General features: G+C 54.2%; 50 protein-coding genes and 1 pseudogene (1 of these 51 only partly in view). 29 read left to right on the top strand and 22 right to left on the bottom strand.

Going from position 1 to position 52,891, the window contains the following annotated elements; genetic code table 11:
• Nucleotides 1-86: 86 nt before the first annotated feature.
• Together DCH402_RS18295 and DCH402_RS18290 are read right to left on the bottom strand one after the other, a co-directional pair.
• Nucleotides 87-509, bottom strand: a complete 423-nt coding sequence (locus tag DCH402_RS18295) for a hypothetical protein (protein WP_040003733.1) — start codon at nucleotides 507-509, stop codon at nucleotides 87-89.
• 79 nt (nucleotides 510-588) lie between these two features.
• Nucleotides 589-801 (bottom strand): helix-turn-helix transcriptional regulator, encoded by a 213-nt coding sequence (locus DCH402_RS18290; RefSeq protein ID WP_040002675.1) that lies wholly within the window; start codon nucleotides 799-801, stop codon nucleotides 589-591.
• A gap of 325 nt (nucleotides 802-1,126) precedes the next feature.
• Here DCH402_RS18290 and vapB point away from each other — a divergent pair, with 325 nt between their 5' ends.
• From vapB to DCH402_RS18270, 4 genes are all read left to right on the top strand, one after another.
• A complete protein-coding gene (gene vapB / locus DCH402_RS18285) occupies nucleotides 1,127-1,357 on the top strand; it encodes a type II toxin-antitoxin system VapB family antitoxin (protein WP_040002673.1) in 231 nt (76 codons plus the stop codon).
• Nucleotides 1,357-1,761 carry a type II toxin-antitoxin system tRNA(fMet)-specific endonuclease VapC gene (vapC, locus tag DCH402_RS18280; RefSeq protein WP_040002671.1) on the top strand — a complete coding sequence of 135 codons (405 nt, stop codon included), beginning with the start codon at nucleotides 1,357-1,359 and terminating at the stop codon, nucleotides 1,759-1,761. The genes vapB and vapC overlap by 1 nt, the downstream gene beginning before the upstream one ends.
• Before the next feature lie 247 nt (nucleotides 1,762-2,008).
• On the top strand, nucleotides 2,009-2,404 hold the full coding sequence (locus DCH402_RS18275; RefSeq protein ID WP_033576632.1) for a DUF6088 family protein: 396 nt from the start codon (nucleotides 2,009-2,011) through the stop codon (nucleotides 2,402-2,404).
• A complete protein-coding gene (locus tag DCH402_RS18270; RefSeq protein WP_040002670.1) occupies nucleotides 2,397-3,344 on the top strand; it encodes a nucleotidyl transferase AbiEii/AbiGii toxin family protein in 948 nt (315 codons plus the stop codon). Before DCH402_RS18275 ends, DCH402_RS18270 begins: the two co-directional genes overlap by 8 nt.
• Before the next feature lie 404 nt (nucleotides 3,345-3,748).
• Here DCH402_RS18270 and DCH402_RS18265 read toward each other — a convergent pair whose 3' ends face one another.
• Nucleotides 3,749-3,994, bottom strand: a complete 246-nt coding sequence (locus DCH402_RS18265; protein WP_233276300.1) for a GNAT family N-acetyltransferase — start codon at nucleotides 3,992-3,994, stop codon at nucleotides 3,749-3,751.
• Nucleotides 3,995-4,421: 427 nt separating this feature from the next.
• Between DCH402_RS18265 and DCH402_RS18260 the strand changes: the two genes are divergently transcribed.
• Nucleotides 4,422-5,270 carry a pirin family protein gene (locus DCH402_RS18260; protein ID WP_040002668.1) on the top strand — a complete coding sequence of 283 codons (849 nt, stop codon included), beginning with the start codon at nucleotides 4,422-4,424 and terminating at the stop codon, nucleotides 5,268-5,270.
• Between the two features lie 5 nt (nucleotides 5,271-5,275).
• The gene (locus DCH402_RS18255) at nucleotides 5,276-6,670 is read left to right on the top strand and encodes a DUF6880 family protein (RefSeq protein WP_040002667.1); all 1,395 of its coding nucleotides are present in this window, start codon (nucleotides 5,276-5,278) and stop codon (nucleotides 6,668-6,670) included.
• Nucleotides 6,671-6,917: 247 nt separating this feature from the next.
• Here DCH402_RS18255 and DCH402_RS18250 read toward each other — a convergent pair whose 3' ends face one another.
• Nucleotides 6,918-7,256, bottom strand: coding sequence for a hypothetical protein (locus DCH402_RS18250; protein WP_040002666.1), 339 nt, complete (start codon nucleotides 7,254-7,256; stop codon nucleotides 6,918-6,920).
• 474 nt (nucleotides 7,257-7,730) lie between these two features.
• On the opposite strand from DCH402_RS18250, the gene DCH402_RS18245 reads away from it, so the two are divergent.
• Nucleotides 7,731-8,534, top strand: a complete 804-nt coding sequence (locus tag DCH402_RS18245; protein WP_040002665.1) for a hypothetical protein — start codon at nucleotides 7,731-7,733, stop codon at nucleotides 8,532-8,534.
• An 89-nt stretch (nucleotides 8,535-8,623) separates the two neighbouring features.
• On the opposite strand, the gene DCH402_RS18240 is transcribed toward DCH402_RS18245, so the two are convergent.
• The 3 genes from DCH402_RS18240 to DCH402_RS18230 form a co-directional block, all read right to left on the bottom strand.
• Entirely contained in the window at nucleotides 8,624-9,247 is a 624-nt protein-coding gene (locus DCH402_RS18240) for a LysE/ArgO family amino acid transporter (RefSeq protein WP_040002664.1), read from the bottom strand.
• A 196-nt stretch (nucleotides 9,248-9,443) separates the two neighbouring features.
• The gene (locus tag DCH402_RS18235) at nucleotides 9,444-9,926 is read right to left on the bottom strand and encodes a very short patch repair endonuclease (protein WP_040002663.1); all 483 of its coding nucleotides are present in this window, start codon (nucleotides 9,924-9,926) and stop codon (nucleotides 9,444-9,446) included.
• 6 nt (nucleotides 9,927-9,932) lie between these two features.
• Nucleotides 9,933-11,363 (bottom strand): DNA cytosine methyltransferase, encoded by a 1,431-nt coding sequence (locus DCH402_RS18230; protein ID WP_040002661.1) that lies wholly within the window; start codon nucleotides 11,361-11,363, stop codon nucleotides 9,933-9,935.
• Nucleotides 11,364-11,602: 239 nt separating this feature from the next.
• Here DCH402_RS18230 and DCH402_RS18225 point away from each other — a divergent pair, with 239 nt between their 5' ends.
• On the top strand, nucleotides 11,603-12,916 hold the full coding sequence (locus tag DCH402_RS18225) for an MvaI/BcnI family restriction endonuclease (RefSeq protein ID WP_152486944.1): 1,314 nt from the start codon (nucleotides 11,603-11,605) through the stop codon (nucleotides 12,914-12,916).
• Nucleotides 12,917-13,060: 144 nt separating this feature from the next.
• Nucleotides 13,061-14,458 carry an MFS transporter gene (locus tag DCH402_RS18220; RefSeq protein WP_050583332.1) on the top strand — a complete coding sequence of 466 codons (1,398 nt, stop codon included), beginning with the start codon at nucleotides 13,061-13,063 and terminating at the stop codon, nucleotides 14,456-14,458.
• A 58-nt stretch (nucleotides 14,459-14,516) separates the two neighbouring features.
• Here the strand turns inward: DCH402_RS18220 and DCH402_RS18215 are convergent, their stop codons facing one another.
• The 3 genes from DCH402_RS18215 to DCH402_RS18205 all read right to left on the bottom strand — a co-directional run bounded on the left by DCH402_RS18215 (nucleotide 14,517) and on the right by DCH402_RS18205 (nucleotide 17,211).
• Complete coding sequence (locus DCH402_RS18215; RefSeq protein WP_081642186.1) at nucleotides 14,517-15,140, bottom strand: DUF4276 family protein; 624 nt, start codon at nucleotides 15,138-15,140, stop codon at nucleotides 14,517-14,519.
• On the bottom strand, nucleotides 15,137-16,297 hold the full coding sequence (locus tag DCH402_RS18210) for an AAA family ATPase (protein WP_040002658.1): 1,161 nt from the start codon (nucleotides 16,295-16,297) through the stop codon (nucleotides 15,137-15,139). Before DCH402_RS18210 ends, DCH402_RS18215 begins: the two co-directional genes overlap by 4 nt.
• A gap of 122 nt (nucleotides 16,298-16,419) precedes the next feature.
• Nucleotides 16,420-17,211: a DeoR/GlpR family DNA-binding transcription regulator gene (locus DCH402_RS18205; RefSeq protein WP_040002657.1), complete on the bottom strand. Its 792-nt coding sequence runs from the start codon at nucleotides 17,209-17,211 to the stop codon at nucleotides 16,420-16,422.
• Between the two features lie 344 nt (nucleotides 17,212-17,555).
• Between DCH402_RS18205 and DCH402_RS18200 the strand changes: the two genes are divergently transcribed.
• The 9 genes from DCH402_RS18200 (at nucleotide 17,556) to DCH402_RS18160 (ending at nucleotide 26,815) form a co-directional block, all read left to right on the top strand.
• Nucleotides 17,556-18,359, top strand: a complete 804-nt coding sequence (locus tag DCH402_RS18200; RefSeq protein ID WP_040002655.1) for a transketolase — start codon at nucleotides 17,556-17,558, stop codon at nucleotides 18,357-18,359.
• Complete coding sequence (locus DCH402_RS18195; protein ID WP_200864863.1) at nucleotides 18,359-19,282, top strand: transketolase family protein; 924 nt, start codon at nucleotides 18,359-18,361, stop codon at nucleotides 19,280-19,282. Before DCH402_RS18200 ends, DCH402_RS18195 begins: the two co-directional genes overlap by 1 nt.
• 13 nt (nucleotides 19,283-19,295) lie before the next feature.
• On the top strand, nucleotides 19,296-20,099 hold the full coding sequence (locus DCH402_RS18190) for a GolD/DthD family dehydrogenase (protein WP_040002653.1): 804 nt from the start codon (nucleotides 19,296-19,298) through the stop codon (nucleotides 20,097-20,099).
• 118 nt (nucleotides 20,100-20,217) lie between these two features.
• Nucleotides 20,218-21,153 carry a D-ribose ABC transporter substrate-binding protein gene (locus DCH402_RS18185; protein ID WP_012883187.1) on the top strand — a complete coding sequence of 312 codons (936 nt, stop codon included), beginning with the start codon at nucleotides 20,218-20,220 and terminating at the stop codon, nucleotides 21,151-21,153.
• 44 nt (nucleotides 21,154-21,197) lie between these two features.
• Nucleotides 21,198-21,821, top strand: coding sequence for a DUF2291 family protein (locus DCH402_RS18180; protein WP_040002651.1), 624 nt, complete (start codon nucleotides 21,198-21,200; stop codon nucleotides 21,819-21,821).
• Between the two features lie 35 nt (nucleotides 21,822-21,856).
• The gene (locus tag DCH402_RS18175; protein ID WP_050583379.1) at nucleotides 21,857-23,419 is read left to right on the top strand and encodes a sugar ABC transporter ATP-binding protein; all 1,563 of its coding nucleotides are present in this window, start codon (nucleotides 21,857-21,859) and stop codon (nucleotides 23,417-23,419) included.
• Nucleotides 23,420-23,435: 16 nt separating this feature from the next.
• Nucleotides 23,436-24,503 (top strand): ABC transporter permease, encoded by a 1,068-nt coding sequence (locus DCH402_RS18170; RefSeq protein WP_038903175.1) that lies wholly within the window; start codon nucleotides 23,436-23,438, stop codon nucleotides 24,501-24,503.
• Nucleotides 24,496-26,007: an FGGY family carbohydrate kinase gene (locus DCH402_RS18165; protein WP_040002647.1), complete on the top strand. Its 1,512-nt coding sequence runs from the start codon at nucleotides 24,496-24,498 to the stop codon at nucleotides 26,005-26,007. Before DCH402_RS18170 ends, DCH402_RS18165 begins: the two co-directional genes overlap by 8 nt.
• Nucleotides 26,008-26,017: 10 nt before the next feature.
• Nucleotides 26,018-26,815, top strand: coding sequence for a glucose 1-dehydrogenase (locus tag DCH402_RS18160; protein ID WP_040003726.1), 798 nt, complete (start codon nucleotides 26,018-26,020; stop codon nucleotides 26,813-26,815).
• 82 nt (nucleotides 26,816-26,897) lie between these two features.
• Here the strand turns inward: DCH402_RS18160 and DCH402_RS18155 are convergent, their stop codons facing one another.
• From DCH402_RS18155 to DCH402_RS18140, 4 genes are all read right to left on the bottom strand, one after another.
• The gene (locus DCH402_RS18155; RefSeq protein WP_040002645.1) at nucleotides 26,898-27,560 is read right to left on the bottom strand and encodes a cytolytic delta-endotoxin; all 663 of its coding nucleotides are present in this window, start codon (nucleotides 27,558-27,560) and stop codon (nucleotides 26,898-26,900) included.
• Between the two features lie 213 nt (nucleotides 27,561-27,773).
• Complete coding sequence (locus DCH402_RS18150) at nucleotides 27,774-28,385, bottom strand: type-1Ba cytolytic delta-endotoxin (protein WP_040002644.1); 612 nt, start codon at nucleotides 28,383-28,385, stop codon at nucleotides 27,774-27,776.
• Between the two features lie 34 nt (nucleotides 28,386-28,419).
• Entirely contained in the window at nucleotides 28,420-29,019 is a 600-nt protein-coding gene (locus DCH402_RS18145; RefSeq protein ID WP_040002642.1) for a type-2Aa cytolytic delta-endotoxin, read from the bottom strand.
• A 70-nt stretch (nucleotides 29,020-29,089) separates the two neighbouring features.
• Nucleotides 29,090-29,725: a delta-endotoxin CytB gene (locus DCH402_RS18140; protein WP_040002640.1), complete on the bottom strand. Its 636-nt coding sequence runs from the start codon at nucleotides 29,723-29,725 to the stop codon at nucleotides 29,090-29,092.
• Nucleotides 29,726-30,457: 732 nt separating this feature from the next.
• Here DCH402_RS18140 and DCH402_RS18135 point away from each other — a divergent pair.
• The 8 genes and pseudogenes from DCH402_RS18135 (at nucleotide 30,458) to DCH402_RS18100 (ending at nucleotide 39,906) form a co-directional block, all read left to right on the top strand.
• Nucleotides 30,458-32,002, top strand: a complete 1,545-nt coding sequence (locus tag DCH402_RS18135; protein WP_040002638.1) for an ABC transporter substrate-binding protein — start codon at nucleotides 30,458-30,460, stop codon at nucleotides 32,000-32,002.
• Between the two features lie 45 nt (nucleotides 32,003-32,047).
• Nucleotides 32,048-32,965 carry an ABC transporter permease gene (locus DCH402_RS18130; protein WP_027713250.1) on the top strand — a complete coding sequence of 306 codons (918 nt, stop codon included), beginning with the start codon at nucleotides 32,048-32,050 and terminating at the stop codon, nucleotides 32,963-32,965.
• A 9-nt stretch (nucleotides 32,966-32,974) separates the two neighbouring features.
• Nucleotides 32,975-33,901 (top strand): ABC transporter permease, encoded by a 927-nt coding sequence (locus tag DCH402_RS18125; RefSeq protein ID WP_040002636.1) that lies wholly within the window; start codon nucleotides 32,975-32,977, stop codon nucleotides 33,899-33,901.
• 33 nt (nucleotides 33,902-33,934) lie between these two features.
• Nucleotides 33,935-34,972 carry an ABC transporter ATP-binding protein gene (locus DCH402_RS18120; protein WP_050583331.1) on the top strand — a complete coding sequence of 346 codons (1,038 nt, stop codon included), beginning with the start codon at nucleotides 33,935-33,937 and terminating at the stop codon, nucleotides 34,970-34,972.
• A complete protein-coding gene (locus DCH402_RS18115) occupies nucleotides 34,969-35,832 on the top strand; it encodes an ATP-binding cassette domain-containing protein (RefSeq protein ID WP_040002635.1) in 864 nt (287 codons plus the stop codon). The genes DCH402_RS18120 and DCH402_RS18115 overlap by 4 nt, the downstream gene beginning before the upstream one ends.
• A gap of 35 nt (nucleotides 35,833-35,867) precedes the next feature.
• Nucleotides 35,868-37,285, top strand: a pseudogene (locus tag DCH402_RS18110) (M20 family metallopeptidase).
• A gap of 427 nt (nucleotides 37,286-37,712) precedes the next feature.
• Nucleotides 37,713-38,645, top strand: coding sequence for a LysR family transcriptional regulator (locus DCH402_RS18105; RefSeq protein WP_040002634.1), 933 nt, complete (start codon nucleotides 37,713-37,715; stop codon nucleotides 38,643-38,645).
• Nucleotides 38,646-38,889: 244 nt separating this feature from the next.
• The gene (locus DCH402_RS18100; protein WP_027713244.1) at nucleotides 38,890-39,906 is read left to right on the top strand and encodes a 1-aminocyclopropane-1-carboxylate deaminase; all 1,017 of its coding nucleotides are present in this window, start codon (nucleotides 38,890-38,892) and stop codon (nucleotides 39,904-39,906) included.
• A gap of 60 nt (nucleotides 39,907-39,966) precedes the next feature.
• Here DCH402_RS18100 and DCH402_RS18095 read toward each other — a convergent pair whose 3' ends face one another.
• Nucleotides 39,967-40,470 (bottom strand): Lrp/AsnC family transcriptional regulator, encoded by a 504-nt coding sequence (locus DCH402_RS18095; protein ID WP_040003723.1) that lies wholly within the window; start codon nucleotides 40,468-40,470, stop codon nucleotides 39,967-39,969.
• Nucleotides 40,471-40,659: 189 nt separating this feature from the next.
• Entirely contained in the window at nucleotides 40,660-41,190 is a 531-nt protein-coding gene (locus DCH402_RS18090) for a chorismate mutase (protein ID WP_200864862.1), read from the bottom strand.
• Nucleotides 41,191-41,771: 581 nt separating this feature from the next.
• On the opposite strand from DCH402_RS18090, the gene DCH402_RS18085 reads away from it, so the two are divergent.
• Nucleotides 41,772-43,232 (top strand): TrkH family potassium uptake protein, encoded by a 1,461-nt coding sequence (locus DCH402_RS18085; RefSeq protein WP_040002631.1) that lies wholly within the window; start codon nucleotides 41,772-41,774, stop codon nucleotides 43,230-43,232.
• Between the two features lie 114 nt (nucleotides 43,233-43,346).
• Here the strand turns inward: DCH402_RS18085 and DCH402_RS18080 are convergent, their stop codons facing one another.
• Nucleotides 43,347-44,576 carry an MFS transporter gene (locus tag DCH402_RS18080; protein WP_040002629.1) on the bottom strand — a complete coding sequence of 410 codons (1,230 nt, stop codon included), beginning with the start codon at nucleotides 44,574-44,576 and terminating at the stop codon, nucleotides 43,347-43,349.
• 545 nt (nucleotides 44,577-45,121) lie between these two features.
• Here DCH402_RS18080 and DCH402_RS18075 point away from each other — a divergent pair.
• Nucleotides 45,122-45,832: a phosphohydrolase gene (locus DCH402_RS18075; protein WP_040002627.1), complete on the top strand. Its 711-nt coding sequence runs from the start codon at nucleotides 45,122-45,124 to the stop codon at nucleotides 45,830-45,832.
• Nucleotides 45,833-45,977: 145 nt separating this feature from the next.
• A complete protein-coding gene (locus DCH402_RS18070; RefSeq protein ID WP_040002626.1) occupies nucleotides 45,978-46,784 on the top strand; it encodes an IclR family transcriptional regulator in 807 nt (268 codons plus the stop codon).
• Nucleotides 46,785-46,880: 96 nt separating this feature from the next.
• Here the strand turns inward: DCH402_RS18070 and DCH402_RS18065 are convergent, their stop codons facing one another.
• The 5 genes from DCH402_RS18065 to rhaB form a co-directional block, all read right to left on the bottom strand.
• Nucleotides 46,881-48,485, bottom strand: a complete 1,605-nt coding sequence (locus DCH402_RS18065) for a methyl-accepting chemotaxis protein (protein WP_040002625.1) — start codon at nucleotides 48,483-48,485, stop codon at nucleotides 46,881-46,883.
• A gap of 522 nt (nucleotides 48,486-49,007) precedes the next feature.
• Nucleotides 49,008-49,322, bottom strand: coding sequence for an L-rhamnose mutarotase (gene rhaM, locus DCH402_RS18060; RefSeq protein ID WP_040002623.1), 315 nt, complete (start codon nucleotides 49,320-49,322; stop codon nucleotides 49,008-49,010).
• A gap of 486 nt (nucleotides 49,323-49,808) precedes the next feature.
• Entirely contained in the window at nucleotides 49,809-50,639 is an 831-nt protein-coding gene (gene rhaD / locus DCH402_RS18055; protein WP_040002622.1) for a rhamnulose-1-phosphate aldolase, read from the bottom strand.
• A 24-nt stretch (nucleotides 50,640-50,663) separates the two neighbouring features.
• Complete coding sequence (locus DCH402_RS18050; RefSeq protein WP_015847933.1) at nucleotides 50,664-51,920, bottom strand: L-rhamnose isomerase; 1,257 nt, start codon at nucleotides 51,918-51,920, stop codon at nucleotides 50,664-50,666.
• Nucleotides 51,917-52,891, bottom strand: partial view of a rhamnulokinase gene (rhaB, locus tag DCH402_RS18045; RefSeq protein WP_040002621.1) — the 3' portion only. 498 nt of this gene lie beyond the right edge of the window; only the last 975 of its 1,473 coding nucleotides appear in the window; its start codon lies beyond the right edge, outside the window; its stop codon occupies nucleotides 51,917-51,919. Before rhaB ends, DCH402_RS18050 begins: the two co-directional genes overlap by 4 nt.

Raw genomic sequence — 52,891 nt, 5'->3', positions numbered from 1 at the left:
GGGGGCTGTTCTGAATATGGTAACTATAAATTACCGCTGCCCTACTTTGAGTATTTAATTGTACCAATGGCCGAGAGGTTCAGGTTTCACCAGCACAGCCAGACGAGTTTGTATCGGTATTCCGGTGAGCTGAATTGCTGAAATAGGCTAATCAGTTTGTTCGCCAGCGAGCGCTGCTTCAGGCGAATGCACTCGCTCAGTAAAATACCTTCCAGCATTGGATGTCGCAGCAGCAATATTGTTTCTGTTTCCAGGCTGATGTTCAAATCGGTAGCGATTGATATTGAGGGCGGAGAGGGCTGCTGGTAAATCAGGCGATACAGAGATTGTGGCACAACGGCATTCACCTGACCGATGGTTGGGTAATACAGGCTGGCAATCATCAGGTGATGGCTGGCCTGAATGTTCGGGTGGCACATGCCATTAAGTATGGCGAGTCTGGTAATGCCGTTCAGCCAGCGCTGGTAATGGGTCAACAGGCTGTGATGACGTGTTTTTGTCTCTTGCATATTAAGAATCCTTGAAGGTTTACCCACCTCTGGCACCGTGCCGGACACGCGCAGCATGGTTCAGAAAGTAAAAAGGAGGTCATTGTGATACCCGGGATTGTTCTATACGGTGCTGGAGCCAGGCTTCCACTTCACTTTGCAGCCAGCGGGAGCTGCGACCAAATTTGATGGGGGGCGGAAATGCGCCGTCCTGAATCAGCTTGTAAAACCATTTGTCGGTTAATCCGGTCAATTTGGTGATAAACGCCATATCGACGAATTGATCTTTGAGCAGGCTGGGTTCGCTGGTCATGGTGGTATTCTCCGGCTGGGTGATGGATACCGGAGTCGGTGGTTATCTGATGCCCCTGCCGACTCCGCCATACCAACCGGTCTGCTGTTGGCGCAATATCATTGCCCCGGCGTGTGGCAGATAAAGGCTGATATCCCGCCAATCGACTGGTTGCAGGCACAAAACTGGATCATTGAGCATTTACAAGTCCCGCTCGTGTTGTCTGAAGGGCCGAATGTATTTATAGCGCCTGATGCAGACTCATTGAAAGGTATATCCCATTGACATATCCCAACGGCATTCTATGCTATCGGTAGTTCAATATTTATTCAGTGAGGAGGCCACCATGGAAAAAGCCACGGTATTTAAAAGCAACCGGAGCCAGGCAGTACGGCTCCCTAAAGCTGTTGCGTTACCCGATGATGTTAGGCATGTCGATATTGTCGCCATTGGCCGCACGCGTATCATTACTCCGGCAGGCGAAAGCTGGGACAGTTGGTTTGATGAAGCGGGCGTGACACCGGATTTCATGAGCACCAGAGAGCAACCGGATGAACAGATCAGGGACGATTTTTGATGTTGAAATACCTGCTTGATACCAACATTTGCATTTACACCATAAAGAACAAGCCGCAAGAGGTCAGAGAGGCGTTCCAGCGTTATTACGGGCAGTTTGCGATAAGCGCCATCACGTTGATGGAGCTTATCTATGGCGCGGAAAAGTCGGCCAATCCAGAAAAGAATCTGGCGGTAATAGAAGGATTTTCCGCACGTCTGGAAATCCAGCCCTATGGGTTTGATGCCGCCGTGCATACCGGCCAAATCCGTGCCGAGCTGGCAAAAAAAGGAACGCCAATTGGCCCGTATGATGCGATGCTGGCGGGCCATGCGCGCTCGGCAGGCTTGATACTGGTGACGAACAATGTCCGTGAGTTTGAGCGCGTGCCGGGGCTGCGTGTGGAGAACTGGCTTAACCCATAATCCGCATAGGGCTTTTACGCAAAACAGGGCTCTAATCGGGTTGGGTTAACGCTATAAAATTCAGCCTGGAAGGGATGAAAATGATTTTATTATCTTAATTATCAATTCATTGCATTTTATTTCTTTCCCTGTGAAGCACAAATAATGCTCCCTCATTTTTAGGCTGATGGTAAATGATGAGTCGTATTTTTGCTATTAAAAATGTCGTATGTTTGCTATGCTCAATAAATGTTCAAAGGAGGGGGGCATGACCATAAAAGCTCGTATTCAGTCGCGGCTGAAACGCTCGAAGCGTTATGTTTTCACTCGTGACGACTTCAAAGATCTTGCTGGCTACGATCAAGTTGGCAGGGCGCTGCGTGAATTGGTAAAAGAGGGCCAACTGCTGAAAGTCGGTTATGGCGTCTATACCAAAGCGCGGAAAAATGTGATTACGGGTAGGCTAATGCCCGCCTCTCCCGGCGGTTCTGCTGCGGTGGTGATCGAAGCGCTGGAGCGCCTGAAAGTGGACTATCGCCTGGCTGATGCAGCAAGCGCTTACAATAGCGGCAAGTCAACTCAGGTTCCGGCGTCAATCGAAATCAAAACCCCCCCACGTTTTAAGCGCGTGTTGTCAGTAGGGAATAGCAAGTTAAATGGATGAGTTAATAGCATTATTTCCTGACGTTGCTGATGCACTTGGAATTGAGTCTGTCTCTATAGTGGAGAAAGATTATTACATCGTTGAATTATTACGCCTGCTTCGGCATCTGACTTTTGATACGCATCAACTGGTTTTTGCCGGAGGTACAGCGTTATCAAAAGCAGGAATATCGTTAAACCGGATGTCAGAAGATGTAGATATTAAGCTGGTTCCTACTGCTAATTTTTTGCAACAAAGCTCAAGAAGTCAGCGTAAGAATATACGTAAAGATATCATCCGAACGATTACCGAATCGATCGTTGCTTCCAGGGTTTTTAGTTTTGACGATGACTATCCCAAAGTCACTCGCGATGAATATCGTTACAATGAAATTCCCGTGCGTTATCCGCAAATGTATTCACAAATCCCTTGCCTGCGGCCATTTATTAAACTGGAGTTAATGGAAACAGACTTGCTTGAATCATCAGAAACGCGTGATATTTGCTCATTGGTAACTGATGTCACGAAAAAAGGGGAAATGGTTCGAGCTTTTCCATGTGCCACTATAATCAGTACGCAGGCTGAAAAGCTTATCTCGATAATGCGAAGAACCGCTGCAAGTATGCGTGATTTGGAACGAGTAGAGGATGAATCACTGGTGCGCCATATCTACGACAATTTTTGTATTGTCAAAGAGAAAGGCGTTAATGCTGCCGCTTTAACCCATTTTATTCAGGAATGTATTGAGCAAGATATTGCACGTTACGGTAATCAGTATCCTGAGTTCTGCGAATCGCCTGTTGAGGAACTAAAAAGAGGGCTGGAAGAGCTGGCAAGTAATCCTGTTTATAAAATGCGCTATCAACAATTCTTAGCACCAATGGTGTTTGGTGAAATCCGCGTTTCATGGGAAGAAGCCTATTCCTGTTTTCGCCAAACCGCATTAGATGTGCTGCAATGATATCGTCAGGTGCCAATCTTTCCTTTCTAAAATATCTGTGCGGCTTCGAGTCCCAAAATTAACTATTCCGGGTGTTGGTATCTGTGTTGGTATAATACCTGAGTTCTTTGTTTAAATAATCAATAAATCATGAGGTTATATATAATGTGCGTGTCCGGCCTTCGCACTAACAGTATATAAATAGACGTCAACCGACGTCTTTTTTTATGCCTGAAATCCCCGCCATACAAGGCTTTTCCCGAGTTTTCTGTCAATCGAAGTCAATCTGATTCCACCCACAGTATAGAACCGAGTATATATGTTGGTTCGATATGGCTTATATACTCACAGCAGGATTATGGAAGGATAACCATGATGGCCCTGACAGATACCAAAGACACTTTCTTTATTCTGATAAAAATTTACTACCATAACGATAATAATAAGGTGTGTTCCTGTATTTCTGACGGGACAAAACCCCAGTATTGGTAGAACGCTTTTGCTTCATCAGATAACGCATGTACCAATAACGCTTTGTTGCCTACCTGCTGCGCGACATTGCGGGAGCGGAGTACCGCATCTTTCAGGAGCCCGGCACCGATCCCCCTGCGTTGGTCACGTTCATCAACGGCTAATCGGCCAAGTACCAGAACAGAAATGGGGTCAGGCATAGTGCGCCGGAATGCGTCCGGCGCAACCTGACGCTGACGCAAAGTATGGGTATCGGCTTGATACTTTTGGGTATCGTTTTGGCACAAAAGAAGTGAGTGCGTGTCAGGCGTAATGCCCGTCAGGTTTCACAAACGGCAGCATTCTCGTCATCATGATGTCCAGAAGAAAAGCGTTGTTACAGACATCGTTAAACGGTGTATTACCCGACATAGTGATTACCTGTACCTTAGCGGTGGTCGGAGCGATTTTTAAACAGGCTCCAGTAGCACGGAAAGGCGATCTTGAATAAGGCTAACCGATATGCTTTATATCTCCACCCGTCGGGGGAAATATGAGATACGTTTTTATCACTCACCACATGGTGCGGGTATCGTGCCTTATAGGGTTCGTCTCCTTCATCGAATTTTTTCGTGTAGCGAGGGAATTATGCGTACTGTCTCAGCCTGCCATGCCGCTTATCGGGATGACATTGCGGACCTGATAACCCGTCGTCCGGTGCCCGGTCCGGACGTGCCGCAGGTGGATCCTTTTTTGTTTCTGAATCACCACGGCCCACAAGTGTATTCACCGAATAACTCGGGGTTACCTTTCGGGCCGCATCCTCACCGTGGGTTTGAAACCGTCACGTTTATTTTGGCAGGGAGTCTGGCGCACCGTGACAGCGGTGGGCATGAAAGCATTATCAATGCAGGGGGCGTGCAGTGGATGACGGCCGGTTCCGGGCTGGTTCATTCCGAGCTGTCGCCGGAGGACTTCAAACGTCAGGGCGGCGCGATGGAGATCCTGCAATTGTGGGTGAATTTGCCCGCTCGCCTGAAAATGACGTCACCGCGTTATATCGGGCTGCAACGGGACGATATTCCCCGTGTGCCGCTGGCATCAGGGCAGGGGGAAATGCAGTTGATTGCCGGGGTGTATGCCGGGGTGACCGGCCCGATCCCATCGCTTACCGGTGTGTTTATGTCGGTGGTGCAGTTGCAACCGGGAGCAGAAGTCGTGTTACCTGCCCCGCAGGGAAACAACGTGTTCTTATACGTGGTGCGTGGCTCGGTGAGAGTCGCGGGTACTCCGGTTTCACCGTGGAATTTAGTGGAAATGCATGATGATGGCGATGCCGTTGTCATCAACGCCACGGAGGCGGCGGTGCTGCTGTTTGGGTATGCGGAACCGATAGAGGAACCCGTCGTCTCTTACGGGCCGTTCGTGATGAATACGCGTGACGAGATCCAGCAAGCGATAGCGGATTACCACGCCGGGAAGTTTGATAAGGTTTAACCCACATGACCAGTAAATTGACGAAAAAGCAGCTTGCCGCGTTGAACGATCTTAGCCGTGACACATTGCTGGAGATTGTGCTGACGCTGGCCCGTGAGCATCAACCGGCGCGAGATTTGCTGGTTAACGGCTGGTTGTCTGCGCCGGACGATGTGCTAAAACGTCTGGAGAAAGCCTATGACAAGGAGGCGAACGGCAGGCGTTTTTATGATTACTACCAGGCCGATGGTTTCTTTGCCGATCTGGAGCAGGATATCGTGGCTCCGCTCGGCAAGTTAGTTCCTGGGCATTTTTTGCGGGTTGAGGCGCTGGCCGGTCGCATGATTCTGGATTTTGAGCGGCTGTCACAGCAGGTGGATACCTCCAGCGGGAGCTGGATGGATTACCTTTCCGCCTTGTTTGAGGTGTGGATGGCTGCGCTGGCGCAGCAAAAAGAGGCGTCTCCGGCGGTGATTGCCGGGAAGATCTACGCGCTGGCGCTGGAAGATCAGTGGTTTGATTTTGAGCGGTTGGTGAACTGGCGTGGCGAGCTGGGTACCGAGACGCTGCGAGCCTTGCGCGATTTGCTGCTGAAAGACGGGCATGACGATGAAGCCTTTATCCTCAGCCTGGCTATCCGCGATGTGGCGCAGGCCAAAGCGCTGTTTGAACGGGGTAATGTCAGCGAGATAACCGCCGTGCTGCAACTGTGCGCGTTGCTGATTGATGAGCTGCGTGCACCGGAAGCGATCACCATCCTTCAGGCGCTCAAACAGCACACGCGGGAGTGGATGCTGCCTAAAAAAGAGTGGGCTACCTTGCTGGTTAACGCGTTGCTGGAAGAAGGGCGCAAAGAAGAGGCACGTCAGGTGGCGGAAGAGACGTTCCGTCAGTCGCCGGATGTCGGGTTCTGGCAGTTGTATCTGAAAGCGGGCGGCGATGCCGGGCAGGATTTTGAGCGTTACCTGTTGATGGCGATAGCGCGCGGGGTTGAGCATACGGTGCAGTTTCTGGCCGATACCGAACACTATGCCCTGATTAACGACCTGCTCACCGGCAGGAGCGAATATGTGCTGGCTTTCCCATCAACATTCCAGAGTGCGTTTTCTTTTTGGCGCACCTTGTCGTCCACGCTGAAAAAGCAGGGGTTCACGGCGGGGGCGGTGATATTGCGGCGTCGGCTGGCGGAGTCGGTCATCGGTACGGCGAAAAGCCAGTATTATGCGTCTGCCGCGTCGGACGCCAAACAAGCGATTGACTACGCCCGTGCAGCGGGTGACGCGGGCTGGCGGGAAGAGACAATCGGCTGGTTGCAGGCACTGCACCGCGAACATTTTCGTAAATATGCCTTGTGGAAGGCGATGCAGGAGAAAATCCCTGCGCTACAGGTGACGAAGCAAGGCATTACACTGGTCGATTAATGTGCCGGAGCGGTGTGGTTACCGGGTGAAGCTCCTTGCTGGCGCTTCACCCGCATTTTCCTGCCAGACAACGTTCATCAACCCGGTATACGGTTTGCAACAGCAACAGCAACAGCAACAGCGATGTACGATGTGAGATGTACCGGGGTAACGGTACATATCGGATGTATATCGGCCCGGCATGAATGCTGGCTGCCTGAGCCGTTAAAGCACGCCGGGTTGTGTGATGCGTTGTGCAGTCACGTATTTAAACCGCGTAGAGCGGGATGGGTTCCTTCGCCTGCGGCAGCGCGTGGGCGTGGCGTTCCGCCTGTTCGCACATTTCCAGCAGCGCCGGGATCAGGTGCGCGGCGGCATTCAGGCTGGCACCTAACTGGTAACGCTGTTCGGGGCCGATGTCGGCACCGTCTTGCAGCCTGTCGCCCAGTTCACTCAGCCCGTGGCACAACCCGGAAACGGATTCCGCAGCGATAGCGCCAAGGTCACAGAGCTGAACCTCATCAAGCTGGTGGAACGGCAGGCTGGCGATCAGCTCGCGGAAAAGGGTGATGCTGCTGTCAGCGGGAGTGATGTGATTATCCGTCATGATTTGTTTTCCTTGAGATTGTATCAACACGTCACCACTCAAGGGTTCCAGACCTGGTGGTGACACAGACAGGGTTGGAACCCCGGTTCTCAAGAAGACCGGTCAACCTTGCGGTTGCCCTGCCTGCATCACCGTAACGAGTGTGCACGTAGCCCCTGAAAAAACAAAGCGTTTTTCAGTCTTGAGAGTATCGGGGGTTCCAGTCCCGGCTGCGGATGTTGCCGCAGCACACACACTCTATGCCAGCCGCACACTGGGTGAAAGAGGCTGTATATATTTACAGGTTTGTTGCAGGGCGTTTTGGAATGCCGCTCGCAAAATCAACCGGCAACCGTGCCGAAACGCTGTCGCTGGCAGGTCGTGCTCACCTTCTGCAACTCCCCATTCCCCACCCATTTTTCCCTATTTGTCGCCGGAGGGATTTTCCCGTGCCGAATTATGGTGTGAAGACATCTATCTGTCGGGGGAAACACCATGAAAGGCTACCATTTAAAAGAGCAACACCGCCGGAAATCCTGGGTGCGTGATACGAATACGGATGCCGAGGCGGCGTTACTGAACTATCTGCCCGAGCTATTGAACACATTGAGGCTGACAATGCCGGTGTCGCCGTCGGTGATGACGCGCGACATTGAGGGGGAAACCTTTTTCGATATTCTCTATCGGTGCGATTTTAATGCCCGACAAAACATTCATCAGATTGAGAAGATCTTCTCCGTCAAAGAAGCGTTTACGCCGGAGTGGGTGCCAGGGGCCGATCTGGCGCTGCCGGTGATCGCTAAAGAAAACCACGTATTACCGGATAGCCATTACCTTCTGCTGGGGCTGGATTTATTTGCCGCTGTCGAGCAGGGCGAGCTTCGCCTTTCGCCGCAAGGCTGGGGAGATAATCACCTGACGGGTAAGGATATGTCGGCAAGCGAGTTTCTGGAACTGAAACCGCGGCCTGCCTGCCTTTATGCCGGCGTGTTGCACGGGCACGCCGGGCAGCCATTGTCGCCGCCGCAACTGCTGGGATGGCTGGAACTGATGCGTCAGGCGCACGGCCAGCCGTCCTCGACGATGGTGCTACTTGCGCCGGTGGCTGAAGCGTCCGGCTTTATCGGTTGGTTCGGTTTGTATCAGCGTAACGGGGGGACGGGAAAGGTGTTGCAGTGGCAAAGCCTGCCTTCATTGGTACAAGACGAACATTTCTGGGAAGCAATGAAGGAAACCGGGCTGGCGCACAACGTGTATGTCAGCAATATGGGCACCGATACCGCTTATCGGGGTAACTAGTTTTCCTGCCTGGCTGGCTCTTTTAGGTTGTGTAGGTCAGCACTGGAGATTGAATAGCGACGCGGCGGGGTGGCCGCGTCAGAATACCTTTATATCTGATACAAAAAGCGACACAACTGCAACGCCATAAAAATCATGTAGCAGCCGATCAGGCTGTCGATGATGCGCCAGGTGAGCGGCCTGGCGAAATAACGCGAGCAGGCGGCGGCCGTGTAACCGATGGTGTAGAACCAGATAAACGACGCGCTGATGGAGCCGGCCAGATAAAACAGTTTCAGGTCGGCGGCGATGCCGGAAGAAATACCGCCGATGATGGCGACCGTATCCAGATAGACATGCGGATTCAGCAGACTGACCGCCAGACTGGCGCCGATCACCGTGCGCCGGCGGCGCAGGCCGTCGCCCTCGGGCAGCGTCAACTGGTTGTTGCCGCGCCAGGCGCTTTTCAGCGCGTTGTAACCGTACCACAGCAAAAACAGCACCCCGGCCAGCGTCAGCGCCGTGATCGCCGGTTTACTGTCGTTGATGATTTTCCCCAGGCCCAGCACGCCAAGCGTCATCAGCGCCATATCACATAAAAAGCACACCGAACTGACCCAGAACACATGCTCCCGGCGCATCCCCTGACGCAACACGAAGGAATTTTGCGCACCGATCGCGACGATCAAACCGGCACTGGTCATAAAACCGGTAATAAAAATAGGTAACGGCATGGGCTCTCTTTTATCACGAATAAATTTGAAAAAATAAATAATAACAATGGGTTGAGCGGTTTTTCCGCCCAGTCCTTTGTTGGGTGTGGATAATGGATAAATTTCGGCGATAAGGCCAATGAATAGATTTAATCTGTAATTAGTATTTTTAATGAAAGGAGACTATAGCCATGATGATAATGAATGTCTGAGATTATTATGAACACTGATCCTTTAGATGATGTAACCCTGATATGTTTATCTCAGCAGAGTAATCTCCTGCACAAACCCATTCTTCTATACGTTCAGAAATATCCTGTTCTGAAAGTTTGTATCGGCCACGAATAGCACATTCCCATATAAGTAAAATGCTCCATCCATCGGAAATTAATTTCTGATTATTCTCTTTGTCTCTTGTGACGTTTTGATTTATTTTTTTTAACCAAAACTCGGTTCTGGTTGCGGGAACTTTGAAAAGATGACAATTATGATGATGCCAGAAGCAGCCATGAGTAAAAATGACTTTTCTATATTCATCGATGACAAAGTCAGGTTTTCCTGGCATGTTTTTTACCTGGGTTCGAAATTCGAACCCAAGTTGATCGAGTATGCTGGAGATTTTTAATTCAATGGCTGTGTCATGATTACCGATCGCTTTCATGTTTTTTCTGCGAATCTCTGGTTTATGCACATCAGCCATGATTTATTAAATCTCCTTTTTTTCTTTAACTTCTATAGCCTTTTCGATATATGGTTTTAGCAGTTTAGCTACAGCCGAGAACACGGGGACGACAACAGAATTACCGAATTGACGATATGCCTGTGTATCAGATACAGGGATTTTAAATTCAGCCTGCCTAGGTTTCTCAAAACCCATGAGGCGAGCACACTCCCTTGGGGTTAAACGACGGGGACGTTTTTCCTGATTCAGACTGTTATCGAAATCTTTTTCGCCAAGGTCTTTATCCCATCCTCTGTCTATGAGAATTTCTGAACCGTCTTTGTGGTAACGTGCTGATAACGTTCGTGTTGTACTATCCTGTTCGTGAGGATTTACAAGGCCGAAACCAAAACCGTTTCCTTTAGCCTGATGTTTTTTGGCATAGTTATAGAGATATTTCCATAGTAATGGCGTTAGTATATATTTTTTATCTATGTCATCGTCTAATAATCCGGATAATACTGGTCTGTTCTCCGGTATATATTTTTTAATATCTTTTAATGTGAAGTTATGATGAATATTCAGATCTTTTCTAAATCCAACTAATACAATACGTTCTCTGTGTTGAGGAAGAAAGTGTTTTCCATCAATAATCTTAGGATCATCAGAGCCTACATGCTCTGAGTCAGCTACAATATAACCGAGCTCGTCCAGCGTTTCCATGATAATGCGGAATGTTTTCCCTTTGTCGTGACTCTTTAAGTTTTTTACATTTTCAAGCAGGAATATCGCTGGTTTTTTAGACGCAATAATACGGGCAACATCAAAAAAGAGAGTGCCTTGTGTTTCACATTCGAATCCGTGCGCTCTGCCCAGTGAATTTTTCTTCGACACGCCTGCGAGAGAAAATGGCTGACATGGGAATCCGGCAAGAAGAACATCATGGTCAGGGATTTTCTGATCTATGTTTTTATAGGCTTGTTGTTCGCTTATCGTTTGATCATTACTCAATGTGATCTCACGAATATCCTCATTAAATATATGTTTTTCCGGGTTGCAGAACCAGTTTGCTTTGTAAGTCCTTACCGCCTCTTTGTTCCATTCGCTGGTAAAAACACATTCTCCTCCAATCTCTTCAAAGCCTTTTCTGATACCGCCAATCCCAGCGAAGAGATCGATAAAACGGAAACGATAATGCGGGTGGCACGCAGGAGGGCATGGCAGTAACTCCCTAAGTTTTATCACCTCTGCACTTGTGAATGGTTTTGGTGCTGCTTTACCGTTCAGCCATCGATTCAATGTTTCTCTGGTCCAGTCGTTATGGCCCACGGATCGCAGAACTGAGGCTATATATTTTTGGTCATATATTTCAACAAGATAGTTGATAAGGGTTTTATCTTCTTGAAGCTTTTTTATCTGATCACGCTCGTTTTTTTCAATGAGTAGTTCTTGTGTAACCAATTCCAGCTGACTCATAACATTATGCCGTTTTAAAAGGGAATCTTGAGTGACAGCTTATCACTCAATTGACCCAGAGGAAAGGTCATAAGGTGTATGGATATACAGTTTTGGATGTTGTTATGGAAAAATGCTGAAAGATGTGCAGTAATAACAAAGTTTATGTGAAATAGTACGCAATTTAAAAATAGTCAATGTATTATATACAAAATCATTACATAATGAATTAGCGTGGTTACTTTTTAAAAGGTTTTATTATGGATAAAAAAATAAATATATTATCTGATTTGATGATAAAAAATGGCGCTAAAAGAATTATTATAAAACGTTTGTCTAATAATGATAACTCAAAACAGCAAATATATTTGGGGTCTGACTTTAGTGTTATAAAAAGTCTTCCTATTGGTAATATAGTTAGTTGCGGCATGTCTAAAAAAGGTGCAATATTTAAGGCTCCGATTGATTGGTTTTGGCTTTCATTTGATGGCAATAAAGAGCAAGCCAATGGAGCTCAGGTCATTTTATATCCTAAATATCCCGAAATTAGATTATCTGGTCTTATAAAGGGTTGTTCTATAGCACCATCTCATCTTCTTCAACCTCCGACAAAAGAGGAGAGAGAAGAAAGAATGGGGGTTAGCCGTTATCTCATTATAGGTATTAGTGATGGAGCTGTTTTTTCTTATATTAGTTCATGGGGAGATGAGCTTTCTTGTGAAATAGATGTAATTGCGGGAAATGAGGGGATTAAGCCTGTCTTTTCTGTTTTCTATGAGTATTATCATGAGCTGGAAAATAGTGAAGAAATTCTTCTGAGAAAACTAAAGGAGATTCATGATCTTGGATTTGTAGCATCTCAGCGCTTAAATAAAAAAGGAGAAATCATTGCCTACAAAGCAAAAAATGGTGCAGGATTTACTTTGGAGAGTTTATTTAATATAAAACCGAATGGTAGCTCTGAGCCCGATTTTATGGGGTGGGAACTAAAAGCCCATAGTGGTAGTGTTGTCACATTAATGACTCCAGAGCCCGATGCTGGACTGTATGTGGAAAACATTCATAATTTTATGAGTAATTATCATACTAATCAGAAACCAGATCGTGTTGACTTTGCCAGTATACATAGGATGTCTGTTTATAATGAGAAAACAGGGCTTATGTTGAACCTTGAGGGATATGATTTCAGAAAGCAGGAAATTATTGATCCTGATGGTGGGTTATTCCTTCGGGATAGTGATGGAGAGATTGCTGCGGGATGGAGCTTCAGTAAAATTCTTGATCACTGGAAAAGAAAACACAGCAAAACATGTTTTGTTCACTATCGTGTAAAAAAGGATGAACATCCTTCATATCTTTTTGGACCTCAGATAACTCTTGCAGATGGAAATGATATAAAAAAATTTATGTCAGCATTGTCTGCAAGCAAAGTTTATTATGACCCCGCTATTAATATCAAATATAACAATGAAAAGAAAAAGATTAAAAAACGGAATCAGTTCAGAATGAAATGGAAAGATGTGGGAGAAGTTTATGACCATATCGTAAATTTAAAGATTTCTGATATTGACTAAGCGATTGCGGCGAAGGGCAACAGTATGAAGCTCGATTTGCCGAGCGTATCAATTGCACCCCCCAGCTAAACCCAGTAGGGTAACGGGTACAAAAAACGTGCGGCGTGTGGCCTGCCGTACATTCCACGTCTTTCATCTTCGGACATGATTTTGAACGCTGCTGTTACCTCTCAGAGTGCGGGATCCGCTGTCGACGGATTACCGATGCCGGCGCGTCTTGGCGCCATTTTCGCGATTGCATTCGGCATTGCCATGGCGGTGTTGGACGGCGCAATCGTCAACGTGGCGCTGCCTACCATCGCCGCAGATTTCAACACCAGCCCGGCGTCTTCGATCTGGATCGTCAATGCGTATCAACTGGCGATTACCATGACGTTGCTGTCGTTGTCGTCGCTGGGCGATATCGTCGGTTACCGCCGGGTCTATTTGGTGGGGCTGGTGCTGTTTACGCTGATGTCATTTGTCTGCGCATTGTCGGATTCACTGACGACGCTGACGCTGGCGCGCATTCTGCAAGGGCTGGCGGCGGCGGCGCTGATGAGCGTCAACACGGCGTTGATTCGGCTGATTTACCCCAAAGATCGGCTGGGGCGCGGTATGGCGATCAACTCGCTGGTGGTGGCGGTTTCCACCGCCGCCGGGCCGACCATCGCCGCCGGGATTCTGGGGGTGGCGTCGTGGCAGTGGTTGTTTGCGATTAATGTGCCGTTCGGCCTGGCCGCGATGGCTCTGGGCTGGCGTTTCCTGCCGCATAACGACGGGGTGAGGGCACAGCGCTTCGACGCGCCGAGTGCGCTGCTGAATGCGCTGACCTTCGGGTTGTTTTTTATTGCGCTGGGTGGCGTCGCCCATGGTCAAAGCGTGTGGATGGTGCTGGGCGAACTGGCGCTCACCGTGCTGATCGGCGGCTATTTTTTCCGGCGGCAGTTGAATCAGCCTTATCCGCTGTTGCCGGTGGATCTGCTGCGTATTCCGGTGTTTGCGCTGTCGGTAGGGACTTCGGTCAGTTCGTTCTGCGCGCAGATGCTGGCGATGGTGTCGCTGCCGTTCTATTTCCAGAGCGTATTGGGGATGAATGAAATCGAAACCGGCCTGCTGCTGACGCCCTGGCCGCTGGCGATCATGGCGGTAGCTCCGCTGGCCGGGCGCTGGCTGGAACGCGTCAACGCCGGAATATTGTGCACCATCGGGCTGTCGTTGTTCGCGCTGGGGCTGTTCTCGCTGGCCTGGCTGCCGGCTTCGCCGGGTTATCTGGATATTTGCCTGCGTATGGTGTTGTGCGGCATCGGTTTTGGGCTGTTCCAGTCGCCGAACAATCACACCATTATCAGCGCGGCACCCCGTCATCGCAGCGGCGGGGCCAGCGGTATGCTGGGCACCGCCCGGTTGGTGGGCCAGACCGCCGGAGCGGCGCTGGTGGCGCTGATGTTCAACCTGTTCGGCGGGCAAGGCACCGATGCTGCGCTGATTACTGCCGGGGTCTTTGCTGCGCTGGCGGCGGTGGTCAGCGGTCAGCGGATTTCCCGTCTATCATCGCGTTAATCGGGAATGCGGCCGTTCAGTTGTGCTGAAACGGCCTGACCTTGCGTTGGGAATAAAATCACGATGACATACGAGCGTGTAGTTGAGTAATGAACCGCTGCACCCAGGGAGAGGCCTGTTGTACTCTGACAGGATCAATGAGCGCCAGTAAGGTGAACGAGTGCGCGCCTTTGCCGTAGCGACCTTTGGTTGTGCTGCGGGTCGCGTTTTCAAGCATGTCGTAAACCTGCGGTTTAGCGATGCGTTCGACATTCCCTTGAGGTAAGAGGCTTGTTCGAAAGCCCTGACCAAAAAACGACGCCAACGTGGTACTGTCGGCAATCAGCCAGCTTTCCATACACTGTGTCATCAGATGACATTGTTGGTCATCCGATCCAGCCGGTTTTTCCCAGCCATCACCCTGTCGTTGTCTGAGATGCAGCCAAGGCTGCCACTGGTCTGGGTCGGTATTCTGCTGTGCTACTGCGGTGACGGGCTCTTCACTATCCACCAGCAACATGGCGGGGGTTCCCTGACGGATAGCGATACAGAACGAATCGTAAGCATCACGTCGGCTACCGCACGCGATGATTCTGGGCATGGAGCCTGTCAGCCCCGCTTTTTTCAGAAATTCGGCAAATCCTCTACGGCATTCTGCTCTCAGACTATTGGTATCACCGCCGCCTTCGACATAAACGTTCACCAGCGTGTCCCTCCGATATCACCACGCGTCCACAGTTGCCCCAGCCGATAGTTTTCGAGCCAGGGTTTAAGGTTTTCGGCATCCAGCCTCGTCATCGTGGTGCCTTCCGGCGTTTTTTCTGCAACCAGCACTGCATCGGGTTGATCGCTCATGGCATCAACCAGTGCATCGGAGTGAGTTGTGACGATCAATTGTGTACGGTTGCTCGCTTCTTTCAGCAGCGCTCCCAGCGTGGGGAGCACATCCGGATGTAAGCCCAGCTCGGGTTCTTCAAGGCAAATCAATGGGGGGGGATTGGGGTGACACAATACGGCCAGCAAACATAAATAGCGCAATGTGCCGTCAGACAACCGCGTGGCAGGAATGGTAAATCTCCCTTCATGGAAAAAGACCTGAACCGTGCCCCCTTCGATCTGTACGTCGTAATCATCAATACCGTCATAAAGCGCCTGTAGTGCTTTCAATAATTGCTGTTTGACCGGAGGATCACGACGCAGGCGGTTCAGCACTAACCCCAGATTGGTGCAAGTGGATTCCAGATGATCATTGGGCAGATCGGCTTTTTGTGGCTGACGTGGCGGCGTATAGCGACCGAAGCTCCACTCACGATACAAACGAATTCGGGCAAATTCCTGAGCCAGATAGGTAATTTCCGGATATTGGTCAGGATCCCGGCGTTGAGCCAGAATCGATTTTTCCAGATCGATATCTTCCAGTTGCAGTGCCCTTTTCTTGTTTTTCACATTCAATGTGGGCCGGGCATTATTGAAATGGTAGTAAAAATAGGGTTCAGGATGCCCGTCAGCGGGGTGTTCGTTTTCAATCCGCTCATCCACCATTTCAAAACGCTGGGCAACCTCCGTAAAAGAAAGCTGATAGCGCAAAGATTGCGGCCCTTTGGGATTGGTGAATACGGCATTTAGTGTAGCGGTAGGCTTGCCCTGACCACCTTTCCATAGCCAGTCGCTGACTCCACCACCATCCCTTATCGGCGTAATCAGTTTATCGGGGGCATTACGTAATAACTCGATGGCCTCCAGCAAATTGGATTTACCCGAACCGTTAGGGCCAACAATGACATTGAGTGCTTTAAGTTCGATAGGCTGAGTTGACGCGCCAAAACTCAGAAAGTTGGTGAGCTGGATGGATTTAATCATGTCACTTTTTCCACAATGCATTTCTCTGCATGTTAACGCGCCAGTCGTGTGTATTCAAAAATATGGATGTATGAAAAACACTGGCGCGAAAGCGCTTTACACTTTGCCTGTTCTTACCGGTGTCAGCTCGCCACCATCACCGTCACCCCCAGCGCTTCGAACGCGCTGACGGCCTCCTGGCTGATGCCGGCGTCGGTAATCAGGTAGTGGATGTTGCTCCAGTCGCACGGCAGGGCAAACATCGACACCTTGCCTATCTTGCTGGAATCCGCCACCACATAGACCGTCCTGGCGGAGCGGATCATCGCGCTTTTGACCTTGATATCGGTCTCACTGGGGAAGCTCAGCCCCATGCGCGGGGAGATGGCGGCGGTGGCGAGGAACAGTTTTTCGGCCAAAACGTTTTCGAAAAAGCTGGCGGCCTTTTCACCCGAAGTGGACAGGGTGGGGAATTTAAAGGTGCCGCCGGTCAGCAGAATGTTGATGCCGGGTTCGCCGCCCAGTTTGAGCGCGATATTGACCGCGGTGGTAATCACCGACAGCCGGTGAATATCCGTCAGGTGTTCGACGATCGCGGTAGTGGTGGTGCCGGAATCGAAAATCACCGTGTCGCCGTTTTCGATCTGTGTGGCGGCCAGCCGGCCGATGGCGTCTTTCTCTGACAGATTGATCTGCCGTTCCAGCAGCAAGGCGCCGGTGTTCTGCTTGCCGGTCACCAGCGTAGCCCCGCCGTAATAACGCTGAACGTAACCCTCTTTTTGTAATTCGCGCAGATCGGTGCGGATGGTGGCTTCGGTCAGCCCGAAGGTTTCGGTCAACATTTTCACGGTGACGGTGCCGTCTTCGCGCACCATCTCCAGAATTTTTTCCCTGCGTTGCTGCATATCCGCCAGTTGTTCACTTTTGCTTTTCAATCGAAACTCTCCTGTACCGAAACTGATGACGATGTTCCGCCGTCAACCCGCTAATTGACAGCAAGTTTACCCTTCGCCCGCCCGGAATGCGAGGTGAAGGCGGCGAAAAAGCATGGACATTTTCGCTGATCCCGCGAGGTGATCCCCCTGTTCTTCCGCCGTTCACGCCTGCCGTGTGCGCCTTCTTGCCAGATCACGCTGTTCTTATCATGGTGTTATTTTGATCTGCTTTTGTTTGATATTTGATCTCGTCCACAGAATAGGCTAAATAGAGAGTGTATGTTTTCGATCGAAAATCAATTGAAAATGATCGGGAGCGATTCGTCAGCGATCAGGAGGTAAGGGTGGACGTACAGACAATCAGACAGACAGCGCGACAAGCCCGGCGCTATGTGTTGCAGATGAATCATCGGGCGGGCAAAGGGCACACCGGCGCGGACCTGTCGGAGGTGGACATTATCTGCACCCTGTTTATGGCGGTGATGGATCGTTCGCAGGCGCGGCCGAATCAGGATCGTTTCATTTTATCGAAGGGCCACGGCGCGGGCGGGTTGTACTGTAGCGCCGCGGCGATGGGGCTGATTGACCCGGCGATACTGGATCAGTTTATGGGCGACGACACGCTGCTGGCCGGCCATCCGATTCACCAGAAGCTGCCGGATCTGGTGGAGATTAACTCCGGAGCGTTGGGGCATGGGCTGTCGATCGGCGCCGGGCTGGCGCTGGGTAACAAACTGGCAAACCGTACGCATCGCCGCGTTTTTGTGCTGATGGGCGACGGCGAACTGGCGGAAGGCTCCAACTGGGAAGCGGCGATGGCCGCCAGCAAATTCCGGCTGGATAACCTGGTGGCCATTGTCGATCGAAACCGTCTGCAACTGGCGGGCAAAACCGAAGACATCATGCCGCTGGAGCCGCTGGCGGATAAATGGCGCGCTTTCGGCTTCGAGGTCATCGAGTGCGATGGCCATGACCCGGCGGCCATCATCGACGCGGTAAACGCGCCAACCGTTGGCAAGCCGCGGGTGATCCTCGCCAATACCGAAAAAGGACACGGCATTTCGTTTATGGCGAATGTTCCGGCCTGGCACCACGCGGTGCCGAATGATCAACAGCTGGCGCAGGGGCTGGCGGAGCTGGAGGAGTGATGATGCAAGACTTACGTGATGCGGTAGTCGCCGCGCTGCTCGAAGAGCAAAACGCGGGTGCTAATTTGTGCGTCGTGGTGGCGGATTCCACCTCCACATCGAAAATCGCACCGTTCGAGAAAGCGTTTCCCGAACGGGTGGTGAACGTCGGGATTGCCGAGCAAAACATGGTGGGGATGGCGACGGGCCTGTCGCTGAGCGGCCCGACGGTCTTTACCGCTAATGCGGCGCCGTTTTTGCTGGCGCGTTCTAACGAACAGGTGAAGAACGATATCTGTTATACCGACGCCAACGTCAAAATGCTGGGGCTGAACGCCGGGTTTGCTTACGGCCCGCTGGGGGCGACCCACCACTGCATGAACGATATCGCGATTGCCCGTTCGTTCGGCAATCTGCAGATATTCGCCCCGGCGGATGCGGTGCAGGCCAGCGCGATCGCACGCTATGCCATTCATCATCGCGGGCCGGTGTATATCCGTATGGACAGCGACAAAGTACCGGTGCTGCATGAACCTGGCTGGTCGCTGACGCCGGGCAAGCCGGAGGTGGTGCAGCAGGGGAGCGATGTGGTGGTGTTTTGCCTCGGCACCCTTGTCCATGAGGCGCTGGCCGCTGCGACGGACGCCACCATCGTGTCCTTACCTTCACTGTGGCCTTTGGATGAAATGTCACTGTTAGAAATTATTAGTCAACACCAGTATGTGATCTCGATGGAAGAACACGTACTCAGTGGTGGCCTTGGCAGCATCATTGGTGAATTGTTGCACAAACACCATTTGAGGCAGCGTTTCATTTCACTGGGTGTCCCGCCTTATGAGTTTACCCATAGCAGCAGCCGCAGCGCATTGCGGCGTCAGTTCCACATCGATGCTGCCGGACTGCGCTTAACCCTGGAACAGCTTGCGTTACGCACCACTGCCTGAGGAGAACAACCTGATGAGTCATGACAACGAGTATGACGTGAATTTGCGTTATGGCGTGGATACCGGGCTCAGCCTGAACGACAAGGTGGCGGTGGTCACCGGTGGGCTGGGCGGTATCGCCATGGCGAGCAACGAGATGTTGCTGGAAAAAGGCGCGCGTCTGGCGCTGCTGTATCCCGCGTTTGAACGTGACAAGGCGGCGCAGGCCGCCGAACAGTTTGACCCGACGCGGGTGCTGTTGATCGAGTGCGACGTCACTGCGCCCGCCGAGGTGGAAAACGCGTTTGCCACCGTCGCGGCGCACTACGGCCAGATAGACATCCTGGTTAACTGCGCCGGCTACGTGATGCTGCAACCGGTGCTGGAAACCGATTTCGACGAATGGCAAAAGCAGATTGCCGTCAACCTGACCGGCCCGTTCCTGTGCTCGCAGGCGGCGGCGCGCCACATGGTGGCTGCCGGTCGCGGCGGCAAGATTATCAATATTGCCTCGCAAGCGGCGTCTATCGCTATCGATAACCACGTCGCCTACACCTCCGCCAAAGCGGGGTTGCTGGGAATGACCAAAGTGATGGCGAAAGAGCTGGCACCGCACCACATCAACGTCAACACGCTGTCGCCGACGGTGGTGCTGACGCCGATGGGCGAGAAAGCCTGGCGCGGCGAGAAGGGCGAAGCGATGAAGAAGCTGATCCCACTTGGGCGCTTTGCCTACACCGATGAAATCGCCGCCGCGGTGCTGTTTTTCGCCAGTAACGGCAGCGACATGATCACCGGCGCGGATTTGATGATCGACGGCGGGTTCACCATCTGGTGATGGCCGAAGCGCATTGCTAATAGTTTTAAAAACAATAGATTTAAAAATAGATTTAAAAACAATTGATTACGCTGTTTCGCTGTACCCCGACAATAACGAAAGATAGAGAGATATCATCATGAAATTGCGTTCAATGCTGTTAACTGCTGCCATCACCAGTGCCTTATCGCTGACCGCCCACGCGGCGGAAAAAGGCACCATCATGATTCTGGTCAATTCACTGGATAACCCCTATTACGCCTCGGAGGCGAAAGGGGCGGACAAGAAAGCACAGGAACTGGGGTATAAAACCACGGTGCTTTCCCACGGTGAAGACGTGAAGAAACAAAGCGAGCTTATCGACGCGGCCATCGGCAAAAAAGTACAGGGTATCGTGCTGGATAACGCCGATTCCACCGCCAGCGTCGCGGCGATCAAAAAAGCGAAAGACGCCGGTATTCCGGTGGTGCTGATCAACCGCGAAATCCCAGTGGATGATGTCGCGCTGGAGCAGATTACCCACAATAACTTCCAGGCGGGTTCCGATGTCGCCAACGTGTTCGTCGAAAAGATGGGCGAAAAAGGCAAGTACGCCGAGCTGACCTGTAGCCTGGCGGACAACAACTGCGTGACCCGCTCTAAATCCTTCCATCAGGTGCTGGATCAGTACCCCGGCATGGTGAGTGTTGCCCGCCAGGATGCCAAAGGTACGTTGATCGACGGCAAACGTATCATGGACAGCATTTTGCAGGCGCACCCGGACGTGAAAGGGGTGATCTGCGGTAATGGCCCGGTGGCGCTGGGGGCGATTGCCGCGCTGAAAGCCGCCGGTCGTAATGATGTGGTGGTGGTCGGCATCGATGGCAGTAACGATGAACGCGACGCCGTGAAAGAGGGCTCGCTGAAGGCCACCGTCATGTTGCAGGCGCAGGCCATCGCCGCGCAGGGCGTGACCGACCTCGACAACTATCTCCAGAAGGGCGTGAAACCCGCCAAACAGCGCGTCATGTTCCGCGGCATCCTGATCCAACAGGGTAACGCGAGCAAGGTGCAAGACTTCAACTTCAAATCCTGAGTCCATGCTGTCGCGCCCCTGCGGGGGCGCAGAAGGAGAAGAGTATGTCCAGACAAGTCTGGCTGGCGCTGGCCATTCTTGGGTTGGGCGGATGCCGCATCGTGTCGCAGCAGGAACTGGCCGACCTGCGTCATCCCCCTAATCCCCATATGGCGAATATCGGGCAAACCTGGCAACAGAAGCTGGTGCCGCAACTGGTCAACGAGGCGCGTCCGCTTGCTGCCCTGATGAAAGACCTGCAAAGCAGCAGCGATATGGATGCTGCCTGTAAGCAGTTTGGTTACCGTGCGCAGGATGAAAACGCCTGTGTGTTCACGGTGCGTATCACTGGCACGGTGGAACAACTCGATACCGCTTCACGCAGCGGCAAAATGCTGATTAAAGACGCCGACGGCCAGAGCATTCCGGTGCAACTGGGGCCGACGTTGCGCGGTACTGACCTGCGCGACAGTTATAAAGGCACAAGTTATCAGGACTTTAACGACCAGGTGTTGTACGGCGATTTTGGCCGCGCCATCAATCAGCAGGCCCTGACGATGATTCAGGCGGCGCACCCGAAAGTGGGCGACCGGCTCGACGTGGTGGGGGTGTTCAGTAGCTGGGACATCCCGCAGGCGGTGCCGGATATCACACCGGCGCAGATAACGCGTGACGGTAAGGGGGGATGATGGCCGATATGAGCATGCCGATGAGAGCGGTGATGATGCCGGTAACCCCGGTGGTCACCACGGCATCGCCGACGACGCAGGCTGGGACCGCGCCGGAGGTGATTATCGAAACCCGCGACCTGTCACGCGTTTATCCGGGGGTGACCGCGCTCGATCAGGTCAACTACCGGGTGTATCGCAATAAGGTCAACGTGCTGATCGGTGAGAACGGCGCGGGTAAATCCACCATGATGAAGATGCTGGCCGGGGTGGAAACGCCGTCCTCCGGGCAGATTCTGCTGGATGGCAAACCGGTGACGCTGGGCTCGACCCAACAGGCGGAACAACAGGGTATCAGCATCATTTTTCAGGAACTGAACCTGTTCCCCAACATGAACGTGATGGACAACATTTTCATCGCCAATGAGTTTTTCCAGCGCGGCGTCATCAACGAAAAATTTCAGTACGCGCTGGCGAAAACCTTGCTGGAGCGACTGGAACTGGATATCGACCCCTATACCCCGCTGGGCGAGCTGGGCATCGGCCATCAGCAACTGGTGGAGATTGCCCGTGCGTTATCCAAAGACACTCGGGTGCTGATTATGGATGAGCCGACCTCGGCGCTGAGCCAGTCGGAGGTGAAGGTGCTGTTTGGGGTGATAGAGCAGCTCAAGCGGCGCGGCGTTACCATCATTTACATCTCCCACCGGTTGGAAGAGCTAATGGAGATTGGCGACCACATCACCATTTTCCGCGACGGCCGTTTCATCTGCGAGCGTGAAGTGCGCCACGCCAGCGTGCCCTGGATCATCGAACAGATGGTCGGCGACAAGAAAAAGCATTTTGACTACCAGCCTGCGCCGCAGGGTGACACGGTGCTGACGGTGAGCGGGCTGACGGCGCTGCACCAAAGCGGCGGTTATCGCCTGAACGACGTCTCTTTTAGCCTGCGCAAAGGCGAAGTGGTGGGGATTTACGGCCTGCTGGGTGCCGGGCGTACCGAGCTGTTCAAAGGGCTGATTGGCCTGATGCCGTGCCAGCAGGGCCGCGTGCAACTGAACGACGACGGCCTCGACGGGCTGGGATTTCGCCAGCGGCTGGAAAAAGGCATCGCGCTGGTGCCGGAAGACCGGCAGGGCGAAGGCATGGTGCAGTTGATGTCTATTCGCGCCAACATGACGCTGTCGTCGTTTAGCCTGCGCGGCTTCTGGCGCGCCTGGACGTGGCTGCGTGAACCGGATGAGGCCCGCCAGGTGGATGAGATGGTGCGCCAGCTGGCTATCAAAGTCAGCGACGACGAACTGCCGATCACTTCGCTATCCGGCGGCAACCAGCAGAAGGTGGTGCTGGGCAAGGCGCTGATGACCCGGCCGCAGGTGGTACTGCTCGACGAGCCAACCCGCGGTATCGATGTGGGAGCCAAAACCGATGTCTACCACCTGATCGGGCGTATGGCGCAGCAGGGATTATCGGTGATGTTTTCGTCGTCCGAACTGGACGAAGTGATGGCGCTGGCGGACCGCATTCTGGTGATGGCTGACGGCCGCATCACCGCCGATCTGCCGCGTAGTCAGGTCACCCGCGAAATCCTCATCAGCGCTTCCACCCCTCACGACTAACCGGCCGGAGTTCATCATGAGTCAAAAATACACGTTGTATATGTACCTGCTGAAGGCCCGTACTTTCATCGCTTTGCTGATCGTGATTGCCTTCTTCAGCCTGATGGTGCCGAATTTTCTCACCCCATCCAACCTGCTGATCATGACCCAGCACGTGGCGATCACCGGGCTGCTGGCCATCGGCATGACGCTGGTGATCCTCACCGGCGGTATCGATCTTTCCGTCGGCGCGGTCGCCGGTATCTGTGGCATGGTGGCTGGTGCGCTGCTCACTAACGGTATTCCACTGTGGGGCGGCAATATCCTGTTTCTCAATGTGCCGGAGGTGATCCTGGTCGTCTCGGTGCTGGGGATGCTGATAGGGCTGGTCAACGGCGTGGTGATCACCCGGCTGGTGGTGGCACCGTTTATCTGTACGCTGGGCATGATGTATGTCGCCCGTGGTGCCGCGCTGCTGTTCAATGACGGCAGCACCTACGCTAATCTCAACGGCATGCCTGAGCTGGGCAACACCGGTTTTGCTTTCCTGGGTTCCGGCACGCTGCTCGGTATTTATCTGCCGATCTGGCTGATGCTGGCGTTTTTGCTGCTCGGATTGTACCTGACGCGTAAAACCCCGCTGGGCCGCTATATCTATGCCATCGGCGGCAATGAGTCCGCCGCCCGTCTCGCCGGGGTGCCGATCGTCAACGTAAAAATCTTCGTCTACGCCTTTTCCGGCCTGTGTGCGGCGCTGGTGGGGTTGGTGGTGGCTTCGCAACTGCAAACCGCCCACCCGATGACTGGCAACATGTTCGAGATGGACGCCATCGGTGCCACCGTGCTGGGCGGTACCGCGCTGGCAGGCGGCCGTGGGCGGGTTTCCGGTTCGATCATCGGTGCGTTTGTGATCGTGTTTTTGGCCGATGGCATGGTGATGATGGGCGTCAGCGACTTCTGGCAGATGGTGATCAAAGGGCTGGTGATCGTTACCGCCGTGGTGATCGACCAGTTCCAGCAGCGGCTACAAAACAAGGTGGTCATGATGCGTCGCCATGAAAAAAAGCAGTCAGTTAACCCGTTGTCGGAGGTGAGCCATGTCTAGAGACGTGATCATCGCACTCGATGAAGGGACCAGTAACGTCAAGGCGGTGGCGATTGACGCGCTCGGTCAGGTGGTGGCGCGTGCGTCACGCCCGCTTGGCCTGATGACCCCGCATGCCGGTTGGGTGGAGCAGGACGGTGAGGCGCTGCTGGCCGGGTCATTCGTGGTGGTGCGCGAGGTGATAGCCCAGGTCGGGGCTGAGCGGGTCGCGGCGCTGGCTATCAGCAACCAGCGGGAAACCGCTATCGGCTGGCGGCGTGATAATGGCCAGCCGATCTCCCCGGCGCTGACCTGGCAGTGTTCCCGCTCGGCACCGTTTTGCGAACAGTTACGGCACAACCAGCAGGAGGCCGCTATCCGTGCGGCGACCGGGTTGCCGGTGGCCCCGCTGTTCTCCGGCTCGAAAATGCGCTGGCTGCTGGACAACACGCCGGATGGTCACGCCCGTGCTGCGCGCGGCGAGATTTGCCTCGGCACCATTGATGCCTGGCTGCTGTGGCACCTGACTGGCGGGCGGCAGTTCCGTTGCGATCTCTCCAACGCTGCCCGTACCCAGTTGCTTAATCTGCACCACCTGCAATGGGACGAGGCGATGCTGGCGTTGTTCGGCATCCCACGTGCGGCGTTGCCAGAGCTGATGCCGTCGGCCAGTGAGTTCGGCGTGACCTGCGGTGTGCCCGGCGTGGCGGACGGCATCCCGATTCTGGCGATGGTGGGCGATTCCCACGCCGCGCTGTACGGCCACGGGCTGGGGCGTGCAGGTGGGGTAAAAGCGACTTACGGCACCGGCTCGTCGGTGATGGCCCCGCTGGGAGTGCCGGATACCCGTATCACCACCCTGGCGACCACCGTCGCCTGGCACGATGGCGAACGGGCGGTGTACGCGCTGGAGGGGAATATCCCCCACACCGGCGATGGCGTGGCCTGGATGCTACAGGCCACCGGGCTGAACGCCCTGCCGGAGGCGGCACTGAGTGAGGCGTTGCAGACGTTGCCCGCCAGTATCGAGTCCACCGACGGGGTGTATTTCGTCCCGGCGCTGACCGGCGCGGGTGCGCCCTGGTGGAACGAGCGGGCGCGCGGCGTGATGTGCGGGCTCAGTCGTGGTAGCGGGCAGGCGCATCTGGTGCGTGCCGCGCTGGAGGCGATCGCCTACCAGATAGCCGATGTGGTGACGGCGATGAAGCAACACCCGGACTTCCATCTGGCGCAGTTAATGGTCGATGGCGGGCCGACCCGCAATGCCTGGCTGATGCAGTTTCAGGCCGACCTGCTGGGCTGCCCGGTGGCGCGCAGCACCACCACCGAACTGTCGGCGTTGGGAGCCGGGCTGCTGGCACGGCGCACGCTGGGCCGGTTGAGCGATCAGCAACTGGAGCCGTTATTGTCGACGCACGACAGTTGGTTACCGGACGAGGCGCGCCATCAGCGTTATCAGGCGAGCTGGCAGGGGTGGCAGGAGGCGGTACAGCGTACCTTGTGGCAGGCGAGTCATCATGAGTGAGGAGCAGACGATGCAACGCGATTTTCATGGGAAGACGGTGGTGATTACCGGCGCCTGCCGCGGGATCGGTGCCGGCATCGCCGAACGGTTTGCCCGCGATGGCGCGAATCTGGTGATGGTGTCCAACTCGGAACGGGTAATGTCGACGGCGCAGGAGATACAACACCGCTATGGTGCAGAAGTGTTGGCACTGGTGGTGGACATCACCGATGAAGCACAGGTGCAGGCGCTGTATCAGCAGGCGGCGGCGCGCTTCGGGCGGATCGACGTGTCGGTACAAAACGCCGGGATCATCACCATCGATTATTTTGACAGGATGCCGAAGGCGGATTTTGAGCGGGTGCTGGCGGTAAATACCACCGGCGTGTGGCTGTGCTGCCGCGAGGCGGCGAAGTTCATGGTGAAGCAGCAGCACGGCTGCCTGATCAATACCTCGTCCGGTCAGGGGCGCAAAGGGTTTATCTATACGCCGCACTACGCCGCCAGCAAGATGGGCGTTATCGGCATTACCCAGAGCCTGGCGCAGGAGCTGGCACCGTGGAACATCACCGTCAATGCGTTTTGCCCCGGCATCATCGACAGCGAAATGTGGGACTACAACGACCGGGTATGGGGTGAAATCCTCAGCACCGGGGAAAAACGCTACGGCAAAGGGGAACTGATGGCGGAGTGGGTGCAGGGCATCCCGCTCAAACGCGCCGGCAAACCGGAGGATGTGGCCGGGCTGGTGGCGTTTCTCGCCTCCGATGACGCGCGCTACATCACCGGCCAGACGATCAATGTGGATGGCGGGTTGATCATGTCGTGAGGGGCGCATGGCGATTACCGGTTGCGCAGCGCCTGCCCCCACGCTGATTTCGCTCACGACGCGGTGGGGGCCGAGGGCAGCGTTATCCTGATAATGCCTGACTGACTTTTAAGCCATCCAGATTCACGGCATAGCAGGCGTGGGATGAAATGGTGATAAACAGCACTTTTTCTTCGCTCACATCGACGTTAACCAACATGCCCAACGGGATGGCAATGAGCCGTTGATTTTGTTGAATGGCAAATAATAAGTTGTAGCTATAACTGGTACTGTTGCTGCTTTCCTTTGACCAAAAGATCCACGCGCTTTCACTGTTGCGGTTCAGATTTAAAAATCCTGTTTTGATGGAGTCCATAATTTTATTCTTGAACGAATCGGAAATCGAACCGCCGATCACGGCATCAATATGATCGGAAACGATCGCAATGGTTTTTTCGGGAGAATCGCTGGCGACGTGAAAATCAATCACGTGGTCGATGGTTAAGCCAGCCGCATTGGCAACGTTAATGGCTTTGGGCGTATCAAAGCTCAGGGTAGAGGTTAACGCGTTTTGAAATACCCGACTGATGGCCAACGCCTGGGGAATATATTGTGCCTCAACATTGAACAGGGTTTTGAAATGCAGAGGCTGCTCTGCTTCTGTCCGTAAGCCATATCCTGTCATGACGCCTGGCGGCGGGATGATATTCAGTACGATCGGGCTGTTATAGAGAGTCGGATGTAAGTCGTCGGTAATATGCAACATAAAATCCCTTAGAGCCTATCTCAGTAGGTCTATTTCACTGGCCATTTTGGCCCTGGGCAGTGCTCGAAATCCTCACGTACTACGTGTACGCTCCGGTTTCTGCGCGCTGTCCGAGTCCAAACTGGCTGCGCCAATAACGCCTACTGGGATAGGCTATTATTCAGGTTAATTCAATGATGCCAGGCGGAGTCATCAGCCGGAGTGGGCGGCGGATTACTCCAGTGGTGCGACAATCTGAAATCCTTTTATGGATATCGTCATCTCTTCTTTTTTCAAGATTAAACGCCAGTCTTTGGTGCTGAATATATCGGTAATGGCGGTGCCGGGCGTGACGGTGATGATAAGCGGGCCTGCGGCCAGCATCGCGCCGGTTTCTTCACCTTGCGCCACAATAAATAAACTGTATGAATAACTCGTTACCTGATGGTTTGCATTGGGCTGGGTATTGATATGAAACCAGGGTTTATCTTTTTGCGTATCCAGGTCGCAAAAGGCATGAGACAAAACATTTTGAATATACGCGTCGTGGCTAATACCCAGCACACCTTCAATTTTCAATTGCTCGGATAACGCCGTGGTTAAGGCGGAAAGTGTGTCGAATGATTTTTTGAGGGTCATATTGTTGGTGGCTACAATCGCCAGATCAGGTTGCGACTGGGCTGTTTTCACCGCCTTCGCCATATCCAACTGACCGTTATCATCAACGTCATGGACAAAAAGCTGAGCCAGACGTATCGCCTGCGCATAATAGCGCTCGTCTTGCAGGTTGAGGAACACCTGATAGGGAAAGGTGCTGTCATCGTCTGGATAAATTTCTATGCTCATAGTATCACCGTGTATAAATCGTTGCGTTTTTCCGCTATTCGGCCTTCAGCGCCTCAACAATCACCATACTCTTGAAGTTCATTTTTTGTGTAATGGATGAGCCTGCGACTAACGCCAGAACATTCGCACTGGCTCTGGTAATGGTAATGTCGACGCTGGTTAACTGGCCCACTATAACCGAGCCGGTATCCGCATTTTGCGTGACATCAAACATATTATATTGATAACTCAATGTGTTTGATTGTTCGCTGAAGATCGTAAAATAATTACCGTTTTTTTGCGCATTCAGGTCGATAAAGGCTTTGGCGGCAATACCGAACGCCATCCAGTTTTCTGTTGCGGCACCTTGTACCATACGGATGAGGTTTTGAAGCTGGTCAATGGCGACCCAGACCTGAGAGAGGTTACTGTTTCCTTTTACGGTATGTGTGCCGACCACCGCCAGAGTATCGTGACTTTTGGCAATCGATAGCGCTTTTTCGAAACTAATTCCCTCTTGGGGAATACAGGCTTCATTGAAAATATTCGCCATGTTGATGGCCTGAGAAACGTATTTTAAATCAACGTTTAGCGTAACGCTGAAATTCTTATTCTCATCGGCGGCATTAGTCGGATTTAATGTAATATTGTTCATCTCAGTGCCTTAGTGAATATCCCATTAGGATAAAAGTAAAAATGCCATGCCGGGCATGGCATTTTCAGCGTCAGGATTTGAGTGCTTCAACGACAGTGATGGATTTCACATTAACAGAATAGTTGTGTTTATCTTTTGTAGTAATCCACAGTACCTGCTGTTTATCGACATCGACGGTAATGGTCAGGCCGATAGGGGCGGCAGCCATTACGGAACCGGTATCCTGATTAGCAACGGCAAATAAGATGTTGTAAGTATATGTGGTTTTCGATTCGCTTTCTTTATTCCAGAAAATCCATTTACTTTCTTTTTGCGCATCAAGGTTGGTAAAACCTTGTTCAATGGTATTGGCAAATTTTTTATAGGTGGGAGTATCTTTATCCAGAACGACGCCGACAACGGTATCCAGCAGCTTCATGACGTCATCCACCATGGCCGATACCTGATTGTTCTGCTTGGTAATCGATTGATTTATCGTACCGATAATCGCCATTTCCGGATGGTTTTTTACCAGACCAATCGCTTTATCAAAATTAAATTCAAGGTTATCTCCATTAATGGCATCCTGAAATACTCTCGACATAGCAATGGCCTGACCGACATATTTTGCAGGCATCTGGAATAACGTGTTGAAATTGAGATCTAAATTTGAATCTTTTACTATTAAGTCACTGCTGTTAAGCACGACAATATCGTCGAATTTCATTGTGATATTCTCCAGAGAAAAATAGGTATACCCGTCATACTTCGGGTTGCAGGAAAAAATGCGTTGCTCGTCAGGGCAAGGCTCGAATGTGCCTTGTAACGCGGCAACGCAGCTTGCTGCGGCCCTAAAAGAGCAAGCAATAAAGCCAACGTACCTGCAACGTGAGGTATGACGGTATAGAGCGGTAATAAATATTTGCTATTTAAAACTAGGATTCATTTTTATAAATATCAAGTCGCGGTGAATATATTTTATTCTTAACTGATGATTTGTTTTTCGCTAATCATTTGTTGGTTATGTTTTAGCTTTAAATGAATTGGTATTGATTTTGATAATGTTATTGCATTTATACTTTATTTTTCATGGTTATGAGGTTTTTTGATTTTTATTATTACTTTCAATGAAAGTGACTTTCTAAAAACAAGAAATAACCTTTCCTTATCATTCATCACGCGAATGGTGCAGTCCGGTTGATTTTTTGCACTGAAATAGTACCTGCCGTTGTCAATCCGGCGTCGGCACTGGCTCGTCGCGTAGTCGCGTTCCCTCTCTTTTTATTATCGTCAGGGCGAATGAATCCCATACATATCAGTGCTTTCTCTTTTTGAGAAAGCGTATGTCGAAAATCGGTAACGAGAATAATCCTTATTTGGCGCTGCTCTTGCAACGTAACAGGCGAATGTTTTTGTTGGTGACCATTTTTATTCGTCCTTTATTGTGGTGGAGAACAGCATGGCTCGTAATCTGGCAAGACATATTCGGAAATCTGTTCGGAAATATGCATTAACCGCGTTACTGGCCGGTGTTTCTTGCGCCAGCTATGCCGGCAAACAAAATGACACGCTGGTTTACGCCTCCGACAGCGAGGTGGAAAACGTCAGCCCGTACCACAATAACATGCGCGAAGGGGTGATTCTGGCTCACCTCGCCTGGGATACGCTGATTTATCGAGACCCGAAAAGCGGAGAATACAAAGGCGAGTTGGCGACCGACTGGCAATGGGAATCGCCCACGATATTACTGCTGCATCTGCGTAAAGGCGTGACCTTCCATAATGGCGATGCCTTTAGCGCCGATGATGTGGTGTATACCTTTCAGAGCATCGCCGGGCCGAATACCGCCTCGGTCATTCCGCAAAGCGTGGACTGGATCGATAAGGTGGAAAAAGTGGATGACTATACGGTACGCCTGCACCTGAAAAAACCGTTCCCGGCGGCGCTGGAATATTTATCCGGCCCGACGCCGATCTACCCCGCCCACTATTTTCAGCAGGTGAAACTGGAGGGCTTTAGCAAAGCGCCGGTCGGCACCGGGCCGTACAAGATAGTCAAGGTCACGCCGGGGCAGGGCGTGTCGATGGTGAAAAATCCGGACTATTTCAAAGACAGCCCGCTAGGGCAACCCAAAATCGGCAAGATGCAGTTTGTAGTGATCCGCGATCCGGAAGCGCGTGTGGCCCAGTTGATGACCGGCCAGGTGGACTGGATCTGGCGCGTGGCGTCGGATCAGGTGAATTCGCTGTCGGCGATGCCGAATATCGCGGTGAAAAGCGGCGAAACCATGCGTGTCGGTTTTCTGCAACTGAACATCAATGCCGGCGGTGCGGAAGGCGCGCCGCTCAAAGACTTGCGCGTGCGTCAGGCCATCAACTATGCCGTCAACCGCCAGGCGATGGTGGATAACCTGGTGCGCGGCGGCAGTAAGCCGGTCTATTCCGCTTGCTTCCGTACCCAGACCGCCTGCGATACCAGCCAGGTGATCTCCTATCCCTACGACCCGGCCAAAGCCAAACAACTGCTGGCGGAGGCGGGTTACCCCAACGGTTTCGACACCGACTTGTGGGCCTACCGCGAGCGCGATTACGCCGAGGCTATTATTGGCGATTTGCGCAAGGTCGGTATCCGTGCCCGGCTGCATTTCGTGCAGTATCCGGTGATGGCGAATGCGCTGGCATCCGGCCAGGCGCCGATGTCGTTCAGCACCTGGGGATCTTTCTCCATCAATGACGCCACTGCGTTCGTTACCCCCTATTTCGGCGGCAAAGGCAGCGATATCTGGAAAGATCCCCAGGTGATCGCCGAACTGGCGCAGGCCGATGCGGTGGTAGACCCGCAACAGCGCCGTGCGCTGTACGCTACGCTGTTGGGGCACATTTCAGCTCAGGCTTATATGGCACCGCTGTTCTCCTATTCCACCCATTATGCCTTTACTTCCGACCTGAATTTTCAGGACTGGCCGGACGAACTGCCGCGCTTCGCCGAAGCGAGCTGGAAGTAATCGCCGCCGGGGAACCGGCCTGCTTAAGTGGTAAGGAGCTCGCTTATGGTGAAGTACGTTTTTCAGCGGTTACTGGTGGCGCTGGCGGTGTTGTTTACCGTGGCGGCGGTCAGCTTTTCGCTGCTGCACCTGTCCGGCGACCTGGCGACGGCCATCGCCGGGCCGGACGCCACCGCCGAAACCATCGCCCAGATCCGGGTACAAAACGGGTTGGATCAGCCGCTATTGAGCCAGTTCTCCCGTTGGATGTGGTCGGCGCTGCAACTGGATTTCGGGCGCTCGTTCTATTTTGAAAATACGGTGATGGAACTGGTCGGCCAGCGTATGCCGGTCACCCTTAAGCTGGGCGGGGTGGCGCTGTTGCTGGCACTGGTGGTGGCGATCCCCCTCGGGGTGCTGGCGGCGGTATTTCGGGATACCTGGGTCGATCGTTTTGCCATGCTGGTGTCGGTCATCGGTCAGGCGATGCCCAATTTCTGGTTTGCGCTGGTGTTGATCCTGGTGTTCGCCGTTGGGCTGAAGTGGCTGCCGGTGGCGGGTAACGCCGGCTGGCAACACTTCGTACTGCCGGCGGTGGCGCTGGGGTATTACGCCATGCCGTCGCTAATGCGGCTAACCCGCTCCGGCATGTTGGATGTGCTCGGTTCCGACTATATCCGCACCGCGCACGCCAAAGGGCTGAGTGCGTTCAAGGTGGTGGTCAAACACGGCCTGCGCAACGCCATCATTCCGGTAGTGGCGCTGGCGACGGTGGAGCTGGGGTTCATGCTCGGCGGTTCGGTGGTGATCGAATCGGTGTTTTCGTTGCAGGGGCTGGGACAACTGGCGTGGGATTCCATCGCCCGTAACGACTTTCCGGTGGTGCAGGCCATCGTGCTGATCATCGCCGTGTTTTATATCGGGCTGACGTTCTTGGCGGATGTGCTCAACGCGCTATTAGACCCACGACTGCGCAGCAGATAAGGAGCGGTGATGAAGACAGCAATGGCACGACTGGCCGTGATGATGAAAACCGCCCCGGCGCCGGGCTTGTTGCCGGAGCCGGGGCCGTGGCAGCGCTGGCGACGCAAGATTCTGGGGCATCACGGCATGACGCTCGGGTTAGTGATTCTGGTGGCGATTGTGGCGCTGGCGATATTGGCGCCGCTCATCAGCCTGCACGACCCCTACGCGCAGGACGTTAGCCGACGGTTGATCCCGCCGGTGTGGCATGACAAGGGCAGTTGGGCGCATCTGCTCGGCACCGACAAGCTGGGGCGGGATTACTTCAGCCGATTGCTGTTCGGTGCGCGGGTGTCGCTCGCCATCGGGCTGGTGTCGGTAATGCTGGCAGGCACCATCGGCATTGCGCTGGGGGTGCTGGCGGGCTATTTCGGCGGCCGGGTCGATGCGGTGGTGAGTTATCTGCTGACCGTGCGTTTGTCGATGCCGGTGATTTTGGTGGCGCTGGCGTTGGCTTCGCTGGTGGGCGGCTCGGTAAAAGTGGTGATTATGCTGCTGGGTTTACTGTTGTGGGACCGCTTTCTGATCGTCTCGCGTTCGGTAACGCGCCAGTTACGCGAAGCCGAATTTATCGCCGCGGCGCAGACGCTCGGCGCTTCGTCGCTGTTCATCATGCTGCGGGAGATCCTGCCCAACCTGCTGGGGCCGCTGACTGTAGTGGCGACGCTGGAAATCGCCCATGCCGTTTTGCTGGAAGCGACGCTGTCATTCCTCGGTCTCGGCGTACAACCGCCGATGCCGTCCTGGGGGTTGATGGTGGCGGAGGGTAAAGCCTACATGTTCTTTCAGCCGTGGGTGATTGTGATCCCCGGTGTGGTGCTGGCGTTGCTGGTGCTGAGCATCAATCTGGTGGGTGACGGCCTGCGCGATGTTACCGCGCTGGATGGCCGCAACTAAGCGCCGATAGGCTGCTCTAGGAGAATAAGCGCTATGCATACAACGATTGAGACTACCGGTGGGGCCAGGCTGGCGGGCGAGGGGCAGGCCGAAATCGTGCTGGAGGTGAAAAACCTGCGGGTCGATTTGGCCACGCCGCGCGGCACGCTGCACGCGGTACGCGGCATCGATTTTTCGGTACGGCGCGGTGAAATGCTGTGTCTGGTGGGGGAATCGGGGTGCGGCAAGTCGATGACCTCGCTGGCATTGATGGACCTGCTGCCGCGTAATGCGGTGCGCCGCGCCGATACGTTGCGCTTTCGGGATGCCGACTTGTTATCGCTGGGCCCGCGTGAGCGCCGGGCGTTGCGCGGCAGCCGGATGGCGATGATCTTTCAGGAGCCGATGACCTCGCTCAATCCCTCATTTACGCTGGGGGATCAACTGTGCGAAACGCTGCTGGCGCACCGCAAGGTCTCGAAAGCCGAGGTGCGCGACCGGGCGGTGTATCTGATGGAGCGCGTCGGCATTCCTATGGCGGCGGATCGGCTGCGGCAGTACCCGCATCAACTCTCCGGCGGCCTGCGCCAGCGCATTATGATCGCCATGGCATTGATGTGCGGCCCGGAGCTGATCATCGCCGATGAACCGACCACCGCGCTGGATGTCACCATTCAGGCGCAGATCCTGCGGATGCTGCGCGAGCTGCAACAAGAGTTCGGCACCGCGGTGGTGTTCATCACCCATGATCTGGGCGTGGTGGCGCGTATCGCCGATCGGGTGGCGGTGATGTACGCCGGGCAGGTGGTGGAAACCGCGCCGGTGATGGAGCTGTTTCACCAGCCTTGTCATCCGTATACCCGCGGGCTGCTGGAGTGTATTCCGGTGGCCGGACGCACCGTGCCGGGCGAGCCGTTGCAGGCGATCCCCGGTGTGGTGCCGAGCCTGATCGGGCTGCAACAGGGCTGTGTGTTTCGCAACCGTTGCAACCAGTGTCACGCGCGCTGTGCGCAGGAACCGCCTTATGTCGCGGTGACAAGTCAGCACGCGGTGCGCTGTGTCGATGCGCTGATGGCGGAGGAACCGGTATGAGTCGGATGACAGAAGAACGCGGCCGCCTGCTACCGCATATTCCGGGCAATGATGATATCGCGCTGGAACTGTGCGCGCTCAGCCGGGTGTTCCGGCTTAATCGCGGGCTGTTCTCCCGGCCCGGTGAAATCCGCGCGGTGGATAATGTGTCGCTGCGTATTCGCCGGGGCGAGACGCTGGGGCTGGTGGGGGAGTCTGGTTGCGGTAAGAGCACGCTGGCGAAAATGCTGCTCGGCCTGTTGCCGCCGACCTCCGGCAACGTATTGATCGAAGGGCGCGAGATCGACGCCGGTGAGCGGCGTGAATTGGCTGGCCGCATCCAACCGATCTTTCAGGATCCCTACTCCTCGTTGAATCCGCGCCGCACGGTGGCGGACATCGTGGAAGTGGCGCTGCGGTTGCACCACATCGGCACGCCAACGGAACGTAAACAGCGGGTACACGAGATGCTGGACAGGGTGGGGATGCCGGCGCGTACCCACGGCCAGTACCCCGGCCAGCTCTCCGGCGGCCAGCGCCAGCGGGTGGCGATAGCCCGGGCGTTGATCCTGCAGCCGGCGATCCTGATTTGCGACGAGCCGACCTCGGCGCTGGATGTGTCGGTACAGGCGCAGATCCTCAACCTGCTGTTGATGCTGAAAAAAGAGCTGGGCCTGACCTATCTGTTTATCAGCCATAACCTGTCGGTAGTGGAATATCTGGTGGATCACGTGGCGGTGATGCGCAAAGGCGCGATTGTCGAACAGGGCACCCGTGAGCAGGTATTCGGCGCGCCGCAGCATCCTTACACCCAGGCGCTGCTGGCGTCGGTACTGACGCCGGAGCCGGGATTGGGCATTCCGGATATCGCGTTGGCGTAAACCCAACGAAGACGTGAACAGAACAAGGACAAATCATGACACGTGAAGAGATGATGCAGCGTGCGGCGGCGTATTTCGACTCCGGCGCATTTCGCGACACGCTGGCGCAGCGGGTGGCTTGCCAGACCGAAAGCCAGAACGTAGAACGCGCCCCGGCTTTGATGGGTTACCTGACCGATGAGATGATCCCGCTGCTCAACGAGATGGGGTTCGAATGCCTGATGGTGCCTAACCCGGTGGCGGAGCGCGGGCCGTTCCTGCTGGCGCGGCGCATAGAGCCGGATGCGGCACTGACGGTGCTGACCTATGGCCACGGCGATGTGGTGATGGGGGACGCGGCGCGCTGGCGTAGCGGCTTATCGCCGTGGACGTTGACGGCGGAGGACAACCGCTGGTACGGGCGCGGCACCGCCGACAATAAAGGCCAGCACACCATCAATCTGGCAGCACTGGCATTGGTACTGAATGCCTGTGATGGCCGGCTGGGTTACAACGTGAAGCTGATTCTGGAAATGGGCGAAGAGTGCGGCTCTCCCGGTCTGGAGGCGGTGTGCCGGCAGTACCGCGACTGGCTGGCGGCGGATCTGTTCATCGCCTCGGACGGCCCGCGCGTCAGTGCTGACCGGCCGACGCTGTTTCTCGGCTCGCGCGGCGTATTCAACTTTGGCCTGCAACTGACGCTGCGCGACAGCGCGCACCATTCCGGCAATTGGGGCGGGCTGCTCAGTAATCCCGGTATCCGGCTGGCGCACGCGATCGGTTGTCTGGTGGATGCCAACGGCCGCATTCTGGTGCCGGAACTGCTGCCGCCGCCGCTGTCGGCCTCAATGCGCCACGCGTTGTCGAGTCTGGAATTAGCGGGGGCGCCGGGCGACCCGGCTATCGATCCGCACTGGGGGAACCGGGGTTGAGCGCCGCCGAAAAGGTGTACGGCTGGAATACGCTGGATGTGCTGGCATTCGTCACCGGCGACCCGGATAAGCCAGCGCACGCCATCCCGCCGACGGCCCGCGCCCAGTGCCATATGCGCTATGTGCCGGGCAGCGATGTGGAACACTTTGCCGAACACCTGCGTCGCCGTCTTGATGCCTGCGGGTTTGAGGATGTGGACATCATTGACCCGGAGAACTGCTTTGAAGCCACCCGCATCGACCCGGACGACCCTTGGGTACATTGGGGGGTTGCCTCTATCGAACGGTCGGTCGGCAAACAGGCGGCGGTGCTACCCAACTTCGGCGGCGGCCTGCCCAACGCCTGTTTCCTGCGCACGCTCGGCTTGCCGACGCTGTGGGTGCCGCACTCTTACCCGGCCTGTTCCCAGCACGCCCCCAACGAGCACCTGCTGGCGGACGTCGCGCGCGAAGCCCTGCACATCATGAGCGGCCTGTTTTGGGATCTGGCGGAAGAGGGCAGCAAGGTGAAGCAGTTAAGAGATCAACAGGTAATGGTGTAAGTTCGCAGATGTCACTCATATCTTGATACTAGCGTGTTGTCTTCTGGCGTAAAAATTTTGCTGAGGGATAAGTGGCCGTAGGGTGAGCCGCATGGACGCGGCGAAAGCTCGTGCCGCGCCGGACAAAAACGCGAAAAGCGTTTTTGAACAGCGTTTACGCTGGCCCGCAGGGCGAGCCACATTCTGTGGCGAGTAACCGCGTCACGAGCGGCCCGTTAAGCGGCCGCGTATGCCGAAGGGACCGCGTTAGCGGCAAAATTTAGCCAGCAGCCCGGGTTCACAGGGAGGCGGCGTTTGAGCCTCCCTGTGTCGGGCGGAGCGAAAAATAGTAAAGATAAAATATGAGGTTAATACGCCCGAAACCTTCTCGGATTCTGAATGTGATGGCATGACGTTTCCGATAGATTCTGTCTCTCGGAGACCCTCTATGCACAACAGTGAAATTCGTTACTTTATGGCGGTGGTGAATGCCGGCTCCATCAGCGCTGCCAGTCAGCAGTTGTTTGTGGCGGTGTCCGCCATCAGTCGGCAGATCCAGCGGCTGGAAACCCGGCTGGGAATGCCGCTGTTTGAACGCAGTACCCGCGGCATGGTACTGAACGACGCCGGGCATATTCTGGCGAATCATGTGCGGCGCAGTATGGCCGACATGGAACTGGCGATGGCGGAGATCGAAGGGATGAAGTCGGCGCGCCAGACCACGTTGCGGGTGGTCTGCACCGACGGGTTGGCTTTCAACCTGCTGCCCGCTCTGCTGGCGCGTTTTCGTGAGCAGCACCCCCGCGTCAATTTTTATCTGACGGTCGGCAGCGCCCGGCAAGTGCCGGAACTGCTGCGTAACGGCGAGTGCGACGTCGCCTTGAAATTTAGCCTGTCGCCGGAACAAGGGGTGGACGTGCTGGCGTCGTTTCCGGCACCGGTATTGGTGTTTATGGCGCAAGACCATCCGCTGGCTAACCGGGATTTCCAACTGGCGGATCTCAATGCCTGGCCGGTAGTGCTGCCGGATCCCTCTGCGACCATCCGGCAACTGTTTGATCTCTCCTGCCGCATGAACAACGTCTTTATCGAGCCGGTATTCACCTGCAACCATTTCTCCAGCCTGTATGAATATGTGCGTACCACGCCGGAAGCGGTCAGCGTGTGCAGCCATTTCTCTATCTTGTGCAGCGCCCGGCGTGACGGCCTGACGATGAAGGCCGTCAATCTGGACCAACTGAGCCAGCGTACCTTGCAGTTGCAAACCGAAATGGGCAGGCCGCGTACCGCGCTCCTTGAGAGCTTTTTTGCCTTCCTGAAGCAGGCGTTGCAGCAGTATGACCAGCAATGCCGGCTGGATTTCGGGCTACCGTTGCGCTGAGCAGCATCGGTTTTATCATTCCGAATTTTTAATTAATTTTATTTCGTATTTTTGTTTTATTTTTAAATTTAAGTCTTTATAAAAATAAAATTGGTTAATTTTTTAAAAAATAAACAACTAAAAACGCAATTTAAATCACTTTGGTTTTCTGTAGTATCAAGGGTAAGCGATGACGCGGTTTTCCTGACGGAAAGCGCCCATCCGACGCCTGATCGATCCACGTTAGCTACCCCGGAGCCTGACCATGAATCTGGAAAAATTCCCGCGTTATCCTTTAACTTTCGGACCGTCGCCGATTACCCCGATGAAACGCCTGAGCGAGTACCTGGGCGGCGATGTGGAAATTTATGCCAAGCGTGAAGACTGCAACAGCGGGCTGGCGTTCGGCGGCAACAAAACCCGCAAGCTGGAGTACCTGATCCCGGAAGCGCTGGCGCAAGGCTGCGACACGCTGGTGTCGATTGGCGGCGTGCAATCCAACCAGACCCGTCAGGTGGCGGCAGTGGCAGCGCATCTGGGCATGAAATGCATTCTGGTGCAGGAAAACTGGGTGAATTACGCCGATGCGGTGTACGACCGGGTGGGCAATATCGAGCTGTCGCGCATTATGGGCGCCGATGTGCGTCTTGATCCGGCCGGTTTCGACATCGGCATCCGCGAAAGCTGGAAGCAAGCGATGGAAGAAGCGGCGCAAAACGGCGGCAAACCATTCCCGATCCCGGCCGGCTGCTCCGAGCACCCGTACGGCGGTCTGGGTTTTGTGGGCTTCGCCGAAGAAGTGCGCCAGCAGGAAAAAGAGCTGGGTTTTAAATTTGATTACATCGTGGTGTGCTCGGTCACCGGCAGCACCCAGGCGGGGATGGTGGTGGGGTTTGCCGCCGATGGACGTGCCCGCAACGTGATCGGCATCGACGCTTCCGCCAAGCCGGAAAAAACCAAGGCGCAGATCCTGCGCATCGCGCAAAACACCGCCGGGCTGGTGGAGTTGGGCCGCGAGATCACCGAAGAAGACGTGGTGCTGGATACCCGTTACGGCGGCCCGGAATACGGCTTGCCGAATGATGGCACGCTGGAAGCCATTCGCCTGTGCGCGCGTCTGGAAGGCGTGCTGACCGACCCGGTGTACGAAGGCAAATCGATGCACGGCATGATCGACATGGTACGTAACGGCGAATTCCCGAAAGGCTCTAAAGTGCTTTACGCCCACCTTGGCGGCGCACCGGCGCTGAACGCTTACAGCTATATTTTCCGCAATGGTTGAGTGCGGTTATAGCGGACCACGCCGGGTATGCCCCGGCGTTATTGTTTGCAGCACGCACCCTTAAAACACCAATTGCGTTGTCGAGAGCACTTCCCGCAGGCCGATAAAGGAGCGGATCTGACGCACTCCCGGCAGGAACAACAATTGCTCGGCGTGCAGTTTGTTGAAACTCTGGTTGTCTTTGGTGCGGATCATCAGGATGTAGTCGAACTCGCCGGTGACCACGTGGCATTCCATGCAGCCGCTGATCTTCTGCACCGCCGCTTCGAAATCTTCAAAGCTTTTCGGCGTCGATCGGTCAAGCACCACGCCGATTAACACCACCATGCCGACATTCAGCGCCTGTGGGTTCAGCAGGGCGACATACCCTTTGATTAATCCTATCTGTTTCAGCCGTTCTACCCGCCGCAGGCACGCCGGCGCACTGAGCTTGACTTTTTCCGCCAGCGCCACATTGGAAATGGACGCATCGGACTGGAGATAACGCAGAATAGCCAGATCGAAACGTTCAAGATTGAGGCTTTTCTCATCGGGGGTGTCGGCGGCGGTGGTTTTGGTTTTCATGGCAGCGGGTTTGGTTTTCATGGCGATTGTATCTCAACAGGCGCAAACAGCGCAGTAAAATTGCGTATGTAAGGAGTATGACGCAATTTACTGCAACAGCGTACGGTAGTTTTCTGTGCGGTGCGTGTTGGTGAAAGCGAATCGTCGGGGGAAGGTAAAACGGCGCGCGCAGTGGCGCGCCGCCTGAGATTATTGCTGTAATTTAGCCTGTTTCAGTGTGTCGAACAGTCGGGCCTTGTCGTGCTCGCTGAGGTTCTTCTGGGTGACGGCGTGCATAAACGCCGTGTGATTCAGCCGGCTCAGGCTGCCGCCCTGTTTGTGCAGCGTATCGGCGAGTTGCTGTAGCAGTACGCCGTTCAGTTTGGCTATCTGCACGCGCACTTCGTCCAACGGGCGCGGCTGCCAGTTCTTCTCGGGCACGGCCAGCCAGTCGGCGCGGTAACGATACTGAATCGCTTTGGCGGCATCCATCTGTGCCTGAATAAACGGTGTTACGGAGTCCGCATCTAACCCGTACTGCGTTGCCTGCTGTCGGCTGGCTTTCAGTACGTTGTCTTCCTGTTGCAGGTCCTCAATCGCTAGGTGATGAGCCGCTTTATAGCCCGCCACATCTTTCATATAGCTGAGGCGTTGGTTAACCAGTGGGGCCAGAGCGGTGCTTTCCGCTGCCAGCACGCTGGTGCTGAACAGGCAGGCTATCAGACACATTGTCCGTAACATATTGTCTCCAGGTTGTTGAAAGTAAAGGGCAAAGATGTTGTATTGGTTCTGTCGTTACCGCCGGCAACGGCGCGGCGGGTAATGCGTAACTTATCTTACGTGCATGGCATCCTATTATGCGTTATGTGGCGGAGACGGATTCGTAACCAGACGTACATCTTTTTTGCATTCTGTGCTGTAGTTACAAAGTGTTATTTTATGTTTTCGTGTGATTTGTCGGGCCGTCAGCCCTGACGGTATGCACTCTGGCGTGGCGGTTTGCTCTGCATACGCAGACGGCGGCTTGCGAAACGGACAAAGAAAGCCGCTTCATTTTTATAAATTTTTTATACTTTTTGACATACGCTGAAATGCCCAGGCCAGAATGTTGCTGCAGGAGGCCGGTGAGTTTATCGCCAGACATTGAGAGAGGGCGTTATCGTGGCCATACTTTAATATTGTTGATGTGATGGCCTGATTGCCCGAACCATAAATGTTGTTTTGCTCCGATGCGTACCTGACATGTTGTTGGGTTTTAAATGTGAGCGTTTTTTCTTTCTGCCGAAGTATGCCGGTATAACCCATTGCTGTAAGGGCAGGTAATGATTACAAGAAACCAGCTTATGGTGATTACGCGTCTCTGTAGCTTCCTCATCATGCTTTATAGTCTTTCCATGCTGCCGCCGTCACTGGTTGCGCTCTGGTTTAGGGAAAAGAGTTTTTTCGCTTTCTTATATACCTTCTTGCTGGTATTTCCGATTGGCGTCGCGGGGTGGATGTCTACCCGACAGCAATTTTCACGGGTATTTCCCCGCGAAGGGTTTCTGATCATCGTGATTTTCTGGTTGTTATTTTCGTTGATTAGCGCACTGCCCTTGACGATTAGCAGCGATCTGAATATTTCATTTACCGATGCCATGTTTGAAGGCGTGTCCGGAATCACCACAACCGGCGGCTCGGTGCTGAGTAATATCGATAACTTGCCTAAATCAATCTTGTTTTACCGCTCTCAACTGAATTTCATCGGTGGATTAGGCGTGATTGTGGTGGCCGTCGCCTTGCTGCCGATGCTCGGTATCGGGGGAGCCAGACTGTACCAGTCTGAAACGCCGGGACCGTTTAAAGAAGAAAAATTAACCCCCCGGCTGGCCGATACCTCACGACAACTCTGGGGTGTTTATTCGCTGCTGGCGATAGCCTGTGCGGTGGCTTACTGGCTGGCGGGTATGCCCTGGTTCGACGCGGTATGCCATGCGCTCTCTACCGTATCGCTGGGTGGATTTTCCAGTAAAACGGATAGCCTCGGTTATTATACGAATACCAATATTGAAATGGTCGGCGGGGTGTTTTCTCTGTTGGCCGGCGTGAACTTTATTCTGTATTACGTGGCGTTACATCGGCGTAGCCTGAAGCCGCTCATGTATAACCCCGAACTGCGTTTTTACCTGCTGATATTCGGGCTGGTGGCGGCGGTGGTGTGCGGTGAATTGTATCGTCTGAATGTATTCGATGCGCAGGGCGCCTTTGTGCACGGTTTTTTCATGACGGCGTCCATCATGACCGACAATGGTCTGGCAACCAGCGGTTATGCCAAATGGCCGGAGCATGTGGTGATTTTTCTCATGGCTTCCAGTTTTTTCGGCGGCTGTATTGGTTCGACTTGCGGCGGTATCAAGGCATTACGGCTGTTGATTCTCTATAAGCAAAGTAAACGCGAACTGGAGCAGCTGGTTCGACCGAATGCGATTTGTACGGTCAAGATCAACGATGTCACCTTACAGGAAAATGTCATCCGTTCAGTGTGGAGCTTTTTCTTTCTCTACGTTTTTTTCAGTTGCGTGTTTATTTTCTCACTGAATCAGATGGGGTATGACCTGGTAACGTCATTTTCAACCGTAGCGGCGTGTATTAATAATATGGGCCTGGGTCTGGGGGCGACCGCCGATGGTTTCGGCGGCCTGAGCAACGGCGCCAAGTGGTTAATGTGCCTGGCGATGATAATGGGACGACTGGAGATTTACCCGATTCTGGTGCTGTTCTCCTCATCTTTTTGGCGTAGCTGAATATTGGCATAGCTGAAGAATCGGCGCTGGGCCGCGGTCATCTTGTCTCCCGGTATAGCGGGAAACATGATGATCTGCCGATGCTCCTCTACCCTCAGCGGAGACCCGGAGAGGCTACTCGCAGGATGGGCTGGGCGTATCTGCCCGAGAGGGTGCCAGCCTGCGCCGCAGGCCAATCAGTAACCCGATGCCGGCCAGCAGCGAGAGCGCGATGGCAATATACATAAATCGGGTCAGCGGCCAGTCATAATGGTCGGACAAAAACAGAAATACCCCCATCAGCGGCAGCACCGACTGGTTCAGCGTCAGAATCAGCGACGAGGTGCTGGCCAGATGCTCGTAAGGGATCAGCGTCAGGCGCAACGTACGCATGATATTACCGGTAAACACCTTACCGGCAATGCCCAGCGCGTAGAACGTCAGAAACGGCCCCAGTTGGTTGAGCGTGGTGGTCAGCAGCAGCGAGGCGATGACAATCAACCCTATCCCTATCGTCAACAGCGCTTCGCGACTCAGACGATTGAGGGCCGCACCATAAATCAGCGTGGATAAAAATCCTGCCACACCGGCGCAGATATCAATGAAACCAAAATATTTCACTGATAATCCCATGTTATTTTCAATCAGGGCGGCACCGCTGGATTCGACTAATCCATCAAACATATTATTTCCCAGCGCCAGGGCGATCATGAAAATAATAAATGGATTTTTCAGAATTATCAGTAAAGGGAATAATCTCGTTTTTTCCGAACTCGGTGGCCTGATTTTATTTTTCGGTGAAAAATCCGGTGTAAAATTAAACAAACGAGAGGTAAGGAAATAATAGGCATTGCATAAATAGAGTGTCGCCGCGATGTACAACAGCGTCAGAAAACCGTATTCATATAACAACATGCCCACCAGCGGCCCCAGCACCATGCCCAGCAAATCTAACCGGCTCAACAGATTGGCATCCCGATCGATATGACGGCTGTAGGCGGCGATCAGCTTTTCCACGGCGGTAATGGTTTGCGCATTGCCGATGGACACGCCGGCACCCAGCAACCCGCAGGTGAGTGCCAGTATCAGTGGTTGTTCGGCAAAATTCAGCACCAGACAGAGCAGCAGGCAACCGAACGCTTTGATCGCATCTGAAGCGATAGAAACAGGGCGAACGCCCAGACGGTCAATCAATACGCCGAGTGCCGGCGTCAAGACAATTCGCGGTAACCACCATAACATGTAAGACAAACCGGAATAGGTCAGGCTTTGCGTTTCAGCATAGACCAGTACCGGAATAAGGAACACCATCAGGCCATCAGCGATAAACACCAATGTGAGAAAAAATAGCAAAACCGGACTCATGGGATAAATACCCCTGACAGTATTACCCGCCATACTGCAAGTGTCGGGTACATCGGCTTTCCTTGCCTATCCTGGGCACATGTTCCTACGCCAGGGGATGAGCTGCGTTGCCGCTGTCCTGCTGCTTGAATTATTGGGGGTATATCAGGTCATGTTTTGTAAATTAAAAAAATGACGTAAGCGGAGATAAAAAATAAACGCTACGACACCGTATATACCCAAAATAATTCGAGTTGCAGGAAGGCGGCAAGAGAGAGAATCCCGATGAGCTTACTCAGGTAAGTGATTCGGGTGAACGAACGCAGCCAACGCACCTGCAACTTGAAGTATGACGGGTATAAGCACCTAAATATAATAATGTGTGGCCGAGAAAGTAAATGTTTATTTATTGACAAAACGGGTAATAAACATTTTTTATCTCAATAATTTTACCGCTTATTATCAATATCGAAGAGCAGCGCTGAGCGTATCCGTCATGTTGCTGTCATGACTTTTTGGTTATGCTTTGATGACAGACAGGGATTGACGCAGGAGAAAAGTACGGTATGGATTTACTCGGTTTTGAACAGGCTCTTAGTCAATACGTGGCCCGACATCTGGCGGACTCCGTGGATAGCGCGCATGACCATCATCATCTGGTGCGGGTGGCGAATAGCGCCCGGCGAATCCAGCAGCAGGAAGGCGGCGATTTGCGGGTGATTATCGCCGCGGCGTACCTGCATGACATCGTGCTGGTTCCGAAGAATCATCCTGATCGTAGCCGGGCGTCGCGTATGGCGGCGCAAGAGGCTGTGCGTATTCTGTCGCAGGATTTTCCCGACTTTCCCCACTCGCTGCATCCGGCGCTGTGTCATGCCGTCGAGGCGCACAGTTTTAGCGCCGGTATAACCGCGCAAACGCTGGAAGCGAAAATCGTACAGGATGCCGATCGGCTCGACTCGCTGGGTGCGTTAGGGTTGGCGCGGGTGTTTTATGTCGCGGGCATGATGGGTCGCTCGTTGTTTGATCCGCAGGATTTGTTTGCCTGCGAGCGTGAGCCGGATGATCGTCTCTACACGCTGGATCATTTTCGCATCAAGCTGATGAAATTGCCGGAAACCATGAACACGGCAGAGGGCAAACGTATCGCTGAAGCCAACGCGTCCTGGCTGGTGGATTTTCTTGCCAAGTTGTCCGGGGAAGTCGGTGGCGATCCGACGCGGCTGGATCCGCAGGTTCGGGAGTACTTTAGCGCCTGGCATCCCTGGTTGGCCTGATACGGTTGCGGGTAATCCCGGCGTCTTTTTTCTGTCTCTGTGATGCAACGCGGCGGCGATGTAACGTAGAGCGGCAGGGATCACGTCATATTATGTCAAATCATGCTATCGATAAGCGAAACTATTCAGTCAGAGGGATGGATGGATGGGCGCGCTGTCGCATGGTGATGATAAACCCACAGGCAACCAAAGCCTGCTGCGGGGATTTTTGCTGCTGGAAATTTTAAGCAATTACCCTAACGGTTGCCCGCTGGCGCATTTGGCCGGGCTGGCCCAGCTTAATAAAAGCACGGTGCATCGCCTGCTACAGGGGTTGCAGGCATGTGGCTACGTGACCCCGGCGCCGGCGGCGGGCAGTTATCGTTTAACCACCCGATTTATTGCCGTTGGGCAGACGTCGCTGGCGCCGCCCGCGGTGCTTCGGTTGATTGCGCCGTCTTTGCAGGCGTTGAATGCAGTGACCGGGGAAACCGTCAATTTCTCCAGGCGCGACGGTGATTACGGCATTCTGATCCACAAGTTGGAACCGACTATCGGTATGTTGCGCACCCGTGCTTATCTGGGGCAGCAGATGACGTTATTCAGCTCGGCGATGGGGAAACTGTTTCTGGCCGACGACAGTGAAGAGGCGTTCTTTTCGTACTGGGGCCGCCATTACCCGCACATCCGTAAACTGACCCCTTATACCATTACCGACCCTGGACACATGAAGCGGGAACTGGAAGATGTTCGTCAGCGTGGGGTGGCGTTTGATCGGGAAGAGCATGAGGTTGGCGTCTCTTGCATCGCCGCCCCGGTATTTGATGCGCGTCAGCGGGTGAAGTACGCCATTTCATTATCGCTCTCTTCGGTCAAGCTCTGCCAAATCGACGAAGATACCTTGTTGACGCCATTACGTCAGACGGCGGAAGCACTCTCTCAGGCGTTGAAAACCCTGCCTAATGACGAGTGAATATTCTCATGCCTTGTGGCAGAGCATAACGGAACACACCGGGTAAAACAGGGTGAGATAAAGACGGGCCGTCATGTGACGGCCCGTTTGTTTACGTCAGTTAAGACGGAATGCGGATTGCTGATGTGCTAACTGTTGAGGTGCTAACTGGAAGAAACGAACCGAGTCGCGCAACTGCTCGCCCTGTTCCGTCATGGACTGGGCGGCGGTGGCGGCTTGCTCAACCAACGCGGCGTTCTGCTGCGTCACGCGGTCCATCTGGTCGATGGCGACGCTGATTTCCTTAATCCCCTGATGCTGCTCGTTGGACGCCATCGAGATTTCCGCCACGATATCCGTCACCTTGGTGACCGACGAGACGATCTCTTCCATCGCCTGGCTGGCGGTATCGGCATGACGTGAACCATCGGTAATTTTTTCTACCGTGCCTTCGATCAGCGTTTTGATCTCTTTGGCGGCGTTGGCGCTCTTCTGCGCCAGATTACGCACTTCTCCGGCGACGACGGCGAATCCTTTGCCTTGCTCACCGGCACGGGCCGCTTCCACGGCGGCATTGAGCGCCAGAATGTTGGTCTGGAAAGCGATGCCTTCAATCACCGAAATGATATCGACGATCTTCTGCGAACTGTCGGAGATTTCATGCATACGCTTGAGCATGTCGTCTACCACGTTACCGCCGTGCACAGCCGTTTGCGACGTCTGGCGCGCCAGTTCGCTCGCCTGATGGGCGTTGTCGGCATTACGTTTTACGGTTTCGGTAATCTGCTGCATGTTGGACGATGTTTGCACCAGTGACGCGGCCTGCTCTTCGGTGCGTTGCGACAGGTCGCTGTTGCCTTGGGCTATCTCGCTGGCCGCCAGTGAGATGGATTCGCTGCCGTTTACGATAGCGTGAATGATAGCCGCCAGCTTTTCATTCATGTTTTTTATCGTTGCCAGCAAGCTCTGGGTATCGCCCGCACGCAGATTGATCAGGGTGTTGAGGTTGCCGGCGGCAATCTGGTTCATGATGTCGACGGCATACGCCGGCTCACCACCCAACTGGTGGGACAGGTTACGGGCGATCAGCGTAGCGATAACGCCGGTTGCGATCATCGCCAGCAGTAACAAGCCGACCAGGGTATAAAATGCGCTGCGATACCCCTCATCCGATGCGGCCGCCGCCTGATCGCCGCTGGCGATTTCCATCTCCACCAGTTTCGCCAGATCTTTCATCAATTGGGAACGGTACTTAGAGGAAACTGCACCGCTAATTTTACTGGCTTCGTCCAGTTTTGCCGCGTTGACCGCCTCAATGACTTTGGCGTTCACATCGACGAAATTCTTAAAGTTGTCGGTTATCTGGCTGAATAAGGCTTGTTTATCCTGCGTGTCGTTTTTCACCAATTTGGCGTAATTTGCCTGCGCGGTTAAAAATATATCCTGATTCTGCAACAGTTCCTTGCGGTGGCCTTCTCGTTCATCCGGTGTTTGTGAGGAGATGTATTGAATTTGCTGCAGACGCAATTCGGACAAGACGCCGCGCATCTCCAGCGTGTAGCGCACCCCCGGCAGGCGATTGTCGCGATAATCTTTGATGCGCTCGTTGTTGGCGCCGAGTTGATAAATAGAGACTGCGCCAATAAATAGCATCATAACGATCAGTATGGAAAATCCGAACAGCAGCTTGGAAAAGACAGTTAATTGCGAGAATTTTTTCATCATGGTGTTCTTGGCAAGGGAAAGTATCTTTAATTAACGGCATGGTAATTCAAAAATTTATTCCCTTCATAGGGGCAAGTCGTCATTTTGATGAATTGTTTTTTATTTTTGGAACAGCGGTTTTGTGACGATAGTGTGTGACTTTTTACTGTTTCTGTGAATAAAGAAAATGTCAGCGGGGTGAGATAATTAAAAAAGAAACGATTCGTTAACGATGCGATTTCATAAAAATAATCATCGCAGGGTGATGAGCGTTAATTATCGCGGCGGTTGTGCCTGAATGTGGTTGTGTTCCGCATCATGGCGGGACACAACCTGTATACCCGTCATACTTCAAGTTGCAGATGTGTTGGCTTTATTACTCGGCCCCTCCCTGGGCCTCGCCCTTTCAGGGCCGCAGCCAGCTGCGTTCAAATCTGCTCCCGGCAGATTTGTCGCTCACCCCAGTCACTTACTTGAGTAAGCTCCTGGGGGTTCACTCAGTTGCCGTCTTCCTGCAACTCGAATTATTTTGGGTATATATTATGCCAGATGAAAAACCTCTTTCAGTTCGGCGCTGACCGGGCTGTTATCCGGATTGGCGGGCATCACCTCTTTCATGTATTTCCACCAGCGCTGGCAGGCATCGGTCTGGGCGATGGCATTCCAGCGTGTTTCCGATTCGATTTCCACATACGCGAATAACAGGTTGCGCGTCGGGTCGAGGAATATGCTGTAACTGTGCGCGCCGTGTGCTTTTAATTCCGCTTCCAGCTCAGGCCAGATCGGGTTGTGGCGACGCTGATATTCGTCGTGACTCTCAGGAAAAACCTGCATTACCAATGCTTTTCTCAACATGTTTGTCATCCTGTGGCGCATCATCGGGCACAACAACGCGCGTTTATACCCGTCATACTTCAAGTTGCAGGTGTGTTGGCTTTATTACTCGGCCCATCCCTGGGCCTCGCCCTTTCAGGGCCGCAGCCAACTGCGTTCAAATCTGCTCCCGGCAGATTTGTCGCTCACCCCAGTCACTTACTTGAGTAAGCGCCTGGGGGTTCACTCAGTTGCCGCGTTACAAGGCTCTAATGAGCCTTGCCCTAAAGGGCCAACGCGTTGCGTTGTTCAAAACGCAGCGCGTTTTGTCCTGCAACTCGAATTATTTGGGGTATATACCCAGCGGGAAACATCCTTGAGTCCCATGCCGACAGCGTGCGACAACCCGGTTTCACCTGTCATCACCATTACTGTTGAGCCCGGCGGTCGCTGCTGCCGGCATGGTATTCTGCGGGGCGGCGTGCCTATCCGTTATGGCGCGCTATCGCCAATGCCTTACGCCGCCGATTATCCGGCATGGTGTAAGGCGGCGGCCATCGGTGTAACCCCAAAGCGCTGGCCGAGTGCGATCAGTTCCTCGGTCGAGATGGTCTGTTTTTTCCCGCCCATCGAGCGCACTTTGACCATCACTTCCGCCGATTTCTCCGCGGTGTCGATCAGGCCGAAGGCATCATCCAGCGAGGGGCCGGTGCCGAAAATACCGTGGAACGGCCACAAGACCAGCGAGTGGTGTTGCATTTGTTCGGCCGTCGCATCGCCGATGGCATCCGTACCCGGCACCATCCACGGGACGATCCCTACGCCGTCCGGGAATACGACCAGGCATTCGGTACTGCCTTCCCACAGTTCACGGGTGAAGGCGGCGCTGTTCAGTTCCAGCACATAGCTCAGCGCGATCAGGTTGGTGGCGTGGCAATGCATGATCACCCGATCCCGCCCGCCGCTGACCTTCATACGCACGATGTGCGACTGGAAATGGGCCGCCAGCTCCGAGGTCGGCAGGCCGCCGTGGGTCAGCCCCCAGAAAATACGGTAACCGCGGCCGTCGGCATCCACCTGCAACAGCACCAGATTGTCCGTCGGGTCCAGTTGTACGTTACGGAAGAACTTGCCGGACCCGGTGACGATAAACCAGCAGCCTGCCAATTCCGGCATGGGCTGAGACAGCGCTTCATGGCGCGGTTGCGGATAGAAATCGCTTTCAAACGGCGTCACGTCGTCTGTGGTCAGGCGCAGGCTGATGTTGCCGCCGTTGCGCTCATCCCAGCCTTTAAGCCACATATCGCTGGTGGCTTTGATCATTCCCTGTACAAACCAGGAGGAGAGAATTGATTGCATGATGAATCCTTAAACGTTGACAGATTAACGCTGACAGAGAACGGTGTTTTCGTAGTGACGAACGGATTGCAGCCAGTCGCTGCCGGGCGTGACGTCATGCTGCTGGCAGTAGTGTTCCCATACCGCCTGCCACGGCAGCGATTTCTGCTCTTCCAGCAGCGCCAGCCGGGCGGTGTAGTCGCCGTTTTGTTCCAGCGTGCGCAGGGTTTCGGTTGGTTCCAGCAGTGCGCGCAGCAACGCTTTTTTCATGTTGCGGGTGCCGATAACCCAGGCGGCGATACGGTTGATGGAGGCGTCGAAGAAGTCCAGCCCGATGTGTACCCGATCAAACAGGTTATGACGCACGATTTCATGGGCGATGGCCTGAGTTTCGTCATCCAGCAACACCACATGGTCGCTGTCCCAGCGTACCGGGCGGCTAACGTGCAGCAACAGGCGCGGCACAAACAGGCTAGCGCTGGAGATCTTGTCGGAAATCACTTCGGTGGGATGGAAGTGGCCGGCATCCAGACAGAGCGCCGTCTGGCGACTGGTGGCGTACCCCATGTAAAACTCGCCGGAACCGACGGTAAAACTTTCCGCGCCTAATCCGAACAGTTTGCTCTCTACGGCATCGATATGGTGGGCCGGATCCAGTTTTTCGGCGATCACTTCGTCCAGTGACGCCAGCAACCGCTGACGAAACGCCAGCCGATCGACGGTCAGGTCTTTCATGCCGTCCGGGATCCAGATATTCATGACCGAGGCGGTGCCTAACTCACGACCAAACCAGGCGGAAATACGGCGGCTGGCCTGGCAATGTTCAATCCAGAAACGACGCACGTTTTCATCCGGATGCGACAAGGTAAAGCCGTCGCTGCTGAGCGGATGCGAAAAACAGGTTGGGTTAAAATCCAGTCCCAGTTGGTGTTCTTTGGCCCACGCTACCCAATTGCTGAAGTGCTGTGGTTCGATGGCATTACGCGCTACCGGCGTTGCTGATTCCAGATAGATGGCGTGCAGATTGAGGCGTTTCGGGCCGGGGATTTGGCGAAATGCCTGCTCCAGGTCGGCGCGTAATTCGGTGGCGTTGCGCGCTTTGCCGGGATAATTGCCGGTCGCCTGAATACCGCCGGTCAACGCACCGCTGCCGTGTTCAAAACCGGCCACATCATCGCCCTGCCAGCAGTGGATGGAGACCGGAATTTGATCGAGCTGGCGCAGTGCGGCATCCACATCGATATTCAGTCGGGCATAACGTTCTCTGGCCAGACGCCAGGCGGTTTCTATCGCGGTATTCATACGGTGAGCTCCTCGTTAATCTGACACAGCGCCTGAAAGCGGCGCCAGTGATCAGCAAAATCACAATTCTGTCGGGGGACGAAAGTTTGCAGCGGTATGTTGTCGGTCAGCAGACGGCGGAAGGCTTCCTGGTCCGCCACGGCGCCCTCTGCTATCAGCTGGCAGCCGATATTACCGAGGGTGGAGGCTTCAACCGGGCCGGCCAGCACCGGCACCTGGCAGACGTCTGCACACAGTTGGTTCAGCAGGCTGTTGCGGCTGCCGCCGCCGACCACATGTAAATGGCGTAACGGCGCGCCGCGCAGCACACCCAGCGTCAGCAAGCCCTGACGGTAAGACAGCGCCAGGCTATCCAGAATGCAGCGCACCAGCGCCGCGGTGCCAACGGGTTGCGGCTGGCCGTGTTCACGGCAGAGTTCGAGCAGGGCGTCGCTCATGGAGGGCGGATTAATCAGCCGCTCGTCGTTCGGGTTAATCAGGCTGACAAACCCCGGCTGCGCGGCGGCCTCATCAAGCAACGCCGGCAGATCCGTGACTTGCTGCTCCTGACAGACCCGCTGCAACAGCCAGAGCCCCATAATATTTTTCAGTACCCGGTAGCGGCCGCCGACGCCGCCTTCATTGGTGATGTTGGCGGCCAGCGCTGCCGGGCCGGTCAGCGGTTCGCGGCTTTCTATGCCTATCAGCGACCAGGTGCCGGAGCTGAGATAAGCGCTGTCTGCATCGGTCAGCGGGGCGGCGACGACCGCACTGGCGGTATCATGCGTGGCGACGGTCACGACCGGTACGGCACGACCGCTGGGCGCCACCCAGTCACCGACTCGCTGGCCCGGCTGATGCGGCGTAGCGAGCCAGTTGGGCGGCACGCCGAGATAATCCAGCAGGCCGTGGTCCCAGTCGCCGCTGTGTAGATTCAGTAATTGCGTGGTACTGGCGTTGGTGTATTCGCACGCCATTTGGCCGGTCAACCG

It is taken from the genome of Dickeya chrysanthemi NCPPB 402 (assembly GCF_000406105.1).
Taxonomy (GTDB): domain Bacteria; phylum Pseudomonadota; class Gammaproteobacteria; order Enterobacterales; family Enterobacteriaceae; genus Dickeya; species Dickeya chrysanthemi.
This window is presented reverse-complemented; position numbering and strand designations above follow the sequence as displayed.

Bases quoted from the DNA above. Each gene is read 5' to 3' on its own strand.
- DCH402_RS18260 (WP_040002668.1), top strand. From the start codon at position 4,422: ATGCGTACTGTCTCAGCCTGCCATGCCGCTTATCGGGATGACATTGCG.
- DCH402_RS18225 (WP_152486944.1), top strand. From the start codon at position 11,603: ATGGATAAAAAAATAAATATATTATCTGATTTGATGATAAAAAATGGC.
- DCH402_RS18210 (WP_040002658.1), bottom strand. From the start codon at position 16,297: ATGATTAAATCCATCCAGCTCACCAACTTTCTGAGTTTTGGCGCGTCA.
- vapB (WP_040002673.1), top strand. From the start codon at position 1,127: ATGGAAAAAGCCACGGTATTTAAAAGCAACCGGAGCCAGGCAGTACGG.
- DCH402_RS18195 (WP_200864863.1), top strand. From the start codon at position 18,359: ATGATGCAAGACTTACGTGATGCGGTAGTCGCCGCGCTGCTCGAAGAG.
- DCH402_RS18075 (WP_040002627.1), top strand. From the start codon at position 45,122: ATGGATTTACTCGGTTTTGAACAGGCTCTTAGTCAATACGTGGCCCGA.
- DCH402_RS18095 (WP_040003723.1), bottom strand. From the start codon at position 40,470: ATGAAAACCAAAACCACCGCCGCCGACACCCCCGATGAGAAAAGCCTC.
- DCH402_RS18250 (WP_040002666.1), bottom strand. From the start codon at position 7,256: ATGACGGATAATCACATCACTCCCGCTGACAGCAGCATCACCCTTTTC.
- DCH402_RS18050 (WP_015847933.1), bottom strand. From the start codon at position 51,920: ATGAATACCGCGATAGAAACCGCCTGGCGTCTGGCCAGAGAACGTTAT.
- DCH402_RS18115 (WP_040002635.1), top strand. From the start codon at position 34,969: ATGAGTCGGATGACAGAAGAACGCGGCCGCCTGCTACCGCATATTCCG.
- DCH402_RS18150 (WP_040002644.1), bottom strand. From the start codon at position 28,385: ATGAGCATAGAAATTTATCCAGACGATGACAGCACCTTTCCCTATCAG.
- DCH402_RS18295 (WP_040003733.1), bottom strand. From the start codon at position 509: ATGCAAGAGACAAAAACACGTCATCACAGCCTGTTGACCCATTACCAG.
- DCH402_RS18240 (WP_040002664.1), bottom strand. From the start codon at position 9,247: ATGCCGTTACCTATTTTTATTACCGGTTTTATGACCAGTGCCGGTTTG.
- rhaM (WP_040002623.1), bottom strand. From the start codon at position 49,322: ATGTTGAGAAAAGCATTGGTAATGCAGGTTTTTCCTGAGAGTCACGAC.
- DCH402_RS18085 (WP_040002631.1), top strand. From the start codon at position 41,772: ATGATTACAAGAAACCAGCTTATGGTGATTACGCGTCTCTGTAGCTTC.
- DCH402_RS18185 (WP_012883187.1), top strand. From the start codon at position 20,218: ATGAAATTGCGTTCAATGCTGTTAACTGCTGCCATCACCAGTGCCTTA.
- DCH402_RS18170 (WP_038903175.1), top strand. From the start codon at position 23,436: ATGAGTCAAAAATACACGTTGTATATGTACCTGCTGAAGGCCCGTACT.
- DCH402_RS18135 (WP_040002638.1), top strand. From the start codon at position 30,458: ATGGCTCGTAATCTGGCAAGACATATTCGGAAATCTGTTCGGAAATAT.
- DCH402_RS18230 (WP_040002661.1), bottom strand. From the start codon at position 11,363: ATGAGTCAGCTGGAATTGGTTACACAAGAACTACTCATTGAAAAAAAC.
- DCH402_RS18190 (WP_040002653.1), top strand. From the start codon at position 19,296: ATGAGTCATGACAACGAGTATGACGTGAATTTGCGTTATGGCGTGGAT.
- DCH402_RS18130 (WP_027713250.1), top strand. From the start codon at position 32,048: ATGGTGAAGTACGTTTTTCAGCGGTTACTGGTGGCGCTGGCGGTGTTG.
- DCH402_RS18070 (WP_040002626.1), top strand. From the start codon at position 45,978: ATGGGCGCGCTGTCGCATGGTGATGATAAACCCACAGGCAACCAAAGC.
- DCH402_RS18270 (WP_040002670.1), top strand. From the start codon at position 2,397: ATGGATGAGTTAATAGCATTATTTCCTGACGTTGCTGATGCACTTGGA.
- DCH402_RS18140 (WP_040002640.1), bottom strand. From the start codon at position 29,725: ATGAAATTCGACGATATTGTCGTGCTTAACAGCAGTGACTTAATAGTA.
- DCH402_RS18275 (WP_033576632.1), top strand. From the start codon at position 2,009: ATGACCATAAAAGCTCGTATTCAGTCGCGGCTGAAACGCTCGAAGCGT.
- DCH402_RS18080 (WP_040002629.1), bottom strand. From the start codon at position 44,576: ATGAGTCCGGTTTTGCTATTTTTTCTCACATTGGTGTTTATCGCTGAT.
- DCH402_RS18265 (WP_233276300.1), bottom strand. From the start codon at position 3,994: ATGCCTGACCCCATTTCTGTTCTGGTACTTGGCCGATTAGCCGTTGAT.
- DCH402_RS18125 (WP_040002636.1), top strand. From the start codon at position 32,975: ATGAAGACAGCAATGGCACGACTGGCCGTGATGATGAAAACCGCCCCG.
- DCH402_RS18235 (WP_040002663.1), bottom strand. From the start codon at position 9,926: ATGGCTGATGTGCATAAACCAGAGATTCGCAGAAAAAACATGAAAGCG.
- DCH402_RS18145 (WP_040002642.1), bottom strand. From the start codon at position 29,019: ATGAACAATATTACATTAAATCCGACTAATGCCGCCGATGAGAATAAG.
- DCH402_RS18065 (WP_040002625.1), bottom strand. From the start codon at position 48,485: ATGAAAAAATTCTCGCAATTAACTGTCTTTTCCAAGCTGCTGTTCGGA.
- DCH402_RS18290 (WP_040002675.1), bottom strand. From the start codon at position 801: ATGACCAGCGAACCCAGCCTGCTCAAAGATCAATTCGTCGATATGGCG.
- DCH402_RS18100 (WP_027713244.1), top strand. From the start codon at position 38,890: ATGAATCTGGAAAAATTCCCGCGTTATCCTTTAACTTTCGGACCGTCG.
- DCH402_RS18180 (WP_040002651.1), top strand. From the start codon at position 21,198: ATGTCCAGACAAGTCTGGCTGGCGCTGGCCATTCTTGGGTTGGGCGGA.
- DCH402_RS18220 (WP_050583332.1), top strand. From the start codon at position 13,061: ATGATTTTGAACGCTGCTGTTACCTCTCAGAGTGCGGGATCCGCTGTC.
- DCH402_RS18165 (WP_040002647.1), top strand. From the start codon at position 24,496: ATGTCTAGAGACGTGATCATCGCACTCGATGAAGGGACCAGTAACGTC.
- DCH402_RS18105 (WP_040002634.1), top strand. From the start codon at position 37,713: ATGCACAACAGTGAAATTCGTTACTTTATGGCGGTGGTGAATGCCGGC.
- DCH402_RS18090 (WP_200864862.1), bottom strand. From the start codon at position 41,190: ATGTTACGGACAATGTGTCTGATAGCCTGCCTGTTCAGCACCAGCGTG.
- DCH402_RS18245 (WP_040002665.1), top strand. From the start codon at position 7,731: ATGAAAGGCTACCATTTAAAAGAGCAACACCGCCGGAAATCCTGGGTG.
- DCH402_RS18155 (WP_040002645.1), bottom strand. From the start codon at position 27,560: ATGTTGCATATTACCGACGACTTACATCCGACTCTCTATAACAGCCCG.
- DCH402_RS18120 (WP_050583331.1), top strand. From the start codon at position 33,935: ATGCATACAACGATTGAGACTACCGGTGGGGCCAGGCTGGCGGGCGAG.
- DCH402_RS18255 (WP_040002667.1), top strand. From the start codon at position 5,276: ATGACCAGTAAATTGACGAAAAAGCAGCTTGCCGCGTTGAACGATCTT.
- rhaD (WP_040002622.1), bottom strand. From the start codon at position 50,639: ATGCAATCAATTCTCTCCTCCTGGTTTGTACAGGGAATGATCAAAGCC.
- vapC (WP_040002671.1), top strand. From the start codon at position 1,357: ATGTTGAAATACCTGCTTGATACCAACATTTGCATTTACACCATAAAG.
- DCH402_RS18160 (WP_040003726.1), top strand. From the start codon at position 26,018: ATGCAACGCGATTTTCATGGGAAGACGGTGGTGATTACCGGCGCCTGC.
- DCH402_RS18175 (WP_050583379.1), top strand. From the start codon at position 21,857: ATGCCGGTAACCCCGGTGGTCACCACGGCATCGCCGACGACGCAGGCT.